The organism is Chryseobacterium taichungense, from assembly GCF_900109935.1.
Lineage (GTDB): Bacteria > Bacteroidota > Bacteroidia > Flavobacteriales > Weeksellaceae > Chryseobacterium > Chryseobacterium taichungense.
Window position 1 is genome coordinate 114,493 of sequence record NZ_FOBV01000006.1, and the last position, 57,671, is coordinate 172,163.

Sequence of the window (57,671 nt, forward strand, 5' to 3'; positions counted from 1 at the left end):
TTAAAATTATTCTGAAAGCAGCATTTCCAAATTTTTTCCAGTTTTTAAATATATTTTTTTCAAAGGCAACAGGAATGAATACTTTGACAATATTGGTAATCGTAAAACCGCCAATGCCAATTCCGTAAACCACCAAAGCCAACGCCGGAATTTTTTCCTCATTTCTTAGTTTTAAAGCAGAGTAATAATTGAAAAGCGTAAGTAATAATAGAGTGTAAGTGAAGTTCTCCGGGGTAAATGACAGTAAAATCGTCGTAGAAAATGATCCTAAAAAGAGAATCAGGAAAATACAGATGAATAAAGGCAGCTGAATTATATTTTTTAAATATTTAAACACCTGTACAATGCTCAAACTGACGGCAATATTACTGAACCAAGCCAATGCAAATCTGAAATTCCCATCCATTTTTCCATCTGAAAAAAGTAAGGCGAGTTTTCGGACGTACTTGAAGAAATAATAGGAGAGGGGGTGCCTTTCGAAGCTTCCGCCGGTCATGACGATAGATTTGTTATCAAAACTAAAATAGGCATCCCACGGAATCCTACTATCAAAAATAATCTTGTAATGTATGGCTATATAAGAACCGAGATAACCGTAAACAACTAGAAAGAAAAGAAAAATAATCAGTTCAATTCCGGTTGAGGGAAAAATAATCTTTAAAAGATCTATAAATTTCTTCTTGAATGTTGACACTTCGAATGTTTTTGCAAAAGTAAAATAAAAAACTCACCAAAAATGTGAGTTTTAAAATTGAATTTGTTATGAACTGCAAGAAAGCATTGAACATCCCGAAACATCATCATAATCTGACGGCCTTTTAGCTGAGAATTCCGGGTAAATTGTATGATACGGATTTTCAAGGGCATGGGTTAATTTTTCTAGCATTTCGGTTTTTCCTTCGTTGATTTCTTCAATACATTGATACAAAAGATAATTTCTCAAGATAAATTTCGGATTTGCCTTGTGCATGATTTCTAAAGATTTTTCTCTTGGAATAATATTTTTTTCCAACCTGGACTGATAATCTTTTATAAAATCCTCCAATCTGGAAATTTTTTCATTATTCAAAAAAGTATAAGAAACATTTTCAAACTGAAGCCTTAAATCCTTCTGATCATCATATTTTTCAAGCTCATTAAAAAACAGGGTGTAATCTAACTGTAAATCCTGCATCAGACTTTGCCAGTTGGTAAAAAATTTCTCATCGCTAGTCAGCAATTGATCAAAGCCAAATTTTCTGCAAAGCATTCTGTCGTGAGATTCCCAGAAATAGCTTCCATAATCGTTCAGAATATCTTCCAGAAACTTTTCATCATTGATTAAAGGATGAAGTGCATTGGCCAACTGCCAGAGATTCCACTGTGATATCTGGGCCTGTCTTCCGAAAGCATATCTTCTTCCGGGTAAATCAGTCGTGTTTGGAGTAAAATTCAGATCGTATTCGTCCATCATTGAATAAGGTCCATAATCAATAGTAAGGCCTAAAACCGACATGTTATCTGTATTCATAACGCCATGAACAAATCCTACACGGTACCATTCGACCATCAGATCAGCTGTTCTTCTGCAGACATTTTCAAAAAAATCTTTATATTTCTGATTTCCTGTTGACTGAATTTCTTTAAAATAATTTTCAATAGTGAAATCTGTAAGTTCCTGTAACGTTGTGTACTCTTTTTGTGCAGACATTAGCTCAAAATGTCCGAAACGTAAAAAGCTCTCGGCCGTTCTGATGATCACAGCTCCTTTTTCATACTGTGGATTTCCGTTGTACATGATATCCCTTACCACATCTTCTCCTGTAAAAGCTAAGCTTAAGGCTCTTGTCGTAGGAATTCCAAGATGGTGCATGGCCTCGCTCATCAGATATTCACGTAAAGAAGATCTCAGAACTGCTCTTCCGTCTGCATGTCTTGAGTAGGGAGTTGCTCCGGCTCCTTTCCATTGAATTTCATTTTTTTGTCCGGAACTGTTTGTAATTTCTCCGGCAAGAATTGCCCTGCCGTCTCCAAGTTGTCCTGCCCAATTACCAAATTGATGACCGGCATAAGCGGTTGAGTACGTTTTTATGTTTTCAGGAAGTTTATTTCCGACCAGGAAATCAAGATCCTGTTCTTCATATTTTCCTAAGCCAATTTCTTCCGAAAGTTTTTCGTTAAAAGCAATAAGTTTAGGATGATCAAAACCGACGGGACTTATTGTTGAAAATAAAACTTTAGGGGTATTTCTCTGCATCATATTGCCTGAAAAATCTCCCGGGAATTTTTTTATAAAGGTTTGTTGTATGTTTTCAATATTCATATTTCAAAGGTATTAATTAAAAAAGAAAAGACCTTCCAAATTGTTGAAAGGTCTTGTGTATTTCTAAAAGAGAATTTATTTATTGTTGAAGTCTATATCTTCGCTAGTGTTAAGGTTCTCATTTACATTTTCTTCTTTTTTGCCTGGTGTTTTAGGCCCGGAAGATTCTGCAGGTCTAGGATTTTTGATTTCGTCGAGTGTTTGCAGCCCGCCGTCATCTCCATATCCTGCTCCTAATCCTTTAAGATTCGAACAGCCGTCTTTCCATTCGGAAGGCTTTACAAATTTATCATCAGGAGAAACTCCGAGACTTTTATCTGCCCAGACTTTTTTCATGAAAATAGCCCAGATAGGAAGAGCCATTTTTGCTCCCTGACCTTCACCGGTTCCGTAAAAATGCGTTGCTCTGTCTTCCCAGCCAACCCATGCTCCGGTAGCCAGTTTCGGAACGATACCCATGAACCAACCGTCGGAATTGTTCTGTGTAGTTCCCGTTTTACCTGCAATTTCTATATCTTTTGAAATTCCTTTTCTTCCTAATTCTCCCGAAGCTGTACCATATTGTGCCACCCCTTTCATCAGTTCGATCATTGTGTAGGCATACATTGGGTTCATCACTTCTTTAGGCTCTACATTCACCTCTTTAATTACTCTACCGTTGGCATCTTCTATTCTCCAGATCATTTCCGGTTTGTTGTAGTTTCCGTAGTTGGCAAAAGTACTGTAAGCACCTACCATTTCGTAAATGGTAATATCAGATGAACCTAATGCCATCGGAAGGCTGGTCGAGATATCCTCAGTCACTCCAAGATCTCTTGCGGTCTGAATAACACTTTGGGTAGTGGTCATTTCAGCAAGACGCAGTGCTACAGGGTTTTGAGAGTGTGCCAAGGCGTCTTTTAATGTAAGCATTCCACCTCTTCCCGGTACGTGGTATGTTCCTTTGTTAAAACTTGCATTAGAAATTGTGGAACATGGAGTTAATCCTAATTTCATAATGGCAGTTGCATACACGAAAGGCTTAAATGTTGATCCTACCTGTCTTTTTCCCTGTTTAATGTGGTCGTACTGGAAGTGCTGCCAATCAATACCTCCTACCCAGGCTTTGATTTCTCCTGTTCCGGGAACCATTGACATTAAGCCGGCCTGAGCCACTTTCTTATGCCATCTGATAGAATCCCACGGAGACATTTCCACCTCTTCTTCTCCTGCCCATGTGAAACGAGATGTTTTGATCGGTTTTTTGAACTCCATCATGATGGAATCTTCTGAAACTCCGGCTGCTTTTAATTGCTTATAACGTCCGGTTCTTTTCATAGCCTGAACCATCAGATCATTGATCTGTTTGCTGTTAAGGTAATAGAATGGCCAGTCTTTTCTACCTCTCTGTTCAGCGTCGAATCTTTTCTGAAGATCGGTTAAATGCTCTCTGATAGACTCTTCGGCATACTTCTGCATTTTGGAATCAAGAGTAACGTAAATTTTTAATCCGTCTTTGTAAAGATTTAGCTTTTTACCATTCTCTTTTTCGTAATCTTTAAGATAAGCATCAATTTCTTTTCTAAGATAAAACTTGTAATAAGCAGAGTAGTCGTCGGTAATATTTTTAATCGGATGATAATCCAGCGTTATCGGTGTTGCTATTGCTTTGTCATAAGTTGCTTTATCAATATATCCGGTTTCAAACATTTGAGTTAAAACGACATCTCTTCTTTTCTTTGATCTTTCCGGGTTTCTCATTGGGTTATTGGCAATCGGTGCCTCTAACATGGCAACGAAAACAGCTGCCTCAGGAAGGGTAAGTTCAGAAGTTTTTTTATTAAAATAAATTTTTGATGCCATTTCAATACCATTGGCATTGTATGTAAAATCAAACTTATTAAAATAAAGAGTAATGATCTCTTCTTTAGTATATCTCTTTTCAAGACTTACAGCTACAGACCATTCTTTCAGCTTTTGAATAGTTCTTTTGATAGGATTTTTTGATGGCTCTTTCGTAAATAAAAGCTTAGCCAACTGTTGCGTAATCGTTGATCCTCCTCCTCTGTCTCCGCGGTATCTTACAGCTCTTAAAATGGATTTTAAGTCAATACCTGAATGTTCTTTAAATCTTTCATCCTCTTTAGCCTGTAAAGCATATATCAAATAAGGAGGAAGGTCTTTATAAATAATAGGCTGGGTTTTTTCCTTTTCGAATTTACCTAGCAAAACGCCGTCTGAAGAATAAATTTCAGAAGCTACATAAATATCCGGATTTTCAAGCTCTTTTACATCTGGCATTTCTCCTAGAAAGCCCTGTGAAACAGCAAAGAAAAGTCCTGAAATTCCTAGTACGACGGCAATAAATCCGACCCAGATAAATTTTACCCATTTTTTCCAGGCGGTATTTTTCTTTTTAGGAGGAAGAGGGAATGTTTTCCCTTTATTTCCTGTCTTTGATCTGTTTTCTTCCATTGATGATTACGGTTTAGCCGTTTCTATTTTTACTCCAATGTCTTCAATTCCCGGAAGGCTGTCATTTCGCATAGCCTGTGTAAGGCCAATCTCATATTTTCCTTTTGCCGGAAATCTGTAGTTCAGCTTATACTGAAATAAAGTTTCCTTGGTATCACCGAAACCTGTTCCCAGCCATTCCCCATTTGGTTTTGCCAAAATATAATTCAGTGTATCTGTCTGTTTATTTTTGGTCTGCAGGTCGGTAAAATTCACAATAAACCTTATATTGCTGTAAGGATATTCATTATTGTTCCTTACAACAAATATAATATTTTTAGGATTTTGCGGGTCCGAAACTTCAAGATTAAATTTCTGTTCACTTTTCTTATTCCACTTACTATTAACGGAATTCATAATTACTTCTCCTTCGGAAGAAGAAGTGCAGCTAAAGAAAAGGATAAGTGAGAATAATCCTAAAATTTTACGCATTGTTATCTTTTTTTGGAGGAAACTTCTTTTTAAATTTTTTCTTGTTTGGGTTAGGTTTTTTATCAGCAGGATTATCTGCGGCAGCTTCTACTTTTTCCAGCTGAGGCTTCTGCGGTTGGTTTTTTTGTTGTTTCTGCTGATTATTAGGATTTGGGTTTTGCGGTCTTTCCTGCTTCTGAGGTCTGTCTGATCTTTCAGAACGTTCCTGTCTTTCAGGTCTGTTGTTTTTTCTCTGTCCCTGATTCTGGTTATTCTGATTGTTTTGATTGTTGTTTTGTCTGTTTTGATTTCTATTCTTATTATTCCCTCTTCCTTTTTTCTCAAAACGGTCGACATTATTCTCTTGAATCAAATCGATGCTAGCAAACGGTGTTTCAGGCTGTTTCAGATCCTCCAGAGGAAGTGTTTTCTCACCACGTTTGTTTTTAGCAATGAGTTTTTTAACCAATTCAATATCAAAATCATACCATGCGATAGAATTCTCAACATAAGCAAACCACATTTTCTTTTTGAAAACGTCGATTTTTATACAGAAAGCTCTTCCTTTTTCGGTATCAAGCGTCGTTGAAGAAGACGGAAAATTGCTTAATGCATCAAGGTAGCTATCCAATTCATAATTTAGACAACATTTAAGTTTACCACACTGCCCTGCGAGTTTCTGAGGATTGATACTAAGCTGCTGATATCGTGCAACATTTGTGTTGACTGATCTGAAATCTGTAAGCCATGTCGAACAACAAAGCTCTCTTCCACAGGAACCGATTCCGCCAACTTTTGCAGCTTCCTGTCTGAAGCCGATCTGCTTCATGTCGATCTTTGTACGGAATGCACCTGCATAATCCTTAATCAACTGTCTGAAATCTACGCGGTTATCTGCAGTATAATAAAATGTAACCTTTGAAGCGTCACCCTGATATTCCACATCGGTGATCTTCATTTCGAGACCAAGCCTGTGGGCAATCTTTCGCGCTTCTATTTTTACATTCTCTTCTTTTTTTCGTGCTTCCTGCCATACCTCGAGATCTTTCTGGTTGGCCAGCCTGTATATTTTCTGTACAGATTCTTCAGAGAATTTCTTCTTTTTCATCTGAATCTTTACCAGTTCGCCGGTGAGACTTACCACACCTACATCGTGTCCGGGACTTGATTCTACTGTTACTACACTACCTATGTGTAATGGAATATTGTTTACATTTTTATAAAACGATTTTCTGTCATTTTTAAATCTAACTTCAACAAAATCACATCTGTTCGGTGCGGGATTGTTGATGTTGGAAAGCCAGTCAAATACACTTAATTTATAACTATTACCACAGGTATTTACATTTTCACAGCCATTCGCGGTCTTCTTGGGTCCGCAAGAATGTGCAGAATCGCCGGATGTTTTACATCCACAACTCATATATTATATATTTAATTTGCAAATTTATGATTTTTATCTTTATGAGGTCTAAAATAATCAAATAATCAGAAACAGTGCTGTTTAGTTTTAAACAAAGTTTAAAGATTAATAATTTATGATGGGTTAATGTTCTTATTATGTTCTATTTAACTCACTTTTTAATGAAAATATTATTTTAAACATAGTTTTCTTTGGCTTTATTGTTTAAAATTTTATGATTTATTAACAGGAGTAAGCAAAATAATTTTATATTTGGGTATATAATAAAAGTCTATGAAAAAAATATTAGTATCAACTGCATTATTGGCAGGTGTTTTATCATACGCAGGAGGCTTCAGGGTTTCTCTGCAAGGGGTAAAGCAATTGGCAATGGCACACACCAGTGCTCATGCTGAAGATGCGAGTGTGGCATTCTTTAACCCTGCAGGTATGTCATTCATTCCCTCGAAACTAAGTATTGTAGCCGGTGGATTCGGGGCAAGCAATAAAGTGACTTTCCAAAATCTGAATACACTGCAGAGTACCGAAACCGACAACCCGTTGGGAACACCCATTTATGCTGCAATAACGTACAAGCCGCTTGAAAAATTATCAGTAGGTTTCAGTTTTTCCACACCTTTCGGAAGTACCATTGAATGGCCCAATGATTGGGAAGGAAAAGAAATGGTTCAGAAGCTTGAACTGAAAAGTTACTATTTCCAGCCTATGGTTTCCTATAAATTTAATGACTGGTTAGCATTCGGGGCCAGCTATATTTATGCAAGAGGGACAGTAAACTGGGATAAAGCGATCACTCAATTCGGAGGACAGCTTAATCTTGACAGCAAAGCGAGCGGTCACGGTTACGGATTCGGTTTTTATTTCAGACCTGACCCAAAATTGGATGTGAGTATTGCTTACCGCTCTCCTGTTGATATGAAAGCGAAAGATGGTACAGCTACCTTTAAATTTCCTTCACAGTCAGTATATTCATTGTTAGGTTTAGGTGCATCAGGTACAGATAATTTTACAGCAACTTTACCTTTGGTGGAAGAATATACGATAGGTTTAACATATAAAGTTACACCGAAATGGTTGCTTTCTGCGGATTTCAACTATCATGGATGGTCCAGATATTCAAAACTGACTTTGGATTTTGCAAACGCACCTGTAGGAAATCAGGCAGATCCTACCGTTTCTGTTTCTCCTAAAAACTTCAGAAATTCAAAAACAGTGAGATTGGGAACTCAGTACGCGTTCACAAATATGATCTACGGACGCCTTGGAGCTTACTACGATGAATCACCTTACTCTGATGAAAACTTTATTCCTGAAACGCCTTCCTTCAACACTTTTGTTGTGACAGGTGGGGTAGGATTTAAATTAAAGCAGTTCGGAGTTGATGTGGCCGGAGGATATGCAATGCCACAAGCAAGAGATGTAAATAATAAAACCCTTGGTTTCTATGGACAGGCTAAAGCTACTGCATTCTATTTAGGTTTAGGTTTATCTTACAATCCTTTTTAATTGAAAAACTATGAAAAAAATTATAATTTCTACTTTCGCGATTTCCGCACTTCTGTTTACAACGAGTTGCGAGGATGATTTTGATACAGATGTGAATGACGTGGTGGTAACCAGCGGGGAAGCGAACTTTTCAAAATATATTGCCTTAGGAAATTCCTTAACATCAGGCTACAGAGACGGAGCTTTATATTCAGGAGGACAAAATGAGTCTTATCCTTCAATGATTGCACAGCAAATGAAGCTTGCCGGAGGTGGTGAATTTAAGCAACCTTTAATGCCAAATAATATCGGAGGCTTCAATAACTTGCCGGGATTTGCCGGAAAACTGACACTTCAGGTAGTTAACGGATCTTTAACTCCTGTTCCAAGTACTCCTGCTGGGGCTTTGGATAATGTAGCTTCTGGAAGACCTTATCAGAATATGGGAGTGCCCGGAGCAAAGTCTTATCACCTTGTGGCGCCTGGTTATGGAAGTCCAGCAGGTCTTTCTCTAGGAACTGCGAATCCTTATTTTGTAAGATTTGCTTCGTCAGCCACAACTTCTGTCTTAGCTGATGCAATGTCACAGACTCCTACATTTTTCTCTCTTTGGATAGGAAGTAATGATGTTTTATTATATGCGACAAGTGGAGGAACTAATTCTCAGACTGTAGGAGGTGTAACAACCTATACAGCGGCAACCGTTCAGCCTGCAACTGCAAGTCCTACAATATATAAGTCGAATGATATTTCGAATCCTAATGTTGTAGCAGCTTCTATTAAAGGAGTTTTAGATGGTCTTAAAAGTGTTGGAACAACAAAAGGAGTTATTGCAAATGTTCCTTATGTTACCTCAATTCCATTTTTTACAACAGTTCCGTATAATCCTTTGACACCTGCGGCGTTAGGCACTAATCTTACGACGCTTAATACCAGTTTATATGGACCGTTGAAACAGGCTCTTACTGCTTTTGGGGCAGGAAATAGAATTAATTTGCTTTCAACAACTTCTAATAATCCTGTTTTAATTAAAGATGAATCGCTTACTGATCTTTCCGCTCAGCTTACTGCAGCTTTAACGCCTTCATTAGGTTTACCGACAGCTACAGCATTCGGACAGATTTTTGGGCAGGCGAGACAGGCAACATCAGAAGATTATATTCTACTTACTTCAAGTTCTGTAATTGCAAGCGTGGCGCCAGGAGCTCCTTCTCCTGTAAATATTTACGGAATATCTTATCCTCTGCAAAATCAGCATGTATTAACAAAAACTGAGGCAGGATATGTAAAAACAGCAATAGACGCCTATAATACTTCAATAAGATCTATGGCAGATTCTTATGGTCTTGCTTTTGTAGATGCCAATGCTAAAATGCTTGAACTTAACGGACAGTCAGGAATTACATTTGACGGCGTAAAGTATACCGCTAAATTTGTAAGCGGAGGTGCTTTCTCATTAGACGGAGTGCATCTTACCGGTAGAGGATATGCTATCGTAGCCAACGAATTTATCAAATCAATCAACGCGAAGTACAGATCTACGCTTCCGCAGGTTGATGCCAATAAATATTCAGGAGTTACCTTTCCATAATTTGGATAAAATAAAAACTTAGAAACCACAAGACATATTCTTGTGGTTTTTTTTTAAATTTGCAAAATCTTTTAAAAAGTAAAAATGGCCCATCAGTTAAGTTATCTATTTTGTACAAGGACGAGTAAGGACTTGGCAGAGAAAATTGCCCAACATTACGGGAAAGAATTAGGAAAAATCAACTTTCAAACCTTCAGTGACGGTGAATTTGAACCGGTATTAGACGAATCTGTAAGAGGAGGAAGGGTTTTCTTAATTGGTTCTACTTTTCCACCGGCGGATAATCTTTTAGAACTTCTTCTAATGATTGACGCAGCGAAAAGAGCCTCTGCGAAAAGCATTACGGTAGTACTTCCTTATTTCGGACTTGCCAGACAAGACAGAAAAGACAAACCAAGAGCGCCCATCGGTGCTAAGCTTGTAGCCAATCTTTTAACGGCAGCAGGAGCAACAAGGATAATGACCATGGATCTCCATGCAGATCAGATCCAGGGATTCTTTGAAATTCCGGTAGATCACCTGTATGCATCTACCATTTTTGTAGATTATATCCGAAATCTGAACCTTGAGAATCTTACGATTGCTTCACCCGATATGGGAGGTGCGAAAAGAGCAAAAAACTATGCGGGCCACCTGGGTGCAGATGTAGTAATTGCCTATAAAGAAAGAAAAAAGGCAAATGTTGTAGAAGAGATGTTCCTTATCGGAGACGTTGTTGGTAAAAATGTTATTCTTATTGATGATATGATCGATACCGCAGGAACGCTGTGCAAAGCTGCAGATATCTTAATAGAAAAAGGAGCAAAAACAGTAAGGGCTATGGCTACTCACGGTGTTCTTTCAGGAAAGGCTTACGATAATATCGAAAATTCAAAACTATTGGAAGTTATTGTAACTGACTCAATTCCTGTGAAAAATAATTTGTCATCTAAAATAAAAGTGCTATCTTGCGCCCCATTATTTGCGGACGTTATGAAGATGGTTCATGAGCATCAGTCAATTAGCAGTAAGTTTGTTATTTAATTGATATTTAGAGGTTTGCAAATTTAATTTTAAACAATTTTTTAAATTTTTATAAATGAAATCTATTACAATTCAAGGTACAAAAAGAGAAAGCGTGGGCAAAAAGTCTACAAAAGCTTTACGTGATGCTGAATTAGTTCCTTGTGTTGTTTACGGAGGTGGTGAGCCATTGAACTTCTCTGCAGAAGAGAAAGCGTTCAAAGGTTTGGTATATACTCCTGAAGCACACACGGTATCTATTGAGGTTGATGGTCAAACAATTCCGGCTGTTCTTCAGGATATTCAGTTCCACCCGATTACAGACAAAATTCTTCATGCAGATTTCTATCAGTTAGCTGACGATAAGCCAGTTATCATGGAAGTTCCTGTAAGAATTACAGGTCGTTCAAAAGGTGTTGTAGCTGGTGGTGTTCTTCGTCAGTCTTTCAGAAAACTGAAAGTGAAAGCAATCCCTGCTAACTTGCCTGATGAGATCGTTGTAGATGTTACTCCATTAAGAATCGGTAACAAACTTTACATCGGTGGTATCAAAACTGAAGGATTCTCTTTCATGCACCCGGACAATGCAGTTGTTGTAGCTGTTAAGATGTCTAGAAATGCAATGAAAGGTGGTGCTGCAGCGATGGATGATGAAGATGAAGAAGAAGTTGCAACTGAAGAAGGAGCAGCTCCGGCAGCAGAAGAAACTACTGCCGCAGAATAAGAATTTCTTATCTGAACAATATAGAACCTGTCATTTTTGACAGGTTTTTTTATGACTAAATATTTGAAACAAAAGGAAATAAATGCTATTTTTTAATAAGAATCTTTGCGACCTTTTATAAGTGAAACGGCTTTGTGAACCTAACAGCATGAAGTAATCAAAAAACTTCGTGATCATTGTGTTCAGACTTTAAGTTTTAGATAATATCGATGTCATTTGCTGAGTGGAATGCCTTGCGAACGAAACATTCACAATAAATTATGCATTCTTCGCAATCTTAATATTAAAAGAAAAATAAACATCTGGTCCATCGAATCTTTCTATCAGCTACCAAGTATCAACGATCGACTACAATCCGAAAAAAAGCCGTAAATTTGAAGAGTTCTAAATAAGAACGTTTTAATTTAAATTTTTAATAAATGTTTGACATTCAGGAAATCAGAAGTCAGTTTTCTATATTAGACAGGCAGGTGAACGGTAAGCCTTTGGTTTACTTAGATAATGCAGCAACATCCCAAAAACCAAATTCAGTTTTGGAGGTTTGGAATCGATATTACACAGAGCTTAATGCAAATGTACATCGGGGAATTCATACATTAAGTCAGTTGGCAACTGAAGAAATGGAGCTTTCGAGAAGGAAAATTCAGAAATTCATCAATGCTAAACACGATTTCGAAGTAATTTTTACCAAAGGAACTACAGAAGGATTAAATCTTATCGCTTATATTTTAACGCAAAAGCTTAAAAAAGACGACGAGATTATTATTTCTTATCTGGAGCATCATTCCAATATTGTTCCGTGGCAGCTGCTTTGTGAAAGGACAGGAGCTAAGCTAAAAGTTATTCCGATTGATGAAAACGGTATTCTTCAGCTTGATGTATTTGAGACTTTTTTAAGTGAAAAGACGAAAGTAGTTTCTGTAAATCAGGTCTCTAATGCGTTGGGAATCGTAAATCCGATTGAGGAAATTATTGCTAAAACAAGACAAAATACAGAGGCTTATATTGTAATTGACGGAGCCCAGTCTGCACCGCACTTTACCATTGATGTTCAGAAAATGGACTGTGATTTCTTCGTTTTTTCAGGTCATAAAATGTATGCTCCAATGGGAACCGGAATTCTGTACGGAAAACAGAATGTTCTTGAGGATTTACCTCCGTTTCATGGCGGAGGCGAAATGATTGCTACATGTTCTTTCGATGGAACAACGTATGCGCCGCTACCATTTAAATACGAAGCCGGAACACCAAATGTCGGCGGAAACATTGCCTTAGGTGCTGCCGTCGATTTCATTCAAAGAGTCGGACAGGAAAATATTCAGAATCATGAAAATGCCTTGTTGGAATACGCCCAAAGACAACTTTTAGAGTTGGAAGGAATTAAAATTTATGGTGAAAAGGCAAACAGAACGGGAGTTGTTTCTTTTAATCTGGAGGGTGTAGGTATTGCTTCCGACGTGGGAATGATATTGGATAAATTAGGAATTGCAGTAAGAACCGGACATCACTGTACACAACCTATCATGGATTTCTTTAATATTGCAGGGACAGTAAGAGCGAGCTTTGCGGTTTATAATAATTTTAATGAAATCGATCTTCTTGTGGAAGGAGTGAAAAAGGCTCAGAGAATGCTAAGTTGATTTTTCTTTCTTTAAAAAATAGAAATACCCGGGCGGAAATTTTTCCGCCCGGGTATTTTTTTAGTAAATATTTAAAAAAAATTTACTGATTTGTAACCTTTTCGATTTTTTACTGTCTTACTATTAGAAACAAATAATTATGAAACTTTTGTTCGGAAATAAAAAAGATGATTTGCTCAGCCGCCTCAAAAAACAGGATCCGGCTGCACAGAAAATTTTTTATGATCAGAATGTAAAAAAATACCTGAGTGTCAGCAGAAGCTACATCAACGATCTTTATCAGGCTGAAGACTGTGTGATCAAAGCATTTTGCAAAATTTTTAAAAGCATTGAAAGTTTCCGGGGAGAAGGAAGCTTTGAAGGATGGGGAAGAAGAATAGTGGTAAATGAGTGTCTCAACTTTATTAAAAGTCATAAAACCGTTTTTTATCTGGAAGACATCAATCCTAACTATCCGGAAGAAATTCAGGAAGAGCAAATTGATTTTAATTTTAATGTACAGGAACTTCTTGATCAGCTACCCGATGCCTACAGAATGGTTTTCAATCTTTATGTACTTGAAGACTACTCGCATCAGGAAATTGCAGAAACATTACAGATTTCTACGGCAGTAAGCAAAACTCAGCTGTTCAGGGCAAAGGAAAAAATGAGGAAAATTTATCATCAGCAACAAAAAAAATTACAAAATGAAAACTTCTAAAAACACAATAGAATACCAGATCAGAAAACAGATCGAAGAACGGGAAATTACCCCTTCGCGGAATCTTTGGTCAGAAATAGAAAATCATAAGGAAAAAAAGATTTCATCAAAAGTCAATTGGTTTCTGATAGCAGCGTGTCTGATTTTAACATTCAGTTTAGGAATAGTACTCTTTTTTAATCAGGATAATCAGGTGACTGAGAAAAACGGAAATATTGCAAAGGTTGGTAAGACTGAAGTTCAGCTTCCTGCACAGAATGAGTTTCAGGAGAAACCTGCAGAATTAATCATTAAAAATAATGAACAAAAAATTGCAGTGGAAAAGATTTCAACAGATCATAAAAAAGTTCTGAAGGAATCACCGGCTGTTATAAACGATGAACTGCCTTCAATACAGCAAAATTCAGCACATATCGTATCAGAAATCTTACCTGCTGAGCCGTCTAAAGTTATTGCGCAATCCGATTCAACTAAATTGCAGGTGAAAAAGAAACGTTATGTTGATCCTTCAACACTTCTTTTTTCAGTAGAACATAAAGATGTTATTGAAAAAACAAAAGGGAAAAGCAATGTAGCAAGCATTGATCTGAACGAAAAATAAATCAATTGTAAAACAATTAAAAACTATTATAATATGATCAAGAAATTTATCATGATGGGTGGGCTATGCCTATTGTCTACAGCGATATTCGCTCAAAAAAAGCCGGTATTCAATCTTCAGCCAAAAGAAGATACCGAAGTGAGCCCAATTGTAAAAGAAAAGGTGGACGAATATGCAAAAAAGATTGATACGATCATTAAAGAGGAAAAGAAGCTGATGGAAGCCGAGCTAACTGAGCTTCAGTCTAAAAATCTCTCTAAAGCAGAATTTGACGAACAAAAATCATTGATTGCCAGCCGTTATTCTGAGAAAATAGATCAGAGAATTGAAGAATTGGGCTTTGATATGGATGCCGTTATTCAAAAGCAGGTTCGATATTCTCTTCTTAATTCTGATGTCACTTCTAATGAGGAATTGAAGGAAAAGCTGTTGAAAAAATTCAGACCAACAAAAGAACTTACGCCTTATATTTCTTATTCTATTATGAATCTTACAAACGATAAGGCGGATAATGCTTTGGATAACAATCTTCGCTATGCCGGAAATTTTGAGTTTGGACTTAAATTCAATTATCAATTCGGCAGAACGAGTCCGTGGGGATTAATTTCCGGAATCGGGTTTTCATGGAGAACTTTGATTATTGATAACGATATGTTTGTGGCAAAAGATGCCAATTCCAATGTGTATCTGGCAAATTATGAAAAAGGATTGAGCAAAAGTAAACTCAGAACAGGCTATATAATCGTTCCGCTGGGGCTGCAGTATAATTTTTCAAAGTTGAAAAATGCTGGTCTGGATGTGCAGTACAGAGATTATTCACATGGATTTAAAGTAGGAGCCAATATCTACGGAGGTGTAAAAATGTCTACCAATAATATTATCAAAGGAGAAGGGATAAGTGATAGAGATAGAAGTGATTATCGGGTAAGTCCGTTTATTTACGGAGGACAGTTTACAGTTTCTTACGATGATTTCAGCATCTTTGTTAAAAAAGATTTCGGAAATTTCTTTAAAAGCGGAACCTTTGAAAACGATAAAGCTTTAACTTTCGGAGTAGCACTCTGGTGGTAATGCGCACATTCATTTATTAACAAAAAACGCCCGGAAATTTCCGGGCGTTTTCTTACAATATTAACTTTTTAAATTTAATTTTTTATTTCAGGCTTCCTACCATGTCCTCAGGTTTCACCCATTCATCAAACTGTTCGGCGGTTAAAAGTCCAAGATTTACGGCTTCTTCTTTTAATCTTGTTCCGTTTTTGTGGGCTGTTTTTGCAATTTTAGCCGCGTTCTCGTACCCGATATGTGTATTTAATGCAGTGACAAGCATTAATGACTTATCAACAAGCTCTTTAATTCTTTCATGATTAGGTTCAATTCCCACAGCACAATGATCGTTAAATGAAATACAGGCGTCAGCAATCAATTGAGCGGATTGTAAAAAATTAAAAGCCATCACCGGTTTGAAAACATTAAGTTCATAATTTCCCTGCGTTCCTGCAAAAGAGATTGTAGTGTCATTTCCTAAAACCTGAGCACAAACCATTGTCATTGCTTCATTTTGGGTAGGATTTACTTTTCCCGGCATAATGGATGATCCCGGTTCGTTCTCCGGAATGTGGATTTCCCCGATTCCAGAGCGTGGTCCCGATGCCAGTAATCTGATATCCTGAGCAATTTTAAATAATGAAACGGCCAGCTGTTTCAAAGCGCCGTGAGATTCAACAATTGCATCGTGGGCGGCCAGTGCTTCAAACTTATTTTCTGCTGTTACGAAAGGATGATTGGTGAATTTCGCAATGTATTCAGCTACTTTTACATCATAGCCTTTCGGAGTGTTCAGTCCTGTTCCTACTGCGGTTCCTCCCAAAGCCAGTTCTGAAAGATGTGGGAGTGTATTTTTTAAAGCTTTTATACCATAATTCAACTGAGCAACGTATCCTGAAAATTCCTGTCCTAAAGTCAATGGTGTGGCATCCATCAAATGGGTTCTCCCGATTTTAACAATATCTTTGAAGGCTTCCGACTTTTCGGCTAACGTATCTCGTAATTTCTCAACCGCAGGAATAGTAACCTCTACAACTTTACGATAGGCTGCGATATGCATTGCTGTTGGATAAGTATCGTTGGACGACTGTGATTTATTGACATCATCATTAGGATGGATTTCCGACTTTTCTCCCAATGTGCCACCGTTGTTTACATGTGCTCTGTTTGAAATGACCTCATTCACATTCATATTGGACTGTGTTCCTGAGCCGGTTTGCCAGATCACTAGAGGAAATTGATCGTTTAATTTCCCTTCTAATATTTCATCACATACTTTTGCGATCAGATCTCTTTTTTCAACAGGCAGGACTCCCAGGTCCGTGTTGGTAAAAGCAGCGGCCTTTTTTAAATAAGCAAAAGCTTCAATGATTTCATGAGGCATAGAGCCTTCCGGACCGATTTTGAAATTATTTCTGGAACGTTCGGTCTGGGCGCCCCAAAACTTGTTGGCAGGAACCTGCACTTCACCCATGGTGTCTTTTTCTATTCTGTAATTCATTGTGATGGAAATTTAATTTAACCACAAAAGGCATAAAAGATTCAGTTTAAATTTTAAGATTGGACTTTGTTCTTTATTTTCAAAGGTTTTTAACTTAAAACTTATATGACTAATGTGTCAAAAATCTTTTGTGACTTTTTTGCTTTAAAAAGTTTTCATAAAGTTAAACATTGCACGACAAACTCACAATTTATATTCATTATAAATATCAATCTAAGTCTCTGATTTTACTCATGTTCTTTCGTGTGTGCTTTGAAGAATGAAAAAGATAAATTGAATATGGATATCTTGAAAAAAATATTTATTAAATAACAGGAATCTATTCAATAAGCAAATTCAAGTTAATTTTATTTAGCAAAAAATAAAAATTATTTTTGCTAAATAAAACATAAAAATGATGAAACTCTTAAACTAAAATGCAGATAGTTTCAAGCTTGGTAATTATCTGCAAAAATAACACAAGCTACAATTGTAATAATTTATATAGTTGATTTAATATTACATCTTTATTTGTTGCTCATAGACAATGAAATAAATTACTTAACACAAATGAAAACTGATCTTATATTACTATTTTTTGTTTTATTCTCTTTTGGCTCATGCATATCTGATGAAGAGAGCGCAAGACAAGTAAATTCTGGATTTCAAGGTAATTGGTCTGGCAACTTTACAGGAGACGATAATGGTTCAGTCACATTTGTAGTGCAAAAAGAAGGCACAATTGTCGGTGAAATTAACTTGCTTCCAAGCAATATAAAAGAATCAATAAATGGCTACGTCAATTTTGATGGAAAATTTGATATGAATACAAAAAGTAATTATAGATTTTCAGGTTATTTAAAGGATTCTAAAAGTAATGGAATCTGGACAAAGAATAACCTAACAGGTAATTTTAGTTTTCAAAAAGAGTAAAATGGAATAGAGAACTGAGAATTATACCTAAATATCTCACAATTTATAATCATTATAAATATCGATCTAAGTCTCTGATTTTACTCATGTTTTTTCGCGATGTTTTATTTTTGCACCGAAATAAAAAGAAGAATGGAATTTAGATATCAGGATCCGTATCCGATTCAGAAAGATGATACGGTGTACAAGAAGCTTACATCAGATTACGTAAAAGTTGAACAACTCGGTGACAGAGAAATTTTAACGATAGACCCGAAAGGTCTGGAACTGCTTGCCGAAGAGGCCATGGCAGATGTTTCTTTTATGCTTCGTTCTTCACATCTTGAAAGTCTCCGGAGAATTATTGATGATCCTGAAGCTACCGATAATGACAGATTCGTAGCATACAATTTACTGCAAAATGCGGCTGTGGCTGTTGAAGGAGCTTTACCTTCATGCCAGGATACCGGAACGGCAATTGTAATGGGCAAAAAAGGAGAAAACGTTTACACAGGCGTGGATGACGGTGAATATTTAAGCAAAGGAATCTACAATACGTATCAGAAAAGAAATTTAAGATATTCGCAGGTGGTTCCTTTAACAATGTTTGATGAGAAAAATTCGGGATCAAACCTTCCTGCGCAGATCGATATCTATGCTAAAAAAGGAGATTATTACGAATTTTTATTCTTAACAAAAGGTGGCGGTTCTGCCAATAAAACTTTCCTTTATCAGAAAACTAAATCTTTACTGAACGAAAAATCGCTGGAGGAATTCATTAAAGAAAAAATATCAGATCTTGGAACTGCAGCTTGTCCGCCTTATCACTTGGCGTTGGTGATCGGTGGAACTTCTGCTGAGGCCAATCTTGCTGCGGTAAAAAAAGCATCCGCAAAATATTACGACAATCTTCCGACGGAAGGAAACGAAGCTGGTCAGGCGTTCAGAGATCTGGAATGGGAAGCAAAAGTTCAGAAAATTTGCCAGGAAAGTGCTATCGGGGCACAGTTTGGAGGTAAATACTTAACGCACGACGTCAGAGTAATCAGACTTCCTCGTCATGCAGCGTCTTGTCCTGTGGGAATGGGCGTTTCATGTTCTGCAGACCGAAATATCAAAGGTAAAATTACAAAAGAAGGTATTTTCCTGGAGCAGCTGGAAGAAAATCCTAAGAGATTTTTACCGGATACTCCTCCGCATCTGGAAGAAGCTGTTGAAATTGATCTTAATAAGCCTATGCCTGAAATCCTGGCAGAACTTTCTAAATATCCGATCAAAACAAGATTAAAGCTAAACGGAACCTTAATCGTTGCAAGAGATATCGCACACGCAAAAATCAAAGAGATCATTGACAGCGGAAAACCCATGCCGGAATATTTTAAAAATCATCCAATTTATTACGCGGGACCTGCAAAAACGCCTGAAGGTATGGCATCAGGAAGTTTCGGGCCTACGACAGCGGGGAGAATGGACGTATATGTTGATGAATTCCAAAGCCATGGTGGAAGCATGATTATGTTGGCTAAAGGGAACAGAAGTAAAGATGTTACTAATGCCTGCGGAAAATACGGAGGTTTCTATCTTGGTTCTATCGGAGGTCCGGCAGCTATTCTAGCAAAAGACAATATCCTTTCCGTTGAGGTTGTGGATTTCCCGGAATTAGGAATGGAAGCAGTAAGAAAAATAGAAGTAAAAGATTTCCCTGCGTTCATTATTACTGATGATAAAGGAAACGATTTTTTTGCTGATTTGGCACATTAAAAGATAGAAAATACAGATAGTAAAAGACGAATAGAGAATAGATGAATAAGAGTAAAGCTATGTAATCTGTCATCTATTTTTCTGTGATCTCTTAGTCTTTTAAATTAAAATCAAAATAAATAATAAAAATAGGACGCATATCTTTTGTATAAAAAAATAAAAAGTCCTACTTTTGCCTAAAATCTTTAAGAAAAATGATAACGATTTTATCAGCATTTTGGCCGTTTTACCAGTTCCTTTGGACTGTATTTTTCATAATCATGTTCCTTGTAGGATTCTGGTGTATCTTCATGTTCTTCGGATTTGTAATTCCTTTGTGGTTAACTGAAGGTTTGAAAGAATATTTCGGAAAAGTAAAACCTTTTGATCCTGAAGATATCAGAAGCAAAATGGTATATGAGCAGGAAGGGGTAGAAGTAATCTACAATGAGCCAAAAGGTCATGGTCCTTTTATTCACGACCATAGCCACGACAGCCACGGACATCATTAATTGAATGTCATTGTTTTCCCACATGAATTCCGGGAAAGCAATATCAAAGCAAAACAACATATACTAAAACCACTTATCGAAATAAGTGGTTTTTATTTTACTCATTTCTTAATTTTTCAGGAGAAACACCAAATTTCTTCTTAAAGGCTCTCGTAAAATTCTGTACATATTCATACCCACATTCTATAGCGATCTCTTTAATCATTATTTCCTTATTAATGATTAATTTCTTAGCTTTCAGCATTCTTAATTCCGCAATATAATCGCTCACGGTAATATGGTATTGAGCTTTGAATTCTTTTCGGATTTTATTCTGGTTAATGCCGATGCTATTACCGATTTCTTCCACTTTAATGTTCCTGTGAAAATTTTCATCTATAAATTTTTTGATCATGGCCGGAATTTTTGGAGTTTCCGTAAAAGTATTCTTCTCGCTGAACTGTTCAAAAATAAGCATCAGCAGTTTGATAATTTTTGCTTCGATAAAAAGTTTCTGAAGCATTCCTTTTTTAGAATAAGTGATCAGCTCTTTTAAGATCATATGCATCTCAACCGTCATGTTAGGCGGAGTTTGTTTATAAAGAAAGATATAATTATTCCGGGTCATATTTTCTAAGATTTCTTCACTCTCCTTGTTTAATCCAGGATTGATAAGATTAAAAATATAATTATACGCTATTTCGATCCGGAGATATTTTAGTGGTTGATGATTATCTGTCCAAAGTTCTGCTACGCTGTTGTTGTGAGAATAATGAAGAATGTACTGATTTTTATTAAATGAAAACGTTGTTCTGCAGTCTTGAGCTGTGAGGTTGATATCGGGACCTAGAAAAAAAAGCAGGTTAAAACTAGATCGGCTTTCTATCATTTCAGATTTTGAAAATTTTTCAAAAGATGATCCTTCATGAAACAAAATTTGAATGTCTTCTGATCTGAATAATAATTCTTTAGGGGTCATGATGGTACAATTGAATAAAGCTAAACGTCAGATAACAAAAAGTTCGGAAATGATAACTTAAGGTTAAACAACTAAACTAATTTTGCACAAAATTAAATATAATTTAGAATAAATAAAAATAATAATCTGTTATGTTTGGAAAAATATATTTTAAGATGCGGAAGATCAGTATAGGATTACTGTCTGTATTGTCCATCTGTTCATACGCTCAGCAATGGGAAGATGTCGGTGGAGTACAAACTGTTTCTGCGGCCGGAAGCAGTTTTAATAATCTGGCGATAAAAGACGGGAAATATTACATATCTTATTATGATACTTCTGTGATGAAAGGCTCTGCTCAGGTTTTTAATGGAAATTCATGGTCATATGTTGGGGGTAGTCCGGGAATTACAAATAGCTATGCAACTTATAATTCTTTATCGTTGGCACCGAATGGAAATATCTATTATACCAATCAGGGTAGTGGCCTGGAAGTCCGACAGTTTGATGGAACTTCATGGACACAGCTGCCAAGTGCAACAACGTCTGCGATTAATTATCATGCCTCAGCGGTTTCGTCTTCAAATATTCTGTTTACTTATTCTACAGACAATTCAGGGACAGTCAGAAGATATATCAACGGTACTTGGGAGCAAGTCGGAAATGCGGGATTTTCCAATGGAGCTACTTTTGCTGAAATGGTGATCGGGACAAATAATAAAGTTTATACCTGTAATGTTTCCGGTGGGGTAAAAGTGTATGAAAATACGACAGCTGCTACAAGTTCAGACAATTGGGCACTCGTTGGTGGAGGTATGGTGGATGCTGCCTCATCAAGCGAACAATACAATAGTGACATAGCAATTGACACCAATAATAATCTCTATGTAGCTTATGTTTCAAATTCGGCGAGTGGGCAGAAACTTAACGTAAAGAAATTCAATGGAAATACGTGGACACAATTGGGTAATGCTAATTTCTCCAGTGGGAAAGTTCAGCATGTGGCTATTGCAGTAAGTCCTTCAGGAAATTCTTATGTTGTGGCAAGCCGCTGGGAAAATGATGACTACTTGCGCAACACTGTGTATCAGCTCAATAATTCATCTCAAACCTGGGAAACGTTGGGCGGAAGTTTTGTTTCAGATGGTCAGGCTACTTATAATGATCTTGCTTTTGATAATCTCAATAATGATCTTGTTTTAGTCTACTCCCAAAACGGAGCAAAGGTAAAACGATTTTCCCTAAATCAGTCTTGTAACAATACAGATCCTGGAACAAATACGGGTGATTTGGGTTGTGTGACATTCACTTATAATGGACAAAATGTAACATATACAACTGTAAGGGGAGCCGACGGAAAAATATGGCTGCAGCAGAACCTTGGAAGTTCCCGTGTGGCTACTTCTTTAGATGATACAGAATCATACGGAGATCTTTTCCAATGGGGAAGATGGGACGATGGACATCAGTTGAGGAATTCAGCTACTGTGTCAGCACCTTCTGCCAATTCACCAGACGGTCTTTCCGGAATCATCTCATTTATTTTGGGATCAGGTTCAGCATCATGGTGGGCTACCAATGCGACCAGCGATGCCTGGAATGCTGCGGCAATATCCGAAATTACCTCAGCTGTTGGTGTAGATCCATGCAAAGCAGTCGGACAAGGTTGGAGACTTCCTACCTCTACAGAATGGGCGACTTTAGTAGGAACTGAAGGGATCTCAAATCCAACAACAGCATATGCGAGTTACCTTAAATTACCCGCAGCAGGATATAGAAGTAATTCCAGCGGAGGATTTACCTACGTCGGAGCCAGAGGATATTATTGGAGTTCTGATACCGCTAACAGTGGAGGAAAATATCTTTACATAGGCTCATCTATTGCTAACGCAGGATCAGGCGGTCCCAGAGGACAAGGAGAATCGATAAGATGTATAAAAGACTTTTCAGGTTTGGCAACTTCTGATATCCGACTTACCGTAAATTCAGCCGAAGTCTATCCTAATCCTACAAAAGGAATAGTCAGTATCAAGTCGGATTCTTCGATTGAAGCGGTAAAGATTATCAATAGTGTTGGACAGAATATAAATGTACCTTTTTCTCAAAATCAAATTGATATGCATGGGCTTCCTAATGGTATGTATATCATTGAATTCAAGTTGAAAAACAGACAGTCGGTCACCAAAAAAATAATAAAAAATTAGTTTAAATAATTTCTGCTGATAATTATTCATTAGATCATTCGATTATGTTGAGAATCCGGCGCGGGACGAAGTCCCGCGCCGGATTCCGCTTCTATATTGTATTTCATATTTGATTAAACAAAACAATTATATTTCAATATCAACTGTTGCATAATATTTTAATACGTTAAAGTTTATCTTAACAAGCCAACTTCTCAAAAAAAAATTTACTTTAGTATTATTAATAAAAAAAAAATTATGAAGAAATTTTATTCTGGTATTTTACTATTTATGATAGCGATCATATCAGGTCAGATAAGCTATACCATTGCACCAAATCCTTTTAATGAAACGGATGCCATAACTTTAACTATTCCTGGGAGTCAGATTGACGAATCAGCCTGGGGAATTTCAAATAATGCAGTTTATATTTGGTCATGGTCTTTGGATACCAATTATCAGAACAGCCAGGATTGTCCTACAAATGGGAGCTGGAATAATTCCAATGAGCTGAATAAGCTTACATATAATTCCACTGCCGACACCTATTCTTTATCGTTTACGCCAACAACCTTTTATGGGAGAACAGGGGTCGGAAGGCTTGGCTTTTTATTGAAGGATAAAACAGGAGTGCATCAGACTTCAGATGTTTTGGTAAACGTAGGAATTCTGAATATCAGCATGACCAATCCTACGGCAAACAGTCTCACGTCAGTGCCATCCGGCAATTCCATTAATATTACCGCTACGACAAATGTTAATGCAACATTTCAGCTCAAGGCCAACGGAGCTGTAATAAATACAACTTCCACAGCTTCGAATTCTTATTCTTACAGCTACACGGTAACCGAAGATGCCAATATGGAACTCATTGCTACAGATGCCAATTCAAATACAAAAAATGCCACATTCATCCTTCAGGTTCCTCGGAATGTTGTTTCTGAAGCTATCCCGGGCTGGATAAGACAAGGAATAAATTATCATCCTACAGACCAGACGAAAGTGGGATTGGCATTATATGCGCCATTTAAAAATTTTGTTCACGTCATCGGAAGCTTCAATAACTGGACAATAAATGATAATTATCTCATGAAAAGAGATACTACCAATCCGGATTTGTACTGGATTGAATTGAGTGGTCTTACTCCTCAACAATTGTACACGTTCCAATACCGAACCAATGACCTTAAAAAAGTTGCAGATCCATATTCTCCGCAGATTCTGTCTTCTTATGATGATCAATGGATTTCATCTTCAACCTATCCGAATTTACCGGTATTTCCAGCAGGACAAGGTTTTGAAGTTTCTATGTTTAAAACCGGGCAGGCTCCTTACAATTGGCAGGTTACCAATTTCCAGCGTCCATCAAAGGATAATCTCGTAGTATACGAATTGTTGCTTAGAGATTTTACTCAGGAAAAAAACTGGCAGTCATTAATTAATAAAATCAATTATTTAAAAGGCTTAAATATTAATGCTGTTGAGCTGATGCCTATCATGGAATTTGAGGGAAATCTTTCATGGGGCTATAATACGTCATTCCATTATGCTTTGGATAAAGCGTACGGAACCCCGGAAAAGTTTAAAGAATTTGTTGATCTCTGCCATCAGAATGGGATCGCTGTTATTTTAGATGTTGCTTTTAATCATGCGACGGGTCGTTCACCATTAGTAAGACTATGGAATGTAGATCCGGATGGAGACGGATATGGTGATGTTGCCTCCAATAATCCATACTTTAATACAGTACCGAAACATTCATATAATGTATTCAATGATTTCAACCATACAAGTCCTTCAACTAAATATTACGTTGAAAGATGCCTTCAACAATGGCTGACGGAATATCATATCGACGGTTTCCGTTGGGATCTTACCAAAGGATTTACCCAAAGCTGCTCTGAAAATGATGAAACATGTACCAATGCCTACCAGCAGGACCGGGTAAATATTTTAAAAGATTATGCAGACAAACAATGGGCTCTTGATCCGAACTCCTATATGATTTTTGAACATCTGGGAACGGATGCGGAAGAACAGCAGTGGGCAAATTATAGAATCGCAGAAGGAAAAGGCGTGTTGCTATGGAATAAGCAGACAGATCCCTACAACCAAAATACGATGGGTTATAAGGAAGACAGCAATTATGACAGGATGAATCATTCGCTTCACGGTTTTACCAATATGTCAGGGGTTGGTTACGGTGAAAGTCATGATGAAGAACGATTGATGTTTAAAAATCTTTCCTATGGAGCAGTAAACGGAAGCTACGATGTGAAAAACCTTAATACGGCTTTAGATAGGATGAAAACTTTCGGAGCGACATTTTTTACCATTCCGGGGCCCAAAATGATCTGGCAGTTTGGTGAGCTTGGATACGAATTCAGTATCAACAGATGCAACGACGGATCTATTAATTCCGGTTGCAGGACAGATGAAAAACCAATTGCATTTACCCTTGGCTATGATACGGATTTAAGCAGAAAAGCAGTTTATGATACATGGGCTAAAATTATTAATATTAGAAATACGTATCCGGTTTTCAGATCAAAAACCTATACTATAGAATCAAATAACCTTACTAATGATCCGAACGGACTGATTACAAGAATTTACGTGTACGACAATACCATTACAAACGGAGTGAAAAACATTGTGGTGCTGGCAAATTATACGACATCTGCACAAAATGTAGTTCCGTATTTCCCTTACACCGGACAGTGGCAAAACCTTATGGATACTACGGTTTCAAACGTTACTTCTACAACGGCAACCATCACATTACAGCCGGGAGAGTTCAGAATTTTTGGAAACTATGCAGGAAGCTTATCGACAGCTGATGAAAATGCAGCGTCAAAATTATCTTTACAAATTGCAGATAATCCTGTGAAAAATAATATGGCAAAACTGATTTATCACAAAGCTAAAAATGGGCAGATTTCAATTTACGATATGAGTGGTAAAAAGCTTGATAGTTTTAAACTGAAAAATGAAGACGGAACCTACGAATTAAAAATAACATATCCACCAGGAACATACCTTGTACATTTAACATCCGATTCAGGAGTTGCTATCCAGAAGATGATTGTAAAATAAAATTTTAAAGACCGTAATTGCGGTCTTTTTTCTTTTAAAAAGGCTATAAATTGATAATCGGTACTCATTTCTTCCGAAATTAGCACATCTACAAATCAATCCGTATCTTTGCAAACTAAATTTTTACTATGTCTAAGAGTTTAATTCCAAAATTACAAGCTATAAAACAAAGATATAATGAGGTGGCAGACCTTATTATTCAGCCTGATGTTATTTCAGATCAGAAAAGATATTCTTCTCTGAACAAAGAATATAGTGATTTGGGGAAAATTGTAAGAGTTTACGATCAATATAAAGGTGCTTTGGATACGATTGAAGAATCCGACGAGATTATTGCTGACGGATCCGACAAAGATTTTGTGGAATTAGCAAAAATTGAGAAAAATGAAGCTTTGGAAAAAATTCCCGGCCTGGAAGAAGAATTAAAAGTATTATTGATTCCTAAAGATCCTGCAGATGATAAAAACGTAATTGTAGAACTTCGTGCCGGAACCGGTGGTGACGAAGCTGCAATTTTCGTTGAAGATATATACAGAATGTATTCCATGTATTTCAAAACAAAAGGATGGAGACATGAAGTGACAGATTCCAACGAAGCAGCAAAAGGATACAAGGAACTGATCATGAAAGTGGAAGGAGAAGGTGTTTACGGAATCATGAAATTCGAGTCCGGAGTTCACCGTGTGCAGCGTGTTCCGGAAACGGAATCCCAGGGTAGAGTTCATACCTCAGCAATTACTGTTGCTGTTCTTCCTGAGGCAGAAGAAGTGGATGTGGAAATTAATCCTGCAGATATTGAAATGCAGACTTCCCGTTCGGGAGGAGCCGGAGGACAAAACGTAAACAAGGTTGAAACTAAAGTTCAGCTTACCCATAAGCCTTCAGGACTTGTCGTGGTTTGTCAGCAGGCACGTTCTCAGCTGGCCAACCGTGAGTTGGCAATGGAAATGCTTCGTGCCAAATTGTATGATATCAAATTACAGGAAGTGCAGGGAGATATTGCGGCTCAAAGAAAAACCATGGTTTCTACCGGTGACCGTTCGGCTAAGATCAAGACCTACAATTATCCTCAGGGAAGAGTTACCGATCACCGTATCAACAAATCCATGTATAATCTTGATGCTTATATGAACGGAGATATTTCCGAAATGATCGATGCGGTTATCATGGCAGAAAATGCCGAAAAAATGAAAGGTGAAGAAGAAAATTTATAAAATCTTTATTATAGAATCTTTGTAATCCCTGGGAAACCCTGGGATTTTTTGTTAACAAATGTCTAATCTTTAATGGTTATATTTGCAAAAAAATATTTTAACAGTAATAAATTTAGATCATTAGATAAAAACTAATACTCAATGAAGAAATACTACTTTTTACTGCTTTTAGCGGTTTCATACTTTACGACAGCACAGACCGTCAGCCTTGACCCTTCTTTCGGTGAAAGCGGATATAGAAAAATCAACAGTACAACGCTCTCGGATGCGATTATGCTGCCGGATGGACAGTTTATGACGGTATACAACTCAAGTTCCCATATTAATATCAATAAAATCAGTCAAAATGGTGTGGTGGATGCCACTTTCGGAACAAAAATAGTTGATGTCGACAGCTACAGTTCAATTAATGAAAGTGAATCTGTGAAAAAGATGGTTTTGCACAATAATAAAATAATTATTATCGGAAGAGCTAATGCCAATCCTACGTACAGCTTATATAATATGTTTATTGTAAGAGTAAATTTAGATGGTACTTTAGATACTACTTTCGGGACAAATGGCTATACAAAAATATCATTGGGACAGAATGGTACGGTAAATGACATTGTTGTCGATGATACCGGAAACAGCTATGTACTTGGCTACAACATGGGTAATTTTATATTGAAATTTAATGCTGACGGAATCAAAGATAACAGTTTCGGAACCAATGGAAGCCTGGCGCTGGGTTCCTTTAACCCAAGAAAATTGTATCGCCAGAACGACGGAAAATTGCTGTTGGTAGGTTCAAAAACGAACACTTCTACTAATATCAATGAGTCGTATATTGAAAGAAGATTAGCAGATGGAAACTATGATACTGCATTTGGTAATAACGGAAGTATTATCATCCCAAGTAATATGAATACTGTTATCAGCAATTTTGAATATGACTATTCAAATAATACCATTCTGCTTCTGCATTCTGCTTCAGATGGATATGACAGTGTATTTTTATCTAAAATCCAGATATCGGATGGCACATTTGTTACCGGATTTTCAAACGGAGGAAGAACACCGAACTATTCTTTCACCAACGCCCCTCGTCTATATATTTCACAGATTAAAGTACTTCCAGATTCCAAAATATTGGTAATGGGAAACGTAAGCAATTTCTGGACAGCAAATATTAATACCCAGTTATTCCTTATGAGATTCAATTCAAATGGAACTATTGATTATTCAACGTCATCCAATGGTAACCAGATATTTAATACCACACCACCTTCAACAGCAGTAAAAGCCGAAGACGTTCAAAGACTGTTCGTTCTCAGTGATGGTTCATTTGTACTCAGCTATTCAGGAAGTGGCGGAGCTTATGGCTATTCAAGTTACCTAACCAAATTTACCGGTGCTTTTTTAGGAGTGAACGATACCGCTGTTGACAGAAATCAAAGTTCATTGATGCTTTACCCGAATCCTGTTGGAAATACATTTACCATTCAAAACAAAAATAAAGGAAATGACAATTTTGAATACAGAATTTTCGATGCTTCCGGGAAAATATTGAAGAGTGGAAGTTCCAAGTTCAATACAGAAACAAATATTCAGGAATTACAAAAAGGCAACTATATCATTCAGACAGAAGCGAAAGGTGATAGGCAATCATTAAAGTTTATCAAAAACTAATATTCCCGGAAAAATTCTATAAAGCTGTCAGTCTGATCTGATGGCTTTTTTTATTTAAACAGAATCCTTATTTTTGGGAAAATAGCTTAATATGAAATTCAGACCTTTATTACTAACTGCCGGAGTCTTATTTTCGGCAACATTTTATTCGCAGAAAATGATGTATCCCAAAGCATTAAAAGGAAAGCAAACCGATAATTACTTTGGAACTGCTGTTGCAGATCCGTTCAGAGATCTTGAAAATGACTCTGAAGCCACCAAAAAATGGGTCGACGAAGAAGTGAAGCACAGCCAGGATTACCTTGCAAAAATTCCTTTCAGAGAAGAAATCAGGAAACAGCTCACTGATATCTGGAACTACGAAAAAATTTCGGCTCCTTTCAAAGAAGGTGATTATACCTATTATTATAAAAATAACGGATTGCAGGCACAATCAGTACTCTATCGAACCAATAATAAAACGAAAGAGACAGAAGTGTTTTTAGATCCGAACAAGTTTTCCGAAAAAGGAACAACCTCGCTTTCTCAATTGTCTTTTAACAAAAAAGGAAATCTGGCGGCATACTCTATTTCAGAAGGAGGAAGTGACTGGAACAAGATCATTATCATAGACGCTTTGTCTAAAAAACAGATCGATGAAACACTGGTAGACGTAAAATTCAGCGGAATCTCATGGCAGGGCGATGAAGGGTTTTATTATTCAAGTTATGACAAACCAAAAGAAGGAACTGTACTCTCCGGAATGACAGATAAGCATAAAGTCTATTTTCATAAATTAGGAACAAAGCAGTCCGAAGATCAATTGATTTTTGGGGGAGACAAAACTCCGAGAAGATATCTTGGAGCCGGCGTTTCTGAAGATCAGCGTTATCTGATTATTTCTGCAGCCAATGCCACCAATGGGAATGAACTGTATGTAAAAGATCTTAAAAACGGCGGTGACTTCGTTCAGATCAATAAAGGTTTTGATATCAACGTCGATATTGTCGATACGCAGGGAGACGATCTCTATATCTTTACCGATAAGGATGCGCCCAATATGCGTCTCGTAAAGACAACCATTAAAAATCCGGCTCCTGAAACATGGAAAGATGTAATTCCGGAAACTGAAAATGTTCTGGGAGTCACCACAGGCGGAGGGTATTTCTTTGCAACATATATGATTGATGCCATTGATCAGGTAAAACAATATGACAGAACAGGAAAATTGATCCGCGAAATTACGCTTCCCGGAAAAGGAAATGTTTCAGGTTTTGGAGGGAAAGAAAATGAGAAAGAATTATATTTTTCATTCACCAATTATATCACACCGGGGACAACTTATAAATTCAATGCAGATTCCGGGAAATCCGAAGTGTATCAGAAACCTAAAGTGAAATTTAATCCGGAAGATTACGTTTCAGAGCAGGTTTTCTATACCTCAAAAGACGGGACAAAAGTTCCGATGATGATTAATTATAAAAAAGGAACAAAGCTGGATGGTAAAAATCCTACGATTTTATATTCTTATGGAGGTTTCAATATCAGTTTGCAGCCAGCCTTTTCTGTCGTAAATGCCATCTGGATGGAAAACGGAGGCATCTACGCGGTTCCAAACATCCGTGGAGGTGGTGAGTATGGGAAGAAATGGCATGATGCCGGGACAAAAATGAATAAGAAAAATGTATTCAACGATTTCATTGCAGCCGGAGAATATTTACAGCAAAAAGGCTACACTTCTAAACAGTTTATGGCTTTATCCGGAAGATCAAATGGCGGACTGCTGGTAGGGGCAACAATGACCATGCGCCCCGACCTGGCAGGGGTAGCTTTCCCGGGAGTTGGCGTGCTGGATATGCTGAGGTATAATAAATTCACAGCCGGTGCAGGCTGGTCTTACGATTACGGAACCGCTGAAGACAGCAAAGAAATGTTTGAATATTTAAAGTCATATTCTCCTGTTCACAATGTAAAAGCCGGAACATGCTATCCTTCTACCATGATCATCACCAGTGACCATGATGACAGGGTGGTTCCTGCGCACTCCTTCAAATTCGGAGCTGAGCTTCAGGAAAAGCAGGCGTGTGATCATCCGATTCTTTTAAGGATTGAAAAAAATGCAGGTCATGGAGCCGGAAGATCTACAGATCAGGTAATCGGAGAAAATGCAGACTTGATTTCTTTCGCTTTATTTGAAATGGGAATTAAAAATTTGAAATAAAGGCATATGAATAAAACCTTGGCAGATTAATTTCTGACAAGGTTTTTTAATTCATAAGTTGAGATTATAACATTTGTAGCTGTTATATTTACTGTTTTATTTTGTGAACTGCTTAAGTTTATCTTTATTTTTTCAGACTGAATGAATTTATCTTTGTGATTGTAGATCATTTCACCAGTGCCATTTCCCGAAGAATTTAATGTTGATTCAGGATAATTTTTAACAATAACACTAATTGAGAAATAGGCTAGTTCATTTTCAATTTTTTTTAAAGTATATTTCAAATTTCCTGAGAAGGAATATCCTTCTGTCTGATTATTTGCAATACGTTTTACAATAAAGGATTCTCCTATTTTCAGATTATTGATTTTAGGGAAATCGGTAGTGAAATATCGTGGTAATGAGTTAATGAATTGATCTTGAGAAGAAGATCCTGTTTTAGCGCTTTGAATGACAGCTAGCTTACCGTTAATAATTCCTGCCTTTAATATTACTGAAGGAAATGCCCACTCTCTGTTTTGTTTTTTTCCATCACTATCAATATCAAAGCTTACATTGCTGTAAAAAAACTCAAAAGAAAAATTATCTGACGTTCTTTCTCCTGTTGTATATTCTGAAGAATAATTCATCAGATATTTTAATTTCCTATCTGCATTATAACCAGATTTTTTGAGATTCTCCATTTCCACTTTGGTGCCTGTGATTTTCATTGTTCCCGAATTGTCAACTTTTTGTTCGATCGTAAACCGTGAATTTTCAGGAAAGCTAAATTCAAAATTTATTGCATCTTGACCAAACACAGTAATTTGTAAAAAAGAAAAAAGGATTAGCAAAAGTATTTTTTTCATGAAAGTTTTTAAAGTTTCAAAAATACGTGTTTTATACATTTGATGATTCAGATTTAAAGTTCTTTTATATAATTTATTTATAGGCTTTAGCCAAACCTTTTTTAAACCGGAATTTTTTTCATGGTTAATGATAAATCGTACTATTTTCCTGAACAAATCACTGTCTCAAATTCACACAAAATTATTATCTCAAAAATGTGTAATTTTAGCGATATAATAAATCTGAAAGTATGAGACGGGAAGTTCAGAACAAAACTCCTCAATTTAAGATAGCTGAAAAGCAGACAGAAATTTATCCATTCGAAAAAGATGGATTACAATTAAAATCCTCCTACAAGGCAGAAGATGTTAAAGATAAAGAACTAACTCACACGACTCCGGGAATTGCACCGTACTTAAGGGGTCCTTATTCCACCATGTACGTTCAAAAACCCTGGACAATACGCCAATATGCCGGATTTTCAACAGCGGAAGAATCCAATGCTTTTTACAGAAGAAACTTAGCGGCAGGACAAAAAGGTCTTTCCGTAGCTTTTGATTTGGCAACCCACAGAGGGTATGATTCAGACCACGCAAGAGTGGTTGGTGATGTAGGAAAAGCTGGAGTAGCCATCGATTCTGTCGAAGATATGAAGATTTTATTTAATGAAATTCCATTAGATCAGATTTCGGTTTCCATGACGATGAACGGGGCTGTTTTACCAATCCTTTCTTTTTATATTGTTGCTGCAGAAGAGCAGGGCGTCTCTCAGGAATTACTTTCAGGAACGATCCAGAATGATATTTTGAAGGAATTCATGGTGAGAAATACTTATATCTATCCGCCGGCACCTTCCATGAAAATCATTGCCGATATTTTTGAGTATACTTCCCAGAATATTCCAAAGTTTAATTCGATTTCAATTTCAGGATATCACATGCAGGAAGCCGGGGCCACCCCTGTACTGGAAATGGCTTACACCCTTGCAGACGGATTGGAATACGTAAGAACAGGGATAAAAGCAGGAATGAACGTTGATGATTTCGCACCAAGATTATCCTTTTTCTGGGCCATCGGAATGAATCACTTCATGGAAATCGCAAAAATGCGCGCCGCAAGATACATCTGGGCAACCCTTTTAAAACAGTTCAATCCACAAAATCCTAAGTCTTTAGCCTTAAGAACACATTCGCAAACTTCCGGTTGGTCTTTGACTGAGCAGGAGCCTTTCAACAATATCACCAGAACAGCGATTGAAGCACTGTCTTCAGCATTGGGGGGAACACAGTCTCTTCACACGAATGCTCTGGATGAAGCTATTGCACTTCCGACAGATTATTCCGCAAAAATTGCAAGAAATACCCAGATTATTCTGCAACAGGAAAGTGGGATCTGTGACGTGGTAGACCCGATGGGAGGCAGTAATTTAGTGGAAAGCCTTACTCAGCAAATGATCGAAGAAGCGATGAAATACATCGATGAGGTCGAGCAGGAAGGTGGAATGACGAAAGCCATCGAAGCTGGTATTCCGAAAATGAGAATTGAAGAAGCGGCAGCAAGAAAACAGGCAAAAATCGATAGTGGTGAAGAATTTATTATCGGCGTAAATTCATTTAAATCAGCTTTAAAACAGGATCAGATAGAAATCTTAGATATCGACAACACGGAAGTCCGCAGAAAACAGATCGAAAGATTAAATAAAATAAAAGAAGAAAGAGATCCTGAAGCAGTTGAAGAAATTTTAAATGAAATCCGCGAAGCTGCAAAAACAGGAAAAGGAAATCTTCTCGCATTGTGTATCGAAGCGGCCCGCAGAAGAGTAACGCTTGGTGAAATGAGCGATGCCATGGAAGAAAGTTTCGGAAGATATAAAGCCAACATCAGAACAATATCAGGAGTATACGCCATGAATGCAGGAAAAAACGAATACTTTGAAAAAGCTTTAAACCTGACGCAGAAATTTGAAGAAGAAGAAGGACGTCGCCCCAGGCTGATGGTCGCCAAAATGGGGCAGGATGGTCACGACAGAGGCGCAAAAGTAGTGGCAACAGCATTTGCAGATATGGGATTTGATGTGGATGTCGCTCCGTTATTCCAGACTCCGGAGGAAGTGGCGAAGCAGGCGGTAGAAAATGATATTCATATTCTTGGTGTTTCTTCTCTGGCAGCCGGACACAAAACGCTGGTCCCGCAGGTGGTGGAAGAATTGAAAAAGCTGGGAGCAGATGATATCACGATCGTCGTTGGAGGGGTTATTCCACAGCAGGATTATGAGTTTTTATATGCCAACGGAGCCGACTTTATCTTCGGGCCGGGAACCAATCTTCCAAAGTGCGCGGTGGATATTTTAGAAAAATATTTAAGTTAAATTAAAATTAAAAAGCAATAAGTTGCACAGCTTTTGTATGGTTTAATGAAAATTTTCATTATGGCTTATACAGTAGTTTCAGTATTTCCGGTGACTGTAGATACAGAGGAAATTAAAAGAGATTTAAAAGAAAACGGTTTCAACGAAGCCAATATTATTGTTTCAAAATCAAGCGTAGAAAGTGGTTTGTCAACCGATCATTATCAGGAAGACGAACAGACGAAAGGTTTTTTCGAATACACTTTTGCACACGATGCAGAGATGTTGGATGCTTACCGTAAGCACAGTATCGGAAGAAATAACGTTATTGTCTATGCGGATAACCTCGAACAGGCAACGACCGCAAAATCTATTTTGAATAAAAATGGCGCATTAGAAGTCTTTAAGAAACCTTCAGAAAACCAAAAAGATATTCCTAATGGAATGACCGAAGAAGAATACAACGGAATTATTGCAAAAGCAAGGCACAATATCTATTTCCTTGGATCTGAGAGAGTTTATCACTCAAATGTTATCAAAGGTATGGACGACCCGATGGATGATCTGGGATCAGAAGATTAATAAATTTTCAATAAATAAAATATGCCTGCTGGAATTTTCCGGCAGGCTTTGTTTTGCTTATACCTCATGCAGTTCTTTAATTTAGATTGTGTCTAAAGAAAATTATTTTATCTTTGCATCTGAAAATCAAGTTTAACCATTAAAAAACGAAGCAAAATGTTCAGATTTACTCAGAATTCTTCAATAGGATTACCGCTTATGGTGGTAAGGCTTCGTGGTTTGGTACATTCTTAGAATAACAGTATATGAAATATCAAAACCCGAAGTCGCAAGATTTCGGGTTTTTTATTGCGCAATATTCAAACTCAAACAGTTTCCCCGAAATCGATTTATAAAATCAGGAATTTTCCGAATAGCAGACAATTTTTTATTTGAAGCTATTTCCGGCTTTCCGCTATTACTCCTCGCTCACCTTTCAGGTTCGCTGTGGGGTAGCCGCTGCAATCCGGGCTAGGGATAAAGTTCCGTTTAATAAACCTCATAGGTTTCAAAAACCTATGAGGTTTGAATCAACATCTTTAATCATACAACAATGGGAAATTTAAAACTTAAAGGAAAAAATATATTAAAAATAGGATATCCTAATAATCAAAGTGTAAACATTGCTTTAGAAGTTATGAAGAGAAATTTCGCAACAAAAAACATCCATCATGTGAAATCTCTTTTAAAGGAAATCCTGCAAAATCCGGAACAATTTGAAAAGGATTTAACCTTCGGACAAATTGCTGAAGCATTACTCTCATCAAAGAAAACAGAAAAAAGAATGCTTAACACAAACAGAGCGACTTTTAATATTTTCGGAAACAATATTTCGGATGAAGCAAAAAACCAGCTCTATACCGCGCTGAAACTGCCGATTTCAACACAGGGAGCCTTAATGCCCGATGCGCACAGCGGTTACGGACTTCCAATTGGTGGTGTTCTTGCCGTAGAAAATGCCGTAATTCCTTATGGAGTCGGCATGGACATCGGCTGCAGAATGAGCCTCAGTATTTTAGATACACCGGTCTCATATCTCGACGGAGCCAAAGATAAATACGAAAAAGCGCTGGCCGAACATACGAAATTCGGGATGTACGAAACACACAAGTCTCACGTCGAACATGAAATTTTCGACAGAGATACCTTCGATATGATCCCGATCCTGAGAAGGTTAAAAGGAAAAGCCATCAAACAGATGGGAACTTCCGGCGGCGGAAATCATTTCGTAGAATTCGGAGAAGTGGAAATCACCGAAGAAGATGAGCAGATCGGTCTTCCGAAAGGAAAATATCTCGGAATTCTTTCACACAGCGGTTCCCGGGGATTAGGAGCAGAAATTGCCCAATACTATTCCAGAGTTGCTGTGGAGCAATGCCCGTTGCCAAAAGAAGCGCAAAACTTCGCCTGGCTGGATTTGAGTACGCATCTCGGATTAGAATACTGGACAGCCATGAATCTTGCAGGAGATTATGCCTCAGCCTGCCACGACGATATCCACAGGAGATTGGTGAAAGTCGTGGGAGGAAGGGTGAAAGCGAGAATTGAGAACCATCACAATTTCGCCTGGAAAGAAATCCACAACGGAAAAGAAGTGATCGTTCATCGGAAAGGCGCAACGCCGGCAAATGAAAACGAGTTGGGGATGATTCCCGGATCCATGACCGCTAAAGGTTTTATTGTACGTGGGAAAGGAAATCCGGATTCCCTGAACTCAGCTTCTCACGGTGCTGGAAGAGCGCATTCGAGAGGGGAATGCAGAAGCCTTTTTACTCAAAATGATATTAAGAAAGAACTGAAACTTAAGAATGTCATCTTGATGGGTGGAAATGCTGAAGAAGCACCCATGGCCTACAAAGACATCAACGAAGTCATGAATGCACAAAGTGAATTAGTTGATATTCTGGGAACTTTCCAGCCAAGAATCGTGAGGATGGATAAATAAATGGTTGTTGTTTTTTGGTTGATTGTTGTTAGAATTTAGCACGATCAACTGAAAACCATCAACCGACAACAAATTAAACAACAATGGACAAACTTATACAAATAACCTCAGGAAGAGGACCTTTAGAATGCCAATGGGTAGTGGCAAAGGTGCTGAAGATTTTCCTTGAGGAAGCAAAAAATAGCAATATCGATTACGAGATCATTCACCGGGAAAATGGGGATGAAAATCTTACACTGAAATCGGTAACCCTGCTTTTAAAAGCAAAGGAACTGACGGATTTTTTAGAAAGTTGGTTGGGAAGCATTTGCTGGACAGGCAAAAGTACATTCCGCAAGCTGCACAAAAGAAGCAACTGGTTTATCGGAGTTTTTGAGCTGGAAGGTCTGGAGAAAATCAGTTTTAATGATAAAGATATTCAGTTTCAGACTACGAGAAGTCAGGGAAGCGGAGGGCAGAATGTCAATAAAGTAAATACGGCTGTCTGCGCCACCCACATCCCGACAGGCCAAAGTGTTTTCGTACAGGACTCTCGTTCGCAGCTGGAAAATAAGAAACTTTCGATTGCCCGGCTTAAAGAGAAAGTATTGGAGCAGAATATCATTCAGCTTCAGAAGAGAATGCAGGAAACCTGGAATAATCATCTGCAGGTGCAAAGAGGGAATCCGGTTCGTACATTTTCCGGGACGGATTTTAAAAAGAATTATCAGGAAAAGTCTTTTAAAAAACAAAGAAATCAACTGAAGAAAGAATTAAAAACTTACAAAAATGACCTTAACTAAAAATAAATATTACTTTGAGGCTTTAGATAATTATCCATACAGCTTGCCGGATTGCCTGGAAGCGTTGAATTATGCATTGTCATACGATCCGGAGGACGCAGACAGCCTTTGCCTGATGGGCAGAATCTACAGTGAAATGCTGAACGATTACGAAAAAGCGAAACTGTATTTCGAAGAAGCAATGCAGTGCGATGTGACCAATCTGAATACGCCACAATATTATATTAAATGCCTTTTAGATAATGAAGATTTTCACGAAGCGGAAAAGCTGATTGCTTATTCTTTAAAAATCAAAGGAATTGATAAAGCAACATTATGGTTACACAGATCGCTGCTTTCCGAGAAAAGAGGAAGTTTTGCCAATGCCATAAAGTTTCTGAATGAAGCTGAAAAATACTGCTTTACCGAGTACAGTCTGAATCTGGTAAAAGACCGCAAGAAGTTTATTAGATCAAAAATGCCCAAGAAAAGCAAGATGAAAAAGAAGAAGGAGACCCATTGAGGTCTCCTTTTTTGTAAGCCACGACTTTATCTGATTTAAATAATGATTTTACAGCACAGCATAGGATTTGCTCCATCGGAGCAATATCTGTGTAGATCAATAACAGCATCTTGTACCGGAACTCCGTCGGGGTTCTATCTTATCATAGCACACCTACGGCATGCTTGCGATGTTCTATTGTTTTTTCTTCTACACAGGTATTGCTCCTACGGAGCATAAAAAATTACGTGTTCGATTTTCAGACGTAAAAAAGAGGCTGCCCAAACTTTTAGGGCAGCCTCTCTTTGTTTTAAAGAATGTTTCTGAAGAAACTTATTTTTTATTTACTGAAATCAGATAGTCATAAACCATTTGGTGCTGATCTTCGCTTAGTTTAGCCTTAGGAGCCATTCTGCTAAGCGTTTTCAGCCAGCCCTGATCGTCGTGTTTCGCAGGATCCGGAAGCTTGTGGCATCTGTTGCATGAGTTTTCGAAGATTGTTTTTCCCTGTGCCAGCTGCTCAGACGAAGTGTACTTCGGCCCAGTTACCGCCATGCTTTTTGGTCCGCATGATACTACTAATGATGCAGAACCGAGAATCATACCTAAAATCAATTTTTTCATAATACTATTTTTTAAAGTGATTATTTTTTCACAGATACGATATAATCGTATACCCACTGATGCTGCTCATCGGTAAGTTTTGCTTTAGGAGCCATCCTGTTCATAATTCCCACCCAATCAACAGAGGTATGGGAAGTCGGGTCCGGAAGTTTATGACATCTTCCGCATGAATTTTCAAAAATTGTTTTTCCCTGTGCGATTTGCTCGGCAGTAGAAGTGGCAGCTGCAGGCGCTGTTGCTGTAGAAGCTTTTGGTGTACAAGATGCCAGTAAAACGGCAGTAAAGGATGCTACAGCGATTATTTTTTTCATGTTTTACATTATTTGATTAAAACAAATGTAGCAAATTCCACTTCTTATTAATGAAATGGCGGATAATTTAGAAATAATAAAAATTAGGGGTGTGCAGGGGTGTTTGCAGGGTTAGGTAAAAACGTCGAATCCTTTGTGTAAAAACGTCGAGACCTTTTGCCTGAAACGTCGAAACGTTTTACCTAAAACCTCGAGACGTTTTGTATAAAACGACGGGACGTTTTCCAGTGATGAATAGGACGTTTAAAATCAACGTATTATATGAGGAGGTTTTGATAATGAATTCATTCAACATTAACTCATTTTAATGGAAATATATTAAAGAGGCTTGAACTTATTTAGGACCAACAGAAAGATTATGGATAAAAATATCAGGTGAAGGCAATTGTCTATTGATCATTCACGCTTTAATCCTTATTTTTGAATCAATGAAATTTTCTACAGAAGAGCTAATCGATGGGATACGGTCAGGAAACAAACGTCTGATTGCAAAAGCCATTACCTTAGTGGAAAGTAAAAAAGCTGAACACCGCCAGCAAGCTGAGGAATTGTTGAAAGGGATCATGCCATTTACGGGAAATTCCATCCGTGTAGGGATAACGGGCGTTCCGGGTGCAGGGAAATCAACTTTTATTGAGAATTTCGGCAGGCTTGCGATTGCCAATGGTAAAAAAGTAGCTGTTCTCGCTATTGACCCAAGTTCGGCTATTAATAAAGGAAGTATTCTGGGCGATAAAACGAGAATGGAAGAACTGGCCAAAGAAGAAAATGCTTTTATCCGGCCTTCCCCAAGCTCAGGATTTTTGGGAGGCGTGGCCAATACGACCTTTGAAACCATGATGATCTGTGAAGCCGCGGGATATGATTATATTTTAATTGAAACGGTCGGGGTAGGACAGTCTGAAGTTCTCGTAGCTGATATTACAGACGTTTTCCTGTTTTTAAAAATCATTGGTGGTGGCGACGAGCTCCAGGGAATCAAACGAGGGATCATGGAAATGGTGGATGTGATCTTCATTAATAAAGTTGACAAAGACAATCTTCAGAAAGCGAAGAATACCAGACTCGAACTGAAGAGAGCTTTAGATTTTATCCCTCCTAAAGAAAAAGGCTGGAAAGTTCCGGTTTTACTGGGATCTGCCTTAAGTAATGAAGGTCTTGATGAAGTTTTTGAAAAGATAAATGAGTTCATCTCCCTGAAAAAGAAAGCCAACCGGTTTTCTGAAATCAGGAATCAGCAGGCTGAAAAACGGTTTGAGTACTGGGTGCAGGAATATATTTTATCGGCGATGAAGAAGAGTAATTCGTTGGAGGAAGCTTATATTCTTCATAAAAAAAATGCTTCAGCACTGGTTTCCAATCCAAGCACCGAAGCAAAATTATTCGTTGAAAAGTTTTTGTCTAAAGACTAATACTTTAAGGCTGCACTTTCTGCTCTTCATTTTTTGTAATGTATCCGTCGTAAGAAATAGGCTGCCTGTCATTACTTCTAATGGATGTAAAAGCTCTTCCTGATTTTGTAATTTCCAGAATGATTTCATCAACCCTGTTTGTATCATTGGGTTTTATTCTTACAACCCATGTCCCTTTTTTATTCTGACTTTTGTTTACCGTAAAATCTTTTGACGAAAATCTGTAACTGTTTTGTGAAGAGTCACCGTAAGAAGGGTTGAAAACTCTTCCGAAATAAGGCAATACCACTTCCAGTTTATCCGGTCTTACATCAACACTGTAATTGCTTCCGGAAAGATCAAGTATTCTCGTTGCAGGGGCGTTCGGCATTGAGGTCATTACATTGATGACATCGTAATTCGTAGGGTTTGCTCTTTGCGCATGGAAAGAAAAGTCCTGGGAGTTGATCAGTGCAGTTACTGCCTGAGGATCCATATTGGTCTGGGATGAGCAATTTTCAAAGAACATCAAAAAACTGAGCATGCATATGATTGAAATTAACTTTTTCATAATTAAATATATATTGCTAAATTAAACATCAAATTGTATGCAAATATAGAATCTGAAATTTATTTTGGAATAAAAATTGTAAAGGTTGAATAATAACACTCGAACTATGAAATTTACACATTTATTAGGAATAGGAGCGATGGCTCTTACCGTTGCAGCTTGTACTACCAACCCGATCACGGGAAGGTCTTCTTTACAGCTGGCAAATAACTCGGAAATCCTGACAATGTCTGCTCAGGAATACAAATCAACGTTAAATAAATCAAAAGTAATCACAGGAACGGCAGATGCAAAAAAGGTGGTAAATGTAGGATCGAGAATAAAATCTGCAGCTGAAAGATATTATCAGTCTATTGGTCGTTCTGCGGACCTTGCCAACTACAACTGGGAATTTAACCTTATTCAAAGCAATGAGCTCAATGCATGGTGTATGCCAGGTGGAAAAGTAGCCGTTTATACAGGGATTTTACCAATTACAAAAAATGAAAACGGACTAGCCGTTGTGTTGGGGCACGAGGTGTCTCATGCTTTAGCAGGTCATGGTAATGAAAGAATTTCTCAGGCCATGGTAGCACAATATGGCGGAGCAATCTTAGGAGGAACTATTTCTAATGCTCAATGGGCAAACGTATTTGAAGCAGTATATCCTATCGGTTCTCAGGTCGCGTTGTTGAAATATGGAAGAAATCAGGAATCTGAAGCTGACCAAATGGGGCTTTACCTGATGGGGATGGCAGGATATGATCCTAGAGAAGCAATTCCTTTCTGGGGAAGAATGGAAGCAGCGTCTAAAGGAGCGAGACAGCCTGAATTTTTATCTACCCACCCGAATCCTGAAACGAGAATTTCAGACATTAATAAAGATTTACCTAAAGCTTTAGAATATTATAAGGCTGCAGGTGGAAAAATATAATCACTAAAGAAATTTAATCTTGTAAGGCCTTATTGAATTTTTATTAAATTTGGTAAGGCCATTTAGTTTTATTAATCTTAAGCACAACACTATGAAAAATTTAACAATAATAGGACTTATTCTTTTAGCGTTATCTATACTTCTGTTTTATCTAACGGCTAATAATTTTACAATTAATGATTTGGGAATGCCTCATATCATGGGAATTTTAGGAGGTATAGGCATTGGTTTAATCATCGGCGGAATGGTGGGGTATGTTAGCAAAGGAAGCGCTATAAAAGCTGAACAGAAAAGAAAAGAATTTCAAAAGCTTCAGCAGGAAAAAGAAGAACTGGAGAAAAGAGCGGCAGATATCGCCAGACGTGAAGCCGAGCTCAATCTTAGAAATGAAAATCCTCAGGTCTGAAGAACTGAGGATTTATATTATTATTTTAAATTTAATTTTAAAACTTATACCCGACGCCTATCATAAAAAGATTTGGCCTGTTATCATATCGGATCTCTTCTCCTGATACTCTGTTGATAAAGTTTCTCGAATCTTTACTGAAGGCTCCTTCATATCTTGCATTCAGGATCAGTTTTGAGATTTCTACCTGAGCACCAAACTGGTATCCTACGGTAAAATTATCTCTTGCATTTTCTTTAAAATCGTTGAATGTGTCTTCTTTTGCTAAGTTGTAACTTGCCACCGGACCTACGAAAACGCCCAACGTATTTCCTAAAATATTATACCCTAAAAGAACAGGTAGATCAATTCTGCTGCTTTTTACATCAAAAGTGGTGTTGTCTGCAGTAAACTCATTCTTAAAATTGGTATAATACAATTCCGGCATTAGATAAAATGAAGTAGGTAATCCTACTTTTAAAGACAAACCTACGTTGAAGCCGGCATTGTTCTTTCCTTCTCCTTCAATTGCTTGGTTTACTGTTCCTTTAATATTCTGTCATGAAGGTGATCCTGTAGGAAATATTATATTTGCTTTACCTGCCAGAGAGATCTGTGCGGAAGCGAATATAGAAAAACCTATTAACGCTATACTAAGAATCTTTTTCATTATCTTCTATTTTTGTAATTGTATTATCAATGGTTTTGTTATTCTCAAGCAAATATTCTCTCAGTTCTTTAAATAATTCTGATGAATAAACGAAATCAATAAGATTTTTATTGCCTGCTGTAATCAGAATGTCTTTGTTACCTTCCCATTCTTTGATTCCTAATCTGAGGTATACAATTTTCTCACCAATTGTCATTACAGAATTCATGTCGTGTGTATTGATGATGGTCGTTGTATTATACTCTTTTGTAATTTCCAGCAGCAGATCGTCGATGACATTGGATGTGTAAGGATCCAGCCCGGAATTTGGCTCATCACAGAAAAGGTATTTAGGATTGTTGACAATTGCTCTGGCAATCGCTACCCGTTTCTGCATTCCCCCGGAAATCTCGGAGGGAAATTTCTTATTGGCTTTATCAAGATGTACCCTTCCAATTACTTCAAAAACACGTCTTTTCTTTTCCCTGAATGTTAAATTGGTAAACATATCCAGTGGGAACATAATGTTTTCTTCAACCGTTAAAGAATCAAACAATGCACTTCCCTGAAAAACTGTTCCGATCTCGGAACGAAGATGTTGCTTTTCATCCCTTGACATGACATTGATGTCTTTGCCATCAAAAAGAATCTCTCCTGAAGTAGGTTGATAAACATTCAATAGGCTTTTTAGGAATACGGTTTTTCCGGAACCACTTTGCCCAATAATCAGATTTACTTTTCCTTTATCAAAAGTTGTTGAAATTCCTTTTAATACTTCAACTTCATCAAAACTTTTCTTAAGATCTTTTACCTCAATCATTAGCTTAATATTAATTGGGTTAATAGTAATTCTGAAAGGATAATGAATACCATCGTCCACACCACTGCCTGCGTACTGGCTCTACCTACTTCCAGTGAACCCCCTTTTACATTATATCCGTAATAAGAAGGTACTGTTGCTATAATGAAAGCAAAAACAATTGTTTTTGTAAATGCATAGTAAATAAACAGATTCGGCATATACGTCTGAATTCCGACAATATAATCATTGGTTGTCCAGTTTCCGGTTAAAATACCCGCGATATAACCTCCGCCGATACCAAATACAATACTTATTGCAATTAATAAGGGGTTAAATATGACACAGGCGACAATTTTTGGTAAAATTAAAAAGTTAGGAGAGTTTACTCCCATAATATCAAGAGCGTCAATTTGCTCTGAAACCCTCATTGTTCCTATACTTGAAGCAATGTAAGATCCTACTTTACCGGCAAGGATAAGGCTGATAATGGTTGGGGAAAATTCCAAAACCAAAACGGCTTTTGTAGCGTATCCTACAAATGAAGGAGGAATGGGAAACGAAGAAGCATCAAAATTATTGAACATCTGAATGGCCACAACAGCTCCTACGAATATAGAAGTAAAGATCACAAGGCCAAAAGAATTAACGCCCAGATCATTTATCTCTCTCATGAGGAGCTTCCAGAAAACATTCATTTTCTGCGGCTTCTGCATAGATTTACCAAGAAGGATGATGTATTCTCCGACTGCTGTAAAAAACTTTTTTAACATTCTGCTAAATTAGACTTTTTTTTTTTAATTAATTAAAGATTGAGATCAGATACAGGCTCTGTTCAATATTCTTTTTAGTATATCATAATATAGACCAAAATTTTTATTTTGCATTTTTATCTCCGCCAATAACCAAGAGAATGGTCTTTAAAACAATAACCAGATCGAGCATAAAACTCCAGTTTCTCACGTAGAAAGCATCTGCCAAAACTCTTTTGTTCATTTCCACTTCTACATTTCCGGCATCACCGCGTAAGCCATTTACCTGAGCAAGGCCTGTAATTCCGGGTGTTACCACGCTCCTGAGGCTGTATCTTCCGATCTTCGGTTTGTAATAATTATCTACTGCAAGCATATGAGGACGGGGTCCTACAATTGACATATCCCCTTTCAGAACATTAATAAACTGTGGCATCTCGTCAAGGCTGGTTTTTCTCAGAAATTTACCGAATGGGGTAATTCTTATATCATTTTCTGCTGTTGTTTTTGTGGCAGACTGGTCATTCACCACCATTGTCCTGAATTTAATACATTTAAAAACTTCTTCGTGAAAACCATATCTTTCCTGTATAAAAAAAACGGGACCTTTTGATGTCATTTTAATCACAATGGCGATAATAGGAAATAGCCAGGAACAGATTCCAAGTATTATTATTACAGAAAATACGATATCAAAACCTCTTTTTAATAAAAAATTAGAATAGAACTCAAGTGGATATTTTACCTGATTAAGAACTGGCTGGGTCTGAATATATCCCATGTCATACAAAAAGAAATCACTCTGCGTTATACTGGGAATCAGTGAGATGTGTACTTTATTAGCTTCTGCGAGTCTGAAAATTTCTTTTTCTGTACTTGGTGTATAAGTATTCTCCAGCGGGATAAATAAGGTATGAATACCGTTTTTTTTCCAGAATTCTATCAGTTCGTCAATTTTTATTTCATCTTTTTTGTATTCGAAAATCTTATACCCGTAATCTTTTCTCTCTGTTAATATATTTTTTAAAACATCTGTAGAACTGTTTTCATGAAGGAACATGATATTCCTGTGATTGATACCAAGACTTCGGGCATATTTTATTCCGAAGAAGATCATTGACCTTACTAAAAAAATAAAAAAGAAAAGATAAAATGAAAGCCAGTAAATATCTGAATTAAAAAAGACGTTATAACTTACTTTTCCAATTAATAGCACTCCAAGGATGAACAACAGGAAATGAATAAGAATTCTTTCCAGAAACAAGGTATACGTAAGATTTCTCGGAATATTGTAAATTCTTGTTCTGCTACTCAGAAGCATCCAGAACAAAAACAGCAATATCAAAGAAAAGGAATTCTGATACCAGGTTTCCTTGTTGTATGTCAAATTTTGATTTCTTGTTACAAAAAAGAATATAAAAATAGATGCAATAACCAAAAGGTCAAGCAAAATAATGATTGATTTCAGGTATCTGGAATATCGTATTCTCTGCATCTATCTGAATTAACGGATACGAAAAGCTAATTTACATAAATTTATGGGATATTGAGATATTTATGTGTCTGGACTGATGCTCTCCATTTCGGATGTTCTAAAATAAAATCTGTAATTTTTGGGTACATCTCGTCACGTTTGCTCCATTCGCTCTGAAGATAGAGTGTACAATTTTTCGAAACTTTTGAAGCCTGTTCCTGGGCAAATTTAAAGTCATTGTTATTGAAAATGATCACTTTAAGCTCGTGTGCTTTTTGGTAGATTTCTTCTTTTGGTAATCCTGTTTTTTTAGGAGAAAGCGTAATCCAGTCGATTTGTCCGCTCATCGGGTAGGCTCCGGAAGTTTCAATATGAACAGTGCATCCCAACTCTTTTAATTTTGATGTTAAGATATCAAGATTCCACATTAAAGGTTCTCCACCTGTTAAGACTATTGTTTTACAGTGTCTTGCAGCGGTTTCTGCTATTTCTTCCGCATTCATTAATGGGTGTAAATTCGGATCCCAGCTTTCTTTTACATCACACCAATGGCATCCGACATCACAACCTCCTAATCTGATGAAATAGGCTGCTTTTCCGGTGTGCGCTCCCTCTCCCTGAAGAGTGTAAAAATGCTCCATTACAGGGAGCATTTTACCTTCTTTTAATAATATATCTTCTACTAAATTCATTTTAAAATTAGTCGTTATAGACTGAAGTCTTATACGCAATGATCGTATTTTTCATCAACATTGCTCTTGTCATAGGCCCGACACCTCCGGGAACAGGCGTGATCCAGCTAGCTTTTGCTGCACAGCTGTCAAAATCTACATCACCTGCAAGATAATACCCTTTCGGAGAATCATCGTCTACTCTTGTAATGCCTACGTCAACAATCACTGCTCCTTCTTTGATCATATCTCCTTTTAAGAAATGAGGATCTCCTAAAGCTGTGATAACGATATCTGCTTTTTTAGTATATTCTTCAATATCTTTTGTGTATGAATGTGTCAATGTCACTGTAGAATTTCCCGGGAAATCTTTTCTTCCCATCAGGATACTCATCGGTCTTCCTACGATTTTACTTCTTCCGATGATGACACAGTCTTTACCTTTTGTTTCAATATTATATCTTTCCAATAATGTTAAAATCCCGAACGGTGTAGCTGGCAGGAAAGTATCCATTTCCAGCGCCATTCTTCCGAAGTTTTCCGGATGGAAACCATCAACATCTTTTCTTGGATCAATAGCATTAATAATTTTTTCCTGATCGATCTGATCCGGTAGAGGCAACTGAACGATGAATCCGTCCACCGCTTTGGATTTATTTAATTCATCAATTTTTTCCAATAATTCGGATTCAGAAACTGTACTTGGAAATTTAACTAAGCTTGATTGAAAGCCTACTTCTTCGCAGTCTTTTACTTTTGAATTGACATAGGCTTTGCTTGCCCCATTGTTTCCTACAAGAATGGCTACCAAATGCGGAGCTCTTCTTTTTCCGGCAACAATTTTTTCAACTTCAGCCTTAATTTCCTGTTTTATTTCTTTGGATATTTTTAATCCATCAAGAATTTCTGCCATTTTTATTTATTACTTTTTATTAGATTTTATGGATATTTTTCCGGATTCTGATGAGTGCAGAAAACGGAAATTACATAAACGAATTTTTTAATTTCGTCAATATGAAATAAAATGATGTAAGGAAACTTTTTAAGAGGAAGTGCTCTCACATCATCATATCGAATTTGAAAAAAAGGATTTCTTTCTAATTGATCATATGCTTTTGAAATTTGTTTTTCAAAGTTGGATGCAATGGTGTTTGAAATTTCTTTATAATAATTTACAGCTTCCAAAATATCCTCATCTGCCTCGGGATATTGGAAAATTTCAAATGCCATGATTGTTTTTCAATTTTTTTAAAAAGTCTCTTGCCGGAGTAAACTTTTTGTGATTTTTGGCTTTTCTTTCATCAATCACCCTTTTCATTTCATCCGTCAGTTCAAAATCATCTTCGTTTTTTTCAAAGCTGATCTTCATTTTTTTCAAAAGATTTTCCATTAAAGTTTCCTCTTCTTTATTTTTAAGATGTATGGTAATGGTACTCATGTGTTTTATTTTTTATCAAAATTAATGAAAATCAGCAATAATTTATTTGTTTGCTTTATAATAATTAATCAGTCCGTTGGTTGAAGAATCATGTGAGCTAACCGTCTCATTGTTTTCAAGTTCCGGAAGTATTTTATTGGCTAAAACTTTTCCTAATTCCACGCCGAACTGATCGAAACTGAAAATATTCCAGATCACACCCTGAACAAATATTTTATGCTCGTACAAAGCAATCAGCTGTCCTAGCGAAAAAGGAGTTAATTCCTTGAATAATATAGAGTTGGTTGGCGTATTTCCCTGGAAGACCTTATAGTTTAATAAAAATTCAATTTCCTCGTCAGATTTTCCTGAAGCCTTTAATTCTGCTTTAACTTCTTCTTCTGTTTTTCCAAAGGCAAGTGCTTCAGTCTGAGCGAAGAAGTTCGCTAATAATTTATCCTGGTGGTCCGAAACTTTATTCAGACTTGTAGCATAAGCAATAAAATCTGCCGGAATCAATTCTGTTCCCTGGTGAATTAACTGATAGAATGCGTGTTGGCCGTTTGTTCCCGGCTCTCCCCAGATAATTGGCCCGGTTTCATATTCTACAAATTCACCGTTTCTGTCAACACATTTTCCATTACTTTCCATATCTCCCTGTTGGAAATATGCAGGGAATCTGTCTAAATATTGAGAATATGGAAGGATTGCGACTGTTGTAGCGGCATAAAAATTACGGTACCAAATACCGATCAATCCCATTAAAACAGGAATATTTTCAGCAAAATCTGCTGTCTGAAAATGCTGGTCTGTATCATATGCTCCTCTAAGCAACTGTTCGAAGTTTTCATAACCCACTGCTAGAACAATACTTAAGCCAATTGCACTCCACAATGAGTATCTTCCGCCAACCCAGTCCCAGAATTCGAAGATGTTCTCTTCTGCAATTCCGAAGTCTTTAACAGCTTGAACGTTAGTGGATAAAGCTACGAAATGCTTTGCTACATCTTCTTGTTTTCCTGCTTTTAAGAACCAGTCTCTTGCAGAATGAGCATTCGTCATCGTCTCCTGAGTCGTGAATGTTTTAGAAGCAATGATGAATAAAGTGGTTTCAGGATTTAAATTTTTTACAACTTCTGCAATATGATTACCATCTACGTTAGAAACAAAATGAATATTGAGCCTGGTTTTAAAATGTTTTAAAGCCGAAACTACCATCACAGGGCCCAAATCTGAACCACCGATTCCAATATTTACAACATCCGTAATTTCTTTTCCGCTAAAACCTTTGTGATCTCCTGAAATAATGCTTTCGGAAAAAGATTTCATATGATCCAGAACTTTTTTGATCTGAGGTTTGATATTTTGTCCGTCCACTACAATTTCTTTATCGGAGAAATCTCTCAAAGCTGTATGTAGAACCGCTCTTCCTTCCGTTTCATTGATTTTGTCACCCGAAAACATTTTGGAAATTGCATCTTTCAGTTCACATTCTTCAGCAAGATTCAGCAAAAGGCTTTTCACTTTAGAATCAATCAGGTTTTTAGAATAATCAAACAAAAAGTTGGTTCTTTTGATGGAAAATTCATTAAAACGATTCGGATTGTCTTTAAAAAGACTTCTTAAATCAAAATCATTGTTAGCAAATTGATCATCAAGCGCTTTCCAGCTGTTGGTTTGGGTAGGATTTATTTTTGATAGCATATATTTAGAAATTAGATTGTGACTTGGGAATTAGGATGGTTGAATGCCAAATCCCCATACAAAATTACTGATTGCAAATTTACGCAATTTTAATCCAATGATGTTAATGGATGATTAAAAATCAGTCCGCGATTTGGTGTTAATTCTAAAATTATTATTTTTAAAATTAAATATGATAGGCACAATGATCAACAGACGTAATTTTATCAAGAAATCATCATTAGGGCTTGGCTTTTTTGCACTGCCGGCATCTTCAAAATTTATTTATTCAGAAGATTACGTCTCAAAAAGGCCTGCAATTTCTCAGAGAAAATTTATCTCAGAAGCCATTGAAAGAACGATTAAAGATATCAAAAAATCAATTGCTGACCGGGAACTGGCCTGGATGTTCGAAAATTGTTTCCCTAATACTTTAGATACAACGGTAAAATTTTATCACAAAAATAATAAACCTTACACGTACGTTATCACGGGAGATATCGATGCGATGTGGCTCAGAGATTCTTCGGCGCAGGTTTATCCATATTTAAATCTGGCAAATGAAGATGAAAAGCTTAAAAATCTGCTTAAAGGGGTGATCAATAAACAGGTTGAATGTGTTCTTCTTGATCCTTATGCCAATGCTTTTTTTGATGATTCTCATAAAATAAGTGAATGGGAAGATGATTCTACACAAATGAAACCCGGAATTCATGAGCGAAAATGGGAGATTGATTCTTTATGTTATGTGATGCGGTTGTCTTATAATTATTGGAAAATAACTGGGGATTCTTTTGTTTTTGATGCAGATTGGAAAAAAGCAATGTTTTTGATTTTGCAGACTTTTACGGAGCAGCAGCGAAAAGATTCAAAAGGACCATATCATTTCCAAAGGTCTAACGGAAACCCTTTGGACACACAGTTTGCAGGCGGATTCGGGAATCCTACGAAAAAAGTCGGACTAATTCATTCGATGTTCAGGCCTTCGGATGATGCTACTTTTTATCCGTTTTTGATTTCTTCCAATATGTTTGCTGTGGTCTCTTTAAGGCAGACAGCTGAGATTTTTTCAACAGTTTTAAAAGATGAAATATCTTCGGATCAATTTAAAGGTTTAGCGAAAGAAGTGGATGAAGCGATTCAGAAATATGCTGTTTTAAATCATCCTGAAGCCGGAAAAATTTATGCTCTGGAAATCGATGGTTTCGGAAATGCTTTATTTATGGATGATGCAAATGTCCCGAACTTATTGTCGATTCCGTATTTAGGGTACGCCTCAAAAGATGACGTAGTCTATCAGAATACAAGAAAATTTTCTTTAAGTAAAGCAAATCCGTGGTTCAGTGAAGGGAAGTTTGCCAAAGGAATCGGCGGACCTCATATTGGAGAACATAAAATCTGGCCGCTCGGACTAATTATGCAGGCTTTAACAACTGATGACAATGAGGAAATTATTTCATGTCTGAAAATGCTTAAGACCACTCAAGCAGGAACGGGATTTATTCATGAGTCTTTTGATGTCGACAATCCTAAAGATTTTACAAGATCATGGTTCGCTTGGGCTAATACTCTTTTCGGTGAATTGATTCTTCATCTTCATAAAACAAAACCTGAAATTTTAAAGAGGAAATTTTAAGCATAAAACCTCCGGACTTTTCCAGAGGTTTTTAAGTTGAATATATGTTGATAACCGAAGGTTAGGGTAGCTTATATTTCACTGGTCGGCTGTTGCTTTTTGGAAGGTTTTCTTTTTCTCACAACATAAATGATTACAGCTCCGATTAATATAATTGGCCAAATAGTAATCAATCCTACTACAATTCTCTGAATTAAATAAAATCCTTCCACGAATGCCGATTTTACACCATATCCAAAGTCAAACTTATATTGATCATCAATGCTTTCGGTATTGGTAATAGCGATTGTAGCAACTCTTAATTTAGGTTCTTTAATGTAAATATCGACAGTACTATATTTTAAATTATCGGTTACGTCCATGTTTGCCAATTGCTGCTGATTGGCTTCTGCCATATTTTCATTACTCATATTCACTTTATCTTTATTAGTCTTCAGTTTGTGAATATTTTCTTCGGTTTTTTTGATTCTTTTTCCTTCCAGTTCAGCATATTTTATACCTGAAGTCACATCTTCTGCATTGATGGATCTTGAATTAAGAAATAGTTTCTTGTTATTTATTAAGGTCAGTAATTCACCAAGCTTAGCAGTCGGAACTCTTACCTGCATCGTATTCTCTGATTGGTATTTTTTAATCAGCATTGCTTCCTGATCTGATGTGTTATAGGTATCTTCCGAAATAACATTGCTTTTCAGATCACTGTGTGTTACAAATCCTCCAAGTTCCTGAACAGATTTTTCAATGGAAATAGTAGCGTCATAAACATCTTTTACTTCCATATTCACATTAGCGGTTTTAATGAACTGTTTGTCTTTTACGCTCATCGTTGCTGCAGATGAGATACTGTCTGAAATAATTGTTGTCGCAGAATCTGCTTCTGCACCGGCGTTATAATCTGCCGTAGCTTCTCCTTTTTTACATGAATAAATTCCCAGTAAAAGGGCGCTTGCTAATGATAGTCTGATGTACGTTGTTTTCATAGATTTATTTTTAATGTTTTGCTTAATCCAAAGTTCAGGCTGAATCATTTGTAATATTTGAAAATCACACGTAAAAGTTTTGTAAATAATATATAATGGATTAAATGTCTTACAATCAGTAATTTGTAAATTGTTCTGTCTGCATGGATACCATATTCGGATTGATTTTTGCTGATGTTTTACAAATTAAATTTCAAATAATATGTCTAATACTTTTTCCAAAATCAGAAACGCTATAGATTTATTCAGATCCATTGACTTTGATCAGCTGAGTGCTATTTCCCAAAAAGTAAATCTTCCGAAATTAATGGAGAACTTTTCTAAACTGGATGATAAGCAATTGAAAGGCATGATGAAAATGCTGGATCCCAACAAGAAAAAGAAAGATCTTCCGCCGATCGACGGAGATTTTTACGATATCTACCATACTTTAAGTCCGGAGCAAAGGGAAATTCAGCTTAAAGTAAGAGATTTTATGGAAAAAGAAGTGAAACCTTTGGTGAATCATTATTGGCTGCGGGACGAATTTCCACATGAATTGATCCCTAAATTCCAGAAATTAAACATTTGTGGCGTCACTTATGAAGGATACGGCTGTCCCGGATTACCTTTTTTAATGGAAGGAGTGCTAGCCATGGAAATGGCTAGAGTAGATGCTTCTATTGCTACTTTCTTTGGGGTACAGTCTGGCTTGTCAATGGGTTCAATTTATATCTGCGGCTCCGAAGAACAAAAGCAAAAATGGCTTCCTCAGATGCAGAAATTTGAAAAAATCGGAGCGTTTGGATTAACGGAGCCTGAAGTTGGATCCGGAGCGGCAGGCGGTTTAACGGTAACCTGCAAAAAAACTCCCGAGGGATGGGTTTTAAACGGACAAAAAAAATGGATAGGAAATGCAACATTTGCTGATATCATTATCATCTGGGCAAGAGATCTTGATGACGGCGAAGTGAAAGGTTTCATTGTTGAAAAAGATAATCCAGGATATGCTGTTGAAAAAATAAAAGGAAAAATGGCATTGAGAATCGTACAGAACGGATTGATTACACTCAAAGATTGCCTTATTACAGAAGAAAACCGTTTGCAAAATGCTAATTCATTTAAAGATACAGCAAAAGTTCTCCAGATGACCAGGGCAGGAGTGGCCTGGATGGCTACGGGTTGTGCCAGGGGAGCGTATGAAAGTGCTTTAGATTACACCAGAAAAAGAGAACAGTTTGGAAAACCAATCGCTTCTTTCCAGATGATTCAAGGACATTTGGTGGAAATGCTTTCTAATCTTACGGCGATGCAGACAATGGTTTTCAGGCTTTCCGAAATGCAGGATGAAGGAATTTTAAAAGATGAACATGCTTCTCTTGCAAAAGTTTTCTGTACCATGAGAACCCGCGATATTGTTTCAAGAGCCCGCGAGGTTATGGGCGGAAACGGAATCTTGCTGGAATATGATGTAGCAAGGTTCGTAGCAGATGCCGAAGCCATCTATTCTTATGAAGGAACGAAAGAAATAAACTCCTTGATCGTAGGAAGATCGATTACAGGCTTCAGTGCATTTGTTTAATGTCAATGGTCAATGGTCAATTCGCTATGCTTGTTAATTTAAAAAAAATCACTTGCAAAGTAAAATTGACCATTGACCATTCACTTATTAATCAGCTTACAAGATGTTTGTATTTTTCTCTGTTGTCGATGATCATCCATAGATTAATCAGAAACATTACGCCGGCAATTGCCATTCCCATTTCTGATTGATCCAGTGTAAATACGTGGGCAACAATGCCAACCATTACAGGCAAAATGACAATAGCTCCCAGCGCTCTTGTTTTTGGAAAAATGAACAGCAGTCCGCCAATGATTTCCACAGCTCCTACAAGGGGCATCAGCCAGCCTATTTCACCAAAAGCACTGAAGATTTTCATTTGCTCCGGTGTGGGTTTTTCCATAGGCATGTAGTTTAGAAATTTGTTTAATCCGGCATTAATAAACATTAATCCGAAAAGAAGGGACAGAATAAATTTTACAGCTTTCATAAAAAAGATATTTTATTAAAGTTAAATAAAATTATAATCCGTTGATTAAAAAGCAGATAAATTTTAAATTTATTGTGAAGTTTTCATTATTTATCGCTTGTTTCCATTGCTTAAATCAATCCATTTCCTTCAAAGTAATATTTTTAGAAATTTTGTAAGTTTTTTTCTTTTTATTGATTTTTTCTTCCTCACCAAGCAATTTCCCCCAAGGTTTTAATCCTTCAACTCTTTCAAAAATAATTTTAATAATGGCAATGGCAGGAATACACAAAAACATCCCTGAAATACCCCAAAGATGTTCCCCCACCAATATTCCGATAAATGAAAACAATGCATTAATTTTTACTTTAGACCCTACTACAAAAGGGAGAATGATATTTCCGTCAATAGCATGAACAATAACGTATCCAATAGCAACATAAATACATGTGGATGGAGTGTTGGTTGCAAATGCAATAAAACAGGAAATGAGAAGCGAAATAAAAATACCTATGTAAGGAATTACATTTAATAAACCGGTCAGAACACCCAGTAGCATAGCATATTTTACTCCTAAAATAGTAAGAACGGCCGTTGTAAGAATCGAAACAATAATAACCTGAAGACAAAGTCCTATAATGTATCTTTTTGTCATTATTCTGACTTCTGAAACTACTTCCTGAACGCTGCTTTTGTGTTTTTCTGTAAAAACATTGACGATAAAATTATTTAAAATTCTTCTGTAATTTAATATAAATATGAAAAAGAGAATAAAAAAGGCTAAGAATCCCAGGCCAGTAGAAAAAATACCGAGAGTAAATCCTAAGATGATTCCTGTGGAAGATAGCAGTTTCTTTAAACCTTCATCTAAATAGGCAAACTGCTCATCAATCTTTACATTAAATGTTCTGGAAACCCACCGTTGAAGGTCATGAAAAACATGTGTAGCCTGCTCGGTAAGCTGAGGAATGTCTTTGCTGAAGCTGGAAATCTGGGAACCGAAGAAAAAGATGAGCCCGGTAATAACAATCAGCAAGATCATAACTGAAAAAATGGTAGAAAATGATCTCGGGAATTTTAATTTCTGTTCCAGAAAATTAGCAAACGGTAAAAATATCATGGCCATAAGAAACGCCAAAAAGAAAGGCGCCAAAATACTTTCGCCTAAAGCCAGAAGATATCCCAGGCCAATAATGGAAACTACGACCAGCGTAAGTTTTACAAGAAAAGGAAGTCGGAGAAAATTCATAACTGCAAACTGTTGTATAAAAATAATAAAACCCTCCGAATTGAAGAGTTTTAAAATTTAAATTATTTTGAATTCTTTTTAAGTTAGAAAATTCTATGCCACATTCATAGCTTTCATTTAAGTACCGCTATCAAAAAACACATCCCGATCTGAGATGTGTTTTTTATTATTAAATGAATGTTTATTATTTTTCAATAGCGAGCTCCAGAACTTCGTTCATCCAGTTTACATAATGAACTTTCAGATTTTTAAGATAATCTTTTTTGATTTCTTCTACGTCTTTTCTGTTGGCTTCACAAAGAATTACTTCTTGTATTCCGGCTCTTGTTGCTGCCAAAAGCTTTTCCTTAATTCCGCCTACTGGAAGAACCTTCCCTCGTAGGGTGATTTCACCGGTCATGGCAAGATGAGGTTTTACTTTTTTATTTTTAAATGATGATACCATGGAGGTAAGCATGGCAATACCTGCAGATGGCCCGTCCTTGGGAGTTGCTCCTTCAGGAACGTGAACGTGGATGTTTTTCTTTTCGATGTCATCCTGTGAAATCCCGAGTACATCGTGTTTTGCCTTAATATATTCCAATGCAATGGTCGCTGATTCTTTCATAACCGTTCCCAGATTTCCGGTCATGGTCAATGAGCCTTTTCCGTTACTGATAATGCTTTCGATAAAAAGGATATCGCCCCCTACGCTTGTCCAGGCAAGACCTGTGACTACTCCGGGCACGTCTGTAAGTTCCGACAGACTTTTAGGCCTTGGAACTCCCAGGATTTCATCGATCTTTTCAACGGAGATTTTCGGATCATATTCTTTCACCAAAGCAGTTTGTAGCGCTACCCAGCGTGCTATTGCGGCAAGCCTTTTTTCTAATGTTCTTACACCGCTTTCTGAAGTGTGTGCTTCAATGATATGCTTCAGCTCATTATTTCCCAGCTTGAATGATTTGGAATCCAGACCGTTTTCTTCCTGCTGTTTTTTGATTAAATGTCTTTTTGCAATCTCAATTTTTTCTTCCAGTGTATATCCCGCAATCTGAATGATTTCCATTCTGTCCAACAAAGGGGTCTGAATGGTAGAAAGTGAATTTGCAGTGGCAATAAACATTACTTTAGACAAATCATACCCCATTTCCAGGAAGTTGTCATAGAATGATTTATTCTGTTCAGGATCAAGTACTTCCAAAAGTGCTGAGCTTGGATCCCCATGCATGCCTTTTCCTACTTTATCAATTTCATCGAGAACAATAACCGGGTTGGATGTTCCTGATTTCTTAATCGATTGCAGGATTCTTCCCGCCATCGCACCGATATAGGTTTTTCTGTGACCGCGGATTTCGCTTTCATCATGAAGTCCACCCAAAGAAACACGAACATATTTTCTTCCTAAAGCATCGGCCACTGATTTTCCAAGAGACGTTTTTCCGACTCCTGGAGGTCCTACCAAAAGAAGAATAGGAGATTTCATGTTGTTCTTTAGCTTCAAAACAGCCATGTGTTCCAATATTCTTTTTTTGATGTCTTCCAGTCCGAAATGAGCTTTATCTAAAATTTTCTGAGCCTTTTCGATGTCAAAAGTGTCTTTCGTAAAAGTTTCCCACGGAAGATCTGTAAAGAAATCAAGATAATTTCTCTGCACATTATAATCCGGGGAATTAGGATTCTGACGCTGCAGTCGGTTGATTTCTTTTTGGAAATGCTCTTCAACCTCTTTGTTCCATGTTTTCTTTCTCGCTTTTGCGATAAGTTCTTCTACGTCACTTTCCGGTCCGCCGCCAAGCTCTTCCTGAATGGTTCTGATCTGCTGATTGAGAAAATATTCTCTCTGTTGTTTATCGAGATCTTTTGAAGT

At 37.1% G+C, this 57,671-nt stretch carries 50 protein-coding genes (2 of these 50 only partly in view); 26 read left to right on the plus strand and 24 right to left on the minus strand.

The genetic code is table 11. The features are described 5' to 3' along the window. The 5 genes from BMW64_RS13875 to BMW64_RS13895 all read right to left on the minus strand — a co-directional run. A protein-coding gene (locus BMW64_RS13875; RefSeq protein WP_090000556.1) for a DUF6080 domain-containing protein crosses the window boundary here: on the minus strand, positions 1 to 694 show its 5' portion. Its footprint begins 581 nt before the window's first position; the window shows 694 of its 1,275 coding nt (coding positions 1-694); the start codon lies at positions 692 to 694; its stop codon lies off the left edge, out of view. Between the two features lie 66 nt (positions 695 to 760). Then, on the minus strand, positions 761 to 2,302 hold the full coding sequence (locus tag BMW64_RS13880; protein WP_090000557.1) for a protein adenylyltransferase SelO: 1,542 nt from the start codon (positions 2,300 to 2,302) through the stop codon (positions 761 to 763). A 75-nt stretch (positions 2,303 to 2,377) separates the two neighbouring features. Next, entirely contained in the window at positions 2,378 to 4,756 is a 2,379-nt protein-coding gene (locus BMW64_RS13885; RefSeq protein WP_090000558.1) for a penicillin-binding protein 1A, read from the minus strand. Positions 4,757 to 4,762: 6 nt separating this feature from the next. Continuing rightward, positions 4,763 to 5,227, minus strand: a complete 465-nt coding sequence (locus BMW64_RS13890) for a gliding motility lipoprotein GldH (RefSeq protein ID WP_090000559.1) — start codon at positions 5,225 to 5,227, stop codon at positions 4,763 to 4,765. Beyond that, positions 5,220 to 6,629 (minus strand): PSP1 domain-containing protein, encoded by a 1,410-nt coding sequence (locus BMW64_RS13895; protein WP_090000560.1) that lies wholly within the window; start codon positions 6,627 to 6,629, stop codon positions 5,220 to 5,222. Before BMW64_RS13895 ends, BMW64_RS13890 begins: the two co-directional genes overlap by 8 nt. Before the next feature lie 273 nt (positions 6,630 to 6,902). On the opposite strand from BMW64_RS13895, the gene BMW64_RS13900 reads away from it, so the two are divergent. From BMW64_RS13900 to BMW64_RS13935, 8 genes are all read left to right on the plus strand, one after another. Continuing rightward, a complete protein-coding gene (locus BMW64_RS13900; RefSeq protein WP_090000561.1) occupies positions 6,903 to 8,135 on the plus strand; it encodes an OmpP1/FadL family transporter in 1,233 nt (410 codons plus the stop codon). Between the two features lie 10 nt (positions 8,136 to 8,145). Then, positions 8,146 to 9,705: an SGNH/GDSL hydrolase family protein gene (locus BMW64_RS13905; RefSeq protein ID WP_090000562.1), complete on the plus strand. Its 1,560-nt coding sequence runs from the start codon at positions 8,146 to 8,148 to the stop codon at positions 9,703 to 9,705. 84 nt (positions 9,706 to 9,789) lie between these two features. Further along, positions 9,790 to 10,728: a ribose-phosphate pyrophosphokinase gene (locus BMW64_RS13910; RefSeq protein ID WP_090000563.1), complete on the plus strand. Its 939-nt coding sequence runs from the start codon at positions 9,790 to 9,792 to the stop codon at positions 10,726 to 10,728. Between the two features lie 55 nt (positions 10,729 to 10,783). After that, positions 10,784 to 11,431 carry a 50S ribosomal protein L25/general stress protein Ctc gene (locus tag BMW64_RS13915; protein WP_090000564.1) on the plus strand — a complete coding sequence of 216 codons (648 nt, stop codon included), beginning with the start codon at positions 10,784 to 10,786 and terminating at the stop codon, positions 11,429 to 11,431. Between the two features lie 419 nt (positions 11,432 to 11,850). Beyond that, a complete protein-coding gene (locus BMW64_RS13920) occupies positions 11,851 to 13,071 on the plus strand; it encodes a cysteine desulfurase (protein WP_090000565.1) in 1,221 nt (406 codons plus the stop codon). A 139-nt stretch (positions 13,072 to 13,210) separates the two neighbouring features. After that, entirely contained in the window at positions 13,211 to 13,771 is a 561-nt protein-coding gene (locus tag BMW64_RS13925) for an RNA polymerase sigma factor (RefSeq protein ID WP_090000566.1), read from the plus strand. Then, positions 13,758 to 14,372, plus strand: a complete 615-nt coding sequence (locus BMW64_RS13930; RefSeq protein WP_090000567.1) for a hypothetical protein — start codon at positions 13,758 to 13,760, stop codon at positions 14,370 to 14,372. Before BMW64_RS13925 ends, BMW64_RS13930 begins: the two co-directional genes overlap by 14 nt. 33 nt (positions 14,373 to 14,405) lie before the next feature. Then, positions 14,406 to 15,443: an outer membrane beta-barrel protein gene (locus BMW64_RS13935; RefSeq protein ID WP_090000568.1), complete on the plus strand. Its 1,038-nt coding sequence runs from the start codon at positions 14,406 to 14,408 to the stop codon at positions 15,441 to 15,443. Between the two features lie 82 nt (positions 15,444 to 15,525). Here BMW64_RS13935 and fumC read toward each other — a convergent pair whose 3' ends face one another. Further along, complete coding sequence (fumC, locus tag BMW64_RS13940; RefSeq protein ID WP_090000569.1) at positions 15,526 to 16,920, minus strand: class II fumarate hydratase; 1,395 nt, start codon at positions 16,918 to 16,920, stop codon at positions 15,526 to 15,528. A 549-nt stretch (positions 16,921 to 17,469) separates the two neighbouring features. On the opposite strand from fumC, the gene BMW64_RS13945 reads away from it, so the two are divergent. The 3 genes from BMW64_RS13945 (at position 17,470) to BMW64_RS13955 (ending at position 20,063) form a co-directional block, all read left to right on the plus strand. Further along, positions 17,470 to 17,832: a hypothetical protein gene (locus BMW64_RS13945; RefSeq protein ID WP_090000570.1), complete on the plus strand. Its 363-nt coding sequence runs from the start codon at positions 17,470 to 17,472 to the stop codon at positions 17,830 to 17,832. A gap of 132 nt (positions 17,833 to 17,964) precedes the next feature. Beyond that, the gene (locus BMW64_RS13950) at positions 17,965 to 19,572 is read left to right on the plus strand and encodes a fumarate hydratase (RefSeq protein ID WP_090000571.1); all 1,608 of its coding nucleotides are present in this window, start codon (positions 17,965 to 17,967) and stop codon (positions 19,570 to 19,572) included. Positions 19,573 to 19,766: 194 nt separating this feature from the next. Beyond that, positions 19,767 to 20,063: a hypothetical protein gene (locus tag BMW64_RS13955; RefSeq protein ID WP_177175296.1), complete on the plus strand. Its 297-nt coding sequence runs from the start codon at positions 19,767 to 19,769 to the stop codon at positions 20,061 to 20,063. 97 nt (positions 20,064 to 20,160) lie between these two features. Here BMW64_RS13955 and BMW64_RS13960 read toward each other — a convergent pair whose 3' ends face one another. Then, entirely contained in the window at positions 20,161 to 21,021 is an 861-nt protein-coding gene (locus BMW64_RS13960; RefSeq protein ID WP_090000572.1) for a helix-turn-helix transcriptional regulator, read from the minus strand. Positions 21,022 to 21,152: 131 nt separating this feature from the next. Here BMW64_RS13960 and BMW64_RS13965 point away from each other — a divergent pair, with 131 nt between their 5' ends. From BMW64_RS13965 to BMW64_RS13985, 5 genes are all read left to right on the plus strand, one after another. Beyond that, positions 21,153 to 23,204 carry a T9SS type A sorting domain-containing protein gene (locus BMW64_RS13965; RefSeq protein ID WP_090000573.1) on the plus strand — a complete coding sequence of 684 codons (2,052 nt, stop codon included), beginning with the start codon at positions 21,153 to 21,155 and terminating at the stop codon, positions 23,202 to 23,204. A 237-nt stretch (positions 23,205 to 23,441) separates the two neighbouring features. Further along, positions 23,442 to 26,279, plus strand: a complete 2,838-nt coding sequence (locus BMW64_RS13970; RefSeq protein WP_090000574.1) for an alpha-amylase family glycosyl hydrolase — start codon at positions 23,442 to 23,444, stop codon at positions 26,277 to 26,279. A gap of 128 nt (positions 26,280 to 26,407) precedes the next feature. Continuing rightward, positions 26,408 to 27,493, plus strand: a complete 1,086-nt coding sequence (gene prfA, locus BMW64_RS13975; protein ID WP_090000575.1) for a peptide chain release factor 1 — start codon at positions 26,408 to 26,410, stop codon at positions 27,491 to 27,493. A 141-nt stretch (positions 27,494 to 27,634) separates the two neighbouring features. Continuing rightward, positions 27,635 to 29,164, plus strand: coding sequence for a T9SS type A sorting domain-containing protein (locus tag BMW64_RS13980; RefSeq protein ID WP_090000576.1), 1,530 nt, complete (start codon positions 27,635 to 27,637; stop codon positions 29,162 to 29,164). Positions 29,165 to 29,255: 91 nt separating this feature from the next. After that, positions 29,256 to 31,364 (plus strand): prolyl oligopeptidase family serine peptidase, encoded by a 2,109-nt coding sequence (locus BMW64_RS13985; RefSeq protein WP_090000577.1) that lies wholly within the window; start codon positions 29,256 to 29,258, stop codon positions 31,362 to 31,364. Between the two features lie 26 nt (positions 31,365 to 31,390). Here BMW64_RS13985 and BMW64_RS13990 read toward each other — a convergent pair whose 3' ends face one another. Further along, entirely contained in the window at positions 31,391 to 32,212 is an 822-nt protein-coding gene (locus BMW64_RS13990; protein ID WP_143052705.1) for a hypothetical protein, read from the minus strand. A gap of 230 nt (positions 32,213 to 32,442) precedes the next feature. Between BMW64_RS13990 and scpA the strand changes: the two genes are divergently transcribed. The 5 genes from scpA to BMW64_RS14015 all read left to right on the plus strand — a co-directional run bounded on the left by scpA (position 32,443) and on the right by BMW64_RS14015 (position 38,329). After that, positions 32,443 to 34,560: a methylmalonyl-CoA mutase gene (gene scpA / locus BMW64_RS13995; RefSeq protein WP_090000579.1), complete on the plus strand. Its 2,118-nt coding sequence runs from the start codon at positions 32,443 to 32,445 to the stop codon at positions 34,558 to 34,560. Positions 34,561 to 34,620: 60 nt separating this feature from the next. Then, positions 34,621 to 35,121 (plus strand): hypothetical protein, encoded by a 501-nt coding sequence (locus tag BMW64_RS14000; protein ID WP_143052706.1) that lies wholly within the window; start codon positions 34,621 to 34,623, stop codon positions 35,119 to 35,121. 532 nt (positions 35,122 to 35,653) lie between these two features. Continuing rightward, positions 35,654 to 37,045: an RtcB family protein gene (locus tag BMW64_RS14005; RefSeq protein WP_090000581.1), complete on the plus strand. Its 1,392-nt coding sequence runs from the start codon at positions 35,654 to 35,656 to the stop codon at positions 37,043 to 37,045. 83 nt (positions 37,046 to 37,128) lie between these two features. Next, positions 37,129 to 37,827, plus strand: coding sequence for a peptide chain release factor H (prfH, locus tag BMW64_RS14010; protein WP_090000582.1), 699 nt, complete (start codon positions 37,129 to 37,131; stop codon positions 37,825 to 37,827). Then, a complete protein-coding gene (locus BMW64_RS14015) occupies positions 37,814 to 38,329 on the plus strand; it encodes a tetratricopeptide repeat protein (RefSeq protein WP_090000583.1) in 516 nt (171 codons plus the stop codon). Before prfH ends, BMW64_RS14015 begins: the two co-directional genes overlap by 14 nt. Before the next feature lie 312 nt (positions 38,330 to 38,641). Here BMW64_RS14015 and BMW64_RS14025 read toward each other — a convergent pair whose 3' ends face one another. Together BMW64_RS14025 and BMW64_RS14030 are read right to left on the minus strand one after the other, a co-directional pair. Then, positions 38,642 to 38,932 carry a cytochrome C gene (locus BMW64_RS14025; protein WP_090000585.1) on the minus strand — a complete coding sequence of 97 codons (291 nt, stop codon included), beginning with the start codon at positions 38,930 to 38,932 and terminating at the stop codon, positions 38,642 to 38,644. 20 nt (positions 38,933 to 38,952) lie between these two features. Further along, positions 38,953 to 39,243, minus strand: coding sequence for a c-type cytochrome (locus tag BMW64_RS14030; protein ID WP_090000586.1), 291 nt, complete (start codon positions 39,241 to 39,243; stop codon positions 38,953 to 38,955). A gap of 428 nt (positions 39,244 to 39,671) precedes the next feature. Between BMW64_RS14030 and meaB the strand changes: the two genes are divergently transcribed. Then, on the plus strand, positions 39,672 to 40,655 hold the full coding sequence (gene meaB / locus BMW64_RS14035; protein ID WP_090000587.1) for a methylmalonyl Co-A mutase-associated GTPase MeaB: 984 nt from the start codon (positions 39,672 to 39,674) through the stop codon (positions 40,653 to 40,655). A gap of 4 nt (positions 40,656 to 40,659) precedes the next feature. Here the strand turns inward: meaB and BMW64_RS14040 are convergent, their stop codons facing one another. After that, the gene (locus BMW64_RS14040; protein WP_090000588.1) at positions 40,660 to 41,205 is read right to left on the minus strand and encodes a DUF4251 domain-containing protein; all 546 of its coding nucleotides are present in this window, start codon (positions 41,203 to 41,205) and stop codon (positions 40,660 to 40,662) included. A gap of 106 nt (positions 41,206 to 41,311) precedes the next feature. On the opposite strand from BMW64_RS14040, the gene BMW64_RS14045 reads away from it, so the two are divergent. Both BMW64_RS14045 and BMW64_RS14050 read left to right on the plus strand, forming a co-directional pair. Then, positions 41,312 to 42,118: a M48 family metallopeptidase gene (locus BMW64_RS14045; RefSeq protein ID WP_090000589.1), complete on the plus strand. Its 807-nt coding sequence runs from the start codon at positions 41,312 to 41,314 to the stop codon at positions 42,116 to 42,118. Positions 42,119 to 42,209: 91 nt separating this feature from the next. After that, positions 42,210 to 42,524, plus strand: a complete 315-nt coding sequence (locus tag BMW64_RS14050) for a hypothetical protein (RefSeq protein ID WP_090000590.1) — start codon at positions 42,210 to 42,212, stop codon at positions 42,522 to 42,524. A 37-nt stretch (positions 42,525 to 42,561) separates the two neighbouring features. Here the strand turns inward: BMW64_RS14050 and BMW64_RS14055 are convergent, their stop codons facing one another. The 9 genes from BMW64_RS14055 to pgi form a co-directional block, all read right to left on the minus strand. Then, positions 42,562 to 43,056 (minus strand): outer membrane beta-barrel protein, encoded by a 495-nt coding sequence (locus tag BMW64_RS14055; protein ID WP_228400930.1) that lies wholly within the window; start codon positions 43,054 to 43,056, stop codon positions 42,562 to 42,564. A gap of 100 nt (positions 43,057 to 43,156) precedes the next feature. After that, complete coding sequence (locus BMW64_RS14060) at positions 43,157 to 43,972, minus strand: ABC transporter ATP-binding protein (protein ID WP_090000591.1); 816 nt, start codon at positions 43,970 to 43,972, stop codon at positions 43,157 to 43,159. Then, positions 43,972 to 44,724 carry an MlaE family ABC transporter permease gene (locus tag BMW64_RS14065; RefSeq protein WP_090000592.1) on the minus strand — a complete coding sequence of 251 codons (753 nt, stop codon included), beginning with the start codon at positions 44,722 to 44,724 and terminating at the stop codon, positions 43,972 to 43,974. Before BMW64_RS14065 ends, BMW64_RS14060 begins: the two co-directional genes overlap by 1 nt. 103 nt (positions 44,725 to 44,827) lie before the next feature. Next, positions 44,828 to 46,198 (minus strand): exopolysaccharide biosynthesis polyprenyl glycosylphosphotransferase, encoded by a 1,371-nt coding sequence (locus BMW64_RS14070; protein ID WP_090000593.1) that lies wholly within the window; start codon positions 46,196 to 46,198, stop codon positions 44,828 to 44,830. Between the two features lie 41 nt (positions 46,199 to 46,239). After that, positions 46,240 to 46,869 carry a 7-carboxy-7-deazaguanine synthase QueE gene (locus BMW64_RS14075; RefSeq protein WP_090000594.1) on the minus strand — a complete coding sequence of 210 codons (630 nt, stop codon included), beginning with the start codon at positions 46,867 to 46,869 and terminating at the stop codon, positions 46,240 to 46,242. A 7-nt stretch (positions 46,870 to 46,876) separates the two neighbouring features. Then, complete coding sequence (locus BMW64_RS14080; RefSeq protein ID WP_042722558.1) at positions 46,877 to 47,761, minus strand: bifunctional 5,10-methylenetetrahydrofolate dehydrogenase/5,10-methenyltetrahydrofolate cyclohydrolase; 885 nt, start codon at positions 47,759 to 47,761, stop codon at positions 46,877 to 46,879. A 26-nt stretch (positions 47,762 to 47,787) separates the two neighbouring features. Further along, positions 47,788 to 48,078 (minus strand): type II toxin-antitoxin system RelE/ParE family toxin, encoded by a 291-nt coding sequence (locus BMW64_RS14085; RefSeq protein WP_090000595.1) that lies wholly within the window; start codon positions 48,076 to 48,078, stop codon positions 47,788 to 47,790. Further along, a complete protein-coding gene (locus BMW64_RS14090; protein ID WP_090000596.1) occupies positions 48,068 to 48,286 on the minus strand; it encodes a hypothetical protein in 219 nt (72 codons plus the stop codon). Before BMW64_RS14090 ends, BMW64_RS14085 begins: the two co-directional genes overlap by 11 nt. 42 nt (positions 48,287 to 48,328) lie before the next feature. Next, the gene (pgi, locus tag BMW64_RS14095) at positions 48,329 to 49,969 is read right to left on the minus strand and encodes a glucose-6-phosphate isomerase (protein ID WP_090000597.1); all 1,641 of its coding nucleotides are present in this window, start codon (positions 49,967 to 49,969) and stop codon (positions 48,329 to 48,331) included. Positions 49,970 to 50,153: 184 nt separating this feature from the next. Between pgi and BMW64_RS14100 the strand changes: the two genes are divergently transcribed. Next, the gene (locus tag BMW64_RS14100) at positions 50,154 to 51,584 is read left to right on the plus strand and encodes a glycoside hydrolase family 125 protein (RefSeq protein WP_090000598.1); all 1,431 of its coding nucleotides are present in this window, start codon (positions 50,154 to 50,156) and stop codon (positions 51,582 to 51,584) included. Between the two features lie 71 nt (positions 51,585 to 51,655). Here BMW64_RS14100 and BMW64_RS14105 read toward each other — a convergent pair whose 3' ends face one another. Further along, the gene (locus tag BMW64_RS14105; protein WP_090000723.1) at positions 51,656 to 52,564 is read right to left on the minus strand and encodes a DUF4349 domain-containing protein; all 909 of its coding nucleotides are present in this window, start codon (positions 52,562 to 52,564) and stop codon (positions 51,656 to 51,658) included. A 202-nt stretch (positions 52,565 to 52,766) separates the two neighbouring features. Here BMW64_RS14105 and BMW64_RS14110 point away from each other — a divergent pair, with 202 nt between their 5' ends. After that, positions 52,767 to 54,125 (plus strand): acyl-CoA dehydrogenase family protein, encoded by a 1,359-nt coding sequence (locus BMW64_RS14110; protein ID WP_090000599.1) that lies wholly within the window; start codon positions 52,767 to 52,769, stop codon positions 54,123 to 54,125. Between the two features lie 91 nt (positions 54,126 to 54,216). On the opposite strand, the gene BMW64_RS14115 is transcribed toward BMW64_RS14110, so the two are convergent. The 3 genes from BMW64_RS14115 to lon form a co-directional block, all read right to left on the minus strand. Next, positions 54,217 to 54,594, minus strand: a complete 378-nt coding sequence (locus BMW64_RS14115; RefSeq protein ID WP_090000600.1) for a DoxX family protein — start codon at positions 54,592 to 54,594, stop codon at positions 54,217 to 54,219. 115 nt (positions 54,595 to 54,709) lie between these two features. After that, complete coding sequence (locus BMW64_RS14120; protein ID WP_090000601.1) at positions 54,710 to 55,822, minus strand: AI-2E family transporter; 1,113 nt, start codon at positions 55,820 to 55,822, stop codon at positions 54,710 to 54,712. A 184-nt stretch (positions 55,823 to 56,006) separates the two neighbouring features. Next, positions 56,007 to 57,671, minus strand: partial view of an endopeptidase La gene (lon, locus tag BMW64_RS14125; protein WP_177175297.1) — the 3' portion only. Its footprint extends 741 nt past the window's final position; 1,665 of the gene's 2,406 nt are visible here — the last part of the coding sequence; the start codon falls outside the window, past its right edge; its stop codon occupies positions 56,007 to 56,009.

Bases quoted from the DNA above. Each gene is read 5' to 3' on its own strand.
- BMW64_RS13880 (WP_090000557.1), bottom strand. From the start codon at position 2,302: ATGAATATTGAAAACATACAACAAACCTTTATAAAAAAATTCCCGGGA.
- BMW64_RS13885 (WP_090000558.1), bottom strand. From the start codon at position 4,756: ATGGAAGAAAACAGATCAAAGACAGGAAATAAAGGGAAAACATTCCCT.
- BMW64_RS13890 (WP_090000559.1), bottom strand. From the start codon at position 5,227: ATGCGTAAAATTTTAGGATTATTCTCACTTATCCTTTTCTTTAGCTGC.
- BMW64_RS13895 (WP_090000560.1), bottom strand. From the start codon at position 6,629: ATGAGTTGTGGATGTAAAACATCCGGCGATTCTGCACATTCTTGCGGA.
- BMW64_RS13900 (WP_090000561.1), top strand. From the start codon at position 6,903: ATGAAAAAAATATTAGTATCAACTGCATTATTGGCAGGTGTTTTATCA.
- BMW64_RS13905 (WP_090000562.1), top strand. From the start codon at position 8,146: ATGAAAAAAATTATAATTTCTACTTTCGCGATTTCCGCACTTCTGTTT.
- BMW64_RS13910 (WP_090000563.1), top strand. From the start codon at position 9,790: ATGGCCCATCAGTTAAGTTATCTATTTTGTACAAGGACGAGTAAGGAC.
- BMW64_RS13915 (WP_090000564.1), top strand. From the start codon at position 10,784: ATGAAATCTATTACAATTCAAGGTACAAAAAGAGAAAGCGTGGGCAAA.
- BMW64_RS13920 (WP_090000565.1), top strand. From the start codon at position 11,851: ATGTTTGACATTCAGGAAATCAGAAGTCAGTTTTCTATATTAGACAGG.
- BMW64_RS13925 (WP_090000566.1), top strand. From the start codon at position 13,211: ATGAAACTTTTGTTCGGAAATAAAAAAGATGATTTGCTCAGCCGCCTC.
- BMW64_RS13930 (WP_090000567.1), top strand. From the start codon at position 13,758: ATGAAAACTTCTAAAAACACAATAGAATACCAGATCAGAAAACAGATC.
- BMW64_RS13935 (WP_090000568.1), top strand. From the start codon at position 14,406: ATGATCAAGAAATTTATCATGATGGGTGGGCTATGCCTATTGTCTACA.
- fumC (WP_090000569.1), bottom strand. From the start codon at position 16,920: ATGAATTACAGAATAGAAAAAGACACCATGGGTGAAGTGCAGGTTCCT.
- BMW64_RS13945 (WP_090000570.1), top strand. From the start codon at position 17,470: ATGAAAACTGATCTTATATTACTATTTTTTGTTTTATTCTCTTTTGGC.
- BMW64_RS13950 (WP_090000571.1), top strand. From the start codon at position 17,965: ATGGAATTTAGATATCAGGATCCGTATCCGATTCAGAAAGATGATACG.
- BMW64_RS13955 (WP_177175296.1), top strand. From the start codon at position 19,767: ATGATAACGATTTTATCAGCATTTTGGCCGTTTTACCAGTTCCTTTGG.
- BMW64_RS13960 (WP_090000572.1), bottom strand. From the start codon at position 21,021: ATGACCCCTAAAGAATTATTATTCAGATCAGAAGACATTCAAATTTTG.
- BMW64_RS13965 (WP_090000573.1), top strand. From the start codon at position 21,153: ATGTTTGGAAAAATATATTTTAAGATGCGGAAGATCAGTATAGGATTA.
- BMW64_RS13970 (WP_090000574.1), top strand. From the start codon at position 23,442: ATGAAGAAATTTTATTCTGGTATTTTACTATTTATGATAGCGATCATA.
- prfA (WP_090000575.1), top strand. From the start codon at position 26,408: ATGTCTAAGAGTTTAATTCCAAAATTACAAGCTATAAAACAAAGATAT.
- BMW64_RS13980 (WP_090000576.1), top strand. From the start codon at position 27,635: ATGAAGAAATACTACTTTTTACTGCTTTTAGCGGTTTCATACTTTACG.
- BMW64_RS13985 (WP_090000577.1), top strand. From the start codon at position 29,256: ATGAAATTCAGACCTTTATTACTAACTGCCGGAGTCTTATTTTCGGCA.
- BMW64_RS13990 (WP_143052705.1), bottom strand. From the start codon at position 32,212: ATGAAAAAAATACTTTTGCTAATCCTTTTTTCTTTTTTACAAATTACT.
- scpA (WP_090000579.1), top strand. From the start codon at position 32,443: ATGAGACGGGAAGTTCAGAACAAAACTCCTCAATTTAAGATAGCTGAA.
- BMW64_RS14000 (WP_143052706.1), top strand. From the start codon at position 34,621: ATGGCTTATACAGTAGTTTCAGTATTTCCGGTGACTGTAGATACAGAG.
- BMW64_RS14005 (WP_090000581.1), top strand. From the start codon at position 35,654: ATGGGAAATTTAAAACTTAAAGGAAAAAATATATTAAAAATAGGATAT.
- prfH (WP_090000582.1), top strand. From the start codon at position 37,129: ATGGACAAACTTATACAAATAACCTCAGGAAGAGGACCTTTAGAATGC.
- BMW64_RS14015 (WP_090000583.1), top strand. From the start codon at position 37,814: ATGACCTTAACTAAAAATAAATATTACTTTGAGGCTTTAGATAATTAT.
- BMW64_RS14025 (WP_090000585.1), bottom strand. From the start codon at position 38,932: ATGAAAAAATTGATTTTAGGTATGATTCTCGGTTCTGCATCATTAGTA.
- BMW64_RS14030 (WP_090000586.1), bottom strand. From the start codon at position 39,243: ATGAAAAAAATAATCGCTGTAGCATCCTTTACTGCCGTTTTACTGGCA.
- meaB (WP_090000587.1), top strand. From the start codon at position 39,672: ATGAAATTTTCTACAGAAGAGCTAATCGATGGGATACGGTCAGGAAAC.
- BMW64_RS14040 (WP_090000588.1), bottom strand. From the start codon at position 41,205: ATGAAAAAGTTAATTTCAATCATATGCATGCTCAGTTTTTTGATGTTC.
- BMW64_RS14045 (WP_090000589.1), top strand. From the start codon at position 41,312: ATGAAATTTACACATTTATTAGGAATAGGAGCGATGGCTCTTACCGTT.
- BMW64_RS14050 (WP_090000590.1), top strand. From the start codon at position 42,210: ATGAAAAATTTAACAATAATAGGACTTATTCTTTTAGCGTTATCTATA.
- BMW64_RS14060 (WP_090000591.1), bottom strand. From the start codon at position 43,972: ATGATTGAGGTAAAAGATCTTAAGAAAAGTTTTGATGAAGTTGAAGTA.
- BMW64_RS14065 (WP_090000592.1), bottom strand. From the start codon at position 44,724: ATGTTAAAAAAGTTTTTTACAGCAGTCGGAGAATACATCATCCTTCTT.
- BMW64_RS14070 (WP_090000593.1), bottom strand. From the start codon at position 46,198: ATGCAGAGAATACGATATTCCAGATACCTGAAATCAATCATTATTTTG.
- BMW64_RS14075 (WP_090000594.1), bottom strand. From the start codon at position 46,869: ATGAATTTAGTAGAAGATATATTATTAAAAGAAGGTAAAATGCTCCCT.
- BMW64_RS14080 (WP_042722558.1), bottom strand. From the start codon at position 47,761: ATGGCAGAAATTCTTGATGGATTAAAAATATCCAAAGAAATAAAACAG.
- BMW64_RS14085 (WP_090000595.1), bottom strand. From the start codon at position 48,078: ATGGCATTTGAAATTTTCCAATATCCCGAGGCAGATGAGGATATTTTG.
- BMW64_RS14090 (WP_090000596.1), bottom strand. From the start codon at position 48,286: ATGAGTACCATTACCATACATCTTAAAAATAAAGAAGAGGAAACTTTA.
- pgi (WP_090000597.1), bottom strand. From the start codon at position 49,969: ATGCTATCAAAAATAAATCCTACCCAAACCAACAGCTGGAAAGCGCTT.
- BMW64_RS14100 (WP_090000598.1), top strand. From the start codon at position 50,154: ATGATCAACAGACGTAATTTTATCAAGAAATCATCATTAGGGCTTGGC.
- BMW64_RS14105 (WP_090000723.1), bottom strand. From the start codon at position 52,564: ATGAAAACAACGTACATCAGACTATCATTAGCAAGCGCCCTTTTACTG.
- BMW64_RS14110 (WP_090000599.1), top strand. From the start codon at position 52,767: ATGTCTAATACTTTTTCCAAAATCAGAAACGCTATAGATTTATTCAGA.
- BMW64_RS14115 (WP_090000600.1), bottom strand. From the start codon at position 54,594: ATGAAAGCTGTAAAATTTATTCTGTCCCTTCTTTTCGGATTAATGTTT.
- BMW64_RS14120 (WP_090000601.1), bottom strand. From the start codon at position 55,822: ATGAATTTTCTCCGACTTCCTTTTCTTGTAAAACTTACGCTGGTCGTA.